Below are 55,917 nucleotides of genomic sequence, written 5' to 3'. Positions count from 1 at the left end.
TCGGCATCGCCGCGTGATGCCGTCAGCGCCGGGCGTAGCCGCCCGGTCTTTCCGTTCGTGCGATGGCGCGGCGTTCGCCATCGCGTAGCAGGGTTAGAGGGTGTGTGTCATGAGCGAATCCGCGACTGTTTTCAAGAATCTGATTGCGGGAGAGTGGACGGCCAGCGTGAGCGGCAAGACTTTCCCGAACGTTAATCCCGCCGATACGCGCGACGTGGTCGGTCATTTCCAGGCATCGGCGGTCGAGGATGCGCAGGCCGCGATCAGCGCGGCATCGGCGGCATTCGCGAAGTGGCGCCGCACGCCGGTCTCCGCGCGCGCGAAGATCGTCAACAAGGCAGCCGACTGGCTCGAAGCGCACGCCGACGCGTTTGCGCTGGAATTGACGCGCGAAGAAGGCAAGCCGCTCACGCAAAGCCGCGACGAAATCCTGCGGTCCGCCCAGGTGCTGCGCTTTTACGCGGTCGAAGCGCAGACCTTCACCGGCGAAACCTTCCCGAGCGACGACCCCGAGCAACTGGTGTACACGCAGCGCGAACCGCTTGGCGTCGTCACCGTCATCACGCCGTGGAATTTTCCGATCTCGATTCCGGCGCGCAAGATCGCGCCCGCGCTGATGGCCGGCAACACGGTGGTGTTCAAGCCGTCTTCGGATGCGCCGCTCATCGGTTGCCGGCTCGCCGAGGCGTTCGTGCAGGCCGGCATGCCGGCGGGCGTGCTCAACTATGTCACGGGCCGCGCGGCCGATATCGGCGCGGCGATCACCGAGTCCCCGGTCGTGCGCGCCGTGTCGTTCACGGGATCGACGGGCGCGGGCGAGCACATCCATCGCTCGGTGCCCATCACCACGCGCACGCAGATGGAACTGGGCGGCAAGAACCCGCTCATCGTCATGGAAGATGCCGATCTCGACCGCGCCGTGGATCTCGCCGTCAAGGGCGGCTTTTCGCTGAGCGGCCAGGCATGCACGGGCACGAGCCGCATTCTCGTGGTCGAGCCGGTACGCGAGGCGTTCACGGCCAGGCTCGTCGAGCGCGTGAAGCAGCTCAAGGTCGGCAGCGGCGTGACGCCCGGCATGGACCTCGGGCCGCTCGCGAACCGCAAACAGCTCGATACCGTGCTCGGCTACGTGGCTGCGGGCAAGGAAGAGGCCACGCATCTGATCGGCGGCGAGCACCTGACGGGCGAGGGTTTCGAGCATGGCTACTACGTCACGCCCGCCGTGTTCGCCGACGTGCCCGGGAACGCGCGCATCTATCGCGAGGAAATTTTCGGGCCGGTGCTGGCCATCGTCGCGGCAAAGGATTTCGACGATGCCATGGCGAAAGCCAACGACACGGAATACGGTCTTTCGGCCGCCATCGCCACGTCGAATCCGCGCTACATGCATCGTTTCGCCGACGAGATCGAATCGGGCACCGTCAAGATCAACCGCACGACCACGGGCAACGTGACCAACGCGCCGTTCGGCGGCTTGAAGCGTTCGAGCACGTCCACGTTCCGCGAGTCGGGCCGCGCGGGCCTCGAGTTCTATACGCAGATCAAGACGGTTTATCGCGGTCTCTAAACGTCTATCACGTTGCGCGCGCCGAGCGCGCGATGCGGTCCACACAATCATTCAAGCGGAAAACGCAACATGAAAAGTTCCTTCAGGCTCGAACTGGCCGAAGCGCGCGCGATGGCGCGCGCGGCGCTCGAGCGCGCCCAGGCGATCCACGTTCCCGAGTCGGTTTGCATCGTCGACGCAGGCGGTTATCCGCTCGTGCTCGAACGCATGGACGACGCGCGCATCACCGGTCCGCAGATCGCCTGGAACAAGGCGTTCACGGCGGCGGGCCACAAGCGCTCGACGCATCTCTTCACGAAAGCGCCCAACGGTCCCGCGCTGCCGGGCAACGAGGCGTTCGGCATTCAGTTGAGCTTCGAAGGGCGCTTCGCGGCGTTCGTCGGCGGCTTTCCGGTCGTGGTGAACGACGAGGTGATCGGCGGCGTGGGCTTGAGCGGCGGCAACGGCGAACAGGACACGCAATGCGGGCTCGCGGCGCTCGAAGCGCTGCACGCGCTGCTCGCCGCCGCGGGCCACCGCGTGCTGGTGGAAGCCGACATCAAGAAGTAACGCTGTCCGCCGCGCGGTTGGCTGGCGGCCCCTTGTTTCGATAGAGATTGGCACGATGGTCTATCAGATTGAGATCGCGGAAACCGGCGAGCGCTTCGACGCGCAAGCCGACGAATCGCTGTTGCAGGCGGCGGCGAGCGCGGGTGTGGCGCTGCCGCACGATTGCCGGCTAGGCGGTTGCGGCGCGTGCCGCGTGAAGGTGATCAGCGGCGCGCTGGAGTACGAGGAATTCCCGTTCGGGCTCTCGCAGGAAGAGGCCGACGCGGGCTTCGCGCTCGCCTGCCAGGCGCGGGCGCGCAGCAACATGGTGATCGGCGCGGGCCATGCGGGCGCGGCGGTTTCCCCGCCCACGGTGGTCGAAGCGCGCGTGATCGAGGTGAGCGCGCTGGGGCCGGACGTGCGGCGTCTCGCGATCGCGTTGCCGCAATCGCTCGAACTGCGCTTCAACCCCGGCCAATACGTGAACGTGCTGCTGGAAAACGGCGCGCGCAGAAGTTTTTCGATGGCCTCGGCGGCAGGCGTCGCGGCGCTCGACTTTCACATCAAGCGCGTGCCCGGCGGCCGCTTCACCGACACCGGACTCGCGGCGTTGCGGCCGGGCGACCGGCTCGACATCGAGCTGCCGCTCGGCACCTTCCGCTTTCACGCGGAGGACTACCGGCCGCTCGTGATGGTCGCCACCGGCACGGGGCTCGCGCCGGTCAAGGCCATGCTCGAATCGCTGATGGACGATCCCGACTGCCCGCCCGTCTCGCTGTACTGGGGCGCGCGCTCGCAAGCCGATCTTTATCTGCACGACGAGATCCTGCAATGGGGCGCGCGCCTCTACGAATTCCGCTACGTGCCGGTGCTCTCGCGTCCGCACGAAGGGTGGAGCGGCCGAAAGGGTTACGTGCAGCACGCCGTGTGCGAGGACTTGGCCGATTTGTCGGAGCATGCGGTGTATCTGTGCGGGTCGCCCGCCATGATCGACGACGCGCGGCGGCAGTTTCTCCAACGCGGCGCGAGCCTCGACCATCTGTATGCCGACAGCTTCACGTTCCAGCACGAAACGGCGCTGCGGGTTCACGACAGGGAGATTTCATGATTCATTTGACGGATGCGCAGATCGACGCGCTCATCACGATCGACGATGCGATCCCGGCGCTCGAACGCGGGTTTCGCGCGCTCTCCGAAGGCAACGCCGCCGTGCAGCGCCGCGTGCGCACCGAAGCCGCGGGCGTGAAGCTTTCCACGCTCGGCGCCGTGGTGCCCGAACTGGGCGTGGCCGGCGCGAAGGTGTATTCGACGATCTCGGGGCAATTCAACTTCTCGATCGTGCTGTTTTCGACCGTGGACGGCAGCCTGCTGGCCACGCTCGACGCGAACGCGATCACGCGCCTGCGCACCGCCGCGACGACGGTCGTGGCCGTGCGCGCGCTGGCGAAACCGGGCGCGCGCAGCGTCGCCGTGATCGGCACCGGCGTGCAGGGCCGCGCGCACGCGCTGGCGCTGGCCGCGCATACGAAGCTGCGCTCGTTTCGCATTGCCGGGCTCGAAGGCACGCGCGAGCTTGCGGCGGCGGTTGCGGCAGCCGGTTCGACGCGCGGCATCGAAGCCGGCGTGTGCGACGCGAGCGAAGCGGTGCGCGGCGCCGACGTGATCGTGACCGCGACGCGCGCAACGGGCGCGCTGTTCGACGGCCACGCGGTCGCGCCCGGCGCGCTCGTCGCCGCGATCGGTTCGAGCCTGCCGCACACGCGCGAGCTCGACGACACGCTCGTGGCGCGCGCGTCGCGCATCGTGGTCGAACTGCGCGAGCAGGCGCGCGAGGAAGCGGGCGACTTGCTGCTCGCGCCGCCGGGCGCGTTCGACTGGAACGATACGGTCGAACTCGGCGACGTGCTGACGGGCCGCGCTTCGGGCCGCGCCTCGGACGACGATATCGTGCTGTACAAAGCCGTGGGCATCGGCTTGCAGGACGTCGTGCTGGCGGGGCTCGCCTGGCAGCGGCATCTCGCGCGCAACGCGACGAGGCCGCTGGACGCCGTGCAATGAGCGCAGCGCCGGAAGCGGGCCGCGCGGCAGACGAAACGTCGGCGCAAGCGCCGCTCGAAACGTCGGCGAGGGCCCAGGCGCAAGCCCAGGCGAAGGCCGAAGGCGCGCGCTCGTTCCGGCAGTCTCTGCTCGCGATGCTGGGGCTGTCCAGCGTCGTCATGATGGTCGCCATCGACCAGACCGTGGTCGGCACGGCGCTGCCCTCCATCGTCGCCGATCTTCAGCGCTTCGATCTCTACGAGTGGGTGGCCACGGCGTATCTGCTGACCTCCGTGATCACGGTGCCGGTGTTCGGGCGGCTCGGCGACTGGCTCGGGCGCAAGCCGCTCATCGTCGTGGCGATCGTGCTGTTCACCTGCGCCTCGGTGCTGTGCGGCGTGGCCGGTTCCATGCCGATGCTGATCGCGTGCCGCGCGTTGCAAGGCGTCGGCGGCGGCATGCTGGTGGGCACCTGCTTCGCGTCGATCCCCGACCTCTTTCCCGATCCGGTCCGGCGGCTGCGCTGGCAGGTGCTGTTTTCGAGCGCCTTCGGCCTCGCCAATGCAGTCGGGCCGTCGCTCGGCGGCTTTCTGAGCCAGCACTGCGGCTGGCGCTGGGCGTTCCTCGTGAATCTGCCCGTGGGCCTCGTGAGCCTCTATCTCGCGGCGCGGCATCTGCCGCACATCCGGCACGTCCGGCACGTCAGCATCGCGCGCCTGAACGCCGACTGGCGCGGCGCGTTGCTGATCGCGCTCGCGCTCGGCGCGCTGCAACTCATGGTGGAAGCGGCGGGAAGCGTGGGAAGCGCGGGAAGCGCCGGCGGCGCGGCGCGCGTCGGCCTGTATGCGTCGATGGCGGCCGTCTGCATGGCAGCGCTCGTGCGCGAGGAACGCCGCGCGGCGGACCCCGTCATTCCGCCGGGCTTGATGCAGGATCGCGCGACGGTCGTGCTGCTCGTGCTTTCGATGCTGATGGGCGTCGCCATGTTCGCGCTGCTCTTTTACGTGCCGCTGCTGTTGCAAGGCGGCGTGGGGCTCGACGCGAGCGAAGCGGGCGTCGTGGTCACGCCGCTGGTCGTCTGCATCACCGTGGGGACGATCGCCAACACGCGCGTCGTCACGCGCCTGGAGCGGCCGAATGCGTTGCTCCATCTCGGCTTCGGCTCGCTCGGCATCGCTTGCGCGGCAATCGCCTTGGTGGACGGCGGGGCGCGCGCGGCGTTGATCGCCGCGATGGCGGCGGCGGGAATCGGCATCGGTTTCGTCATGCCGAATCTCACCGTGTTCGTGCAGCAAGTGGCCGGACGAACGCGGCTGGGCATTGCGACCGCGTTGATCCAGTCGTCGCGCATGGTGGGCGGCATGCTGGGAACGGCGGTGGCGGGCACGGCCGTTCGCCGTCTCTACGTCGCGGGGCTGGACCGCGCGCGGCTCGCGCCGGTGGGATCGTCGCCGCCTGCGTGGCGCGTTGCCTTGCACGATCCGCAAACGCTGATGTCGACGCAAGCCGCCGCCCGCTTCGTCGCGCAAGCCGACGCCGCGCGCGCGAACGGCGAGGCGCTGCTCGCGCTGGCGCGCGCGGCGCTGCTGCATGCGGTGCAATCCTCGCTGCTGGGCGTGGCGCTGTTGATGGCGGCGGCTTGCCTCGTCGTGACCTTGCTGCCGTCGATTTCCGTGACCGGTTCGTCGAGCGCGGGCGATCGGGGCGCGCGCGGTTAGCGCTTCGCTGACGCGTGGGTTCGCGTATGCCGCAACGCGGCTTGCGGCGCCGTTCGCCTAACGCCCGCCTGCGTGAATTCGTCGATCACGCGCGCGCGATGCGCCTGCATGCGCCTGCATGAGCGTGCGCGCCGCGTTGGCGTCGCTCGCCAAGATCGCCGCATAAATCCGCCGACGATCTTCCTGCGAAGCCGCGCGCCGGCGGTCGCGTCGTTCCGCCGCCTGTCAGTGCCCGTGAGCCTGACGCCATCCGGCATCCTTGCGAATGCGGCGGCGCTGCGTGCCGGTGTGAAAGCCTGCCGCGACGATAAAGAGAACGCCGGCGAAGGGCCAGCTATAGGTCGCGAGCGCGAAGCAGAACCAGAAGGCGTCCTGCGGCGAATACGCGTGGAGTGCGAGGAAGAAACAGGCGGCTGGCAACATCAGCAGACACAGCGCCGTCCAGTTCAGGAAAACCGCGACTCGTGCGTTCTTGTGCGTTTCAGCGTGCATGCCCGTCTCCATAAGGAATGGCACTGTGACGTAGAGTCGCACGGTGATTCTGGCGCGCAAACATGGTGATATCCCTGGTGCGCGCGACGTGATGCCATGCAGCAACCCATGCCGCGACGCATCAATCGGCGCGGCGAAAATGCCGGATTCAGGCGTCATTGCGGCGAGGGTCCATTGCCATGAAGGACGCGACGTTAAGCGGCTGCACAATAGCGTGCACAACGATATCGCTCATGCAGCGAACCGGGCCGCAAAGACGCGGCCGGAATTGCTGCGGATAAATATTTGGAGTGCGTAGGAACTGTGGCTTTCGAAGCATGAATAGCGCTGCAAAAAGGCGTATGGCGGCGCGCGGCATCGCAGCGAGATCGTCTGCAAACGTGTAGCGCGTGCGCCCGATTGGCATTGCAATGCAATTAGTTGGGATCACGAAACGTCGTGTCGACGGCTCGCTCACGGCATTCGCGCGCATCGCGTGGCAGGCAGCGCGGCGGCGACCATGGCGACTGGAAATCGGGCGCGCCAAGGCGGGGCGTCGCGCCGTGCATGACGCAACGCGGCGCTCGTTCAGCGCCGAATAGGCGATCTCGATGCCGGGCCGAGCGTTAGGGCTCACGCGAACCGCACAGGAGATTTGCTAACGTGAAGCGGCAGATTTTCTGGTTTGTTCGGTCGCCGCCAGATGGCTATGCTTTTCCCCGCGCCGCCGGTTGGCGTTGCCTCCCGCTCTCGACCCCTTCACGCCCCCTTCACGCCCCTTATGGACGTACGAAAAATGGAATCCGCCTCGCACGCGCCGCTCATGCTGATTACGGGCGCAAGCCGCGGCGTAGGTGCCGCGACCGCGCGTCTTGCCGCCGCGCAAGGCTACGATGTCGCGATCAGCTTCCTCTCCAACGAGTCCGCGGCGCTCGCCATGGCAGCCGACGTGCAGGCGCTCGGGCGTCGCGCGTTGCCCGTGCGCGCGGATAGCGCCGACCCCGAGCAGGTCGCGAGCTTGTTCGCGGCAATCGACCGCGAGTTCGGCCGCATCGACGTGCTGGTGAACAACGCCGCGATCATCGCGCGGCAGTCCCGGCTGGAAGATCTGGAGTTCGCGCGAATGCAGCGCATTTTCGCGGTCAATTCCATCGGCCCCATCTTGTGCGCGCAGCAAGCGGTAAAGCGCATGTCGACCCGTCATAACGGGCGCGGCGGTTCCGTCATCAATGTATCGTCGGCGTCGGCAAGGCTCGGTAGTCCTAACGAATATGTCGACTATGCGGCGTCGAAGGGCGCGCTCGAAACTTTCACGACCGGTTTCGCCAAGGAAGTCGCGCGCGAGGGAATTCGCGTGAACTGCGTCCGCCCCGGCCATATCTACACGGAAATGCACGCGAGCGGCGGCGAGCCGGGGCGCGTGGATCGCGTCAAGGACACGATTCCCATGGGGCGGGGCGGTCAGCCCGAGGAAGTGGCGCGGGCGATCCTGTGGCTCGCAAGCGCGGAAGCGTCCTTCATTACCGGCACTTTTCTCGACGTGACGGGCGGCAAGTGAGCGGCGAGACATGACGATAACCAACAGCAACAGGCGATCACCAACGATAACCGGCTATAGCCCGACGATGACCGGCCATGCGTCCGCGTGCCCGCGCGGCCCGGCGAATTCGGCGAGAATGAAGCCTACGCCGTGACGCCCGCACGATCTCATACGAAGGAGGCTCCATGCTCGAACATGCCGCGACCCCGCTGCTCGACATCGCTTATGAAGAGCAAGGCAATGCCGATGGCTGGCCCGTCGTTCTGCTGCACGGTTTCCCTTACGACATCCACGCTTACGACGAGGTGACGCCGCTTTTGACCGCTCAGGGCGCGCGCGTCGTCGTGCCGTATCTGCGCGGCTACGGGCCGACGCGTTTCCGTTCGCCTGCCACGCCGCGCTCGGGCCAGCAGGCCGCGCTCGGCGCCGACTTGCTGGCGCTGCTCGACGCGCTTCGCATCGAGCAAGCCGTGCTCGGCGGCTACGATTGGGGCGGCCGCGCGGCGTGCATCGTCGCGGCGCTGTATCCGTCGCGGGCGCGCGGGCTGGTATCGGTCAACGGCTACAACATCCAGAATATCGCCGCCGCCGCGCAGCCTGCCGACCCCGAGAAAGAGTACCGGATGTGGTACCAGTATTATCTTCACGGCGAGCGCGGCCGCGCGGGGCTGGCGGAAAACCGGCGCGCGTTCTGCCGTCTCCTGTGGGCGTTATGGTCGCCGGCCTGGCGCTTCGACGACGATTGCTACGCGCGCTCGGCAGCGGCGTTCGACAACCCCGATTTCGTCGACGTGGTGGTGCATTCCTACCGGCACCGCTTCGGGCTGGTCGCGGGCGATCCCGCATTCGAGGCGATCGAGCGCCGCCTTGCCGCCATGCCGCCGATCACCGTGCCCACGCTCACGCTGGAAGGCGATGCCGACGGCGTGTCGCCGCCCGGTGGACGGCAGGCCAACGCAACGCGCTTCACGGCGCGCCACGAGAATCGCATCGTCGCGAACGCGGGCCACAATTTGCCGCAGGAAGCGCCGGAGGCGTTCGCCGCGGCGATTCTCGACGTTCACGCATGGGGCGGTTGAATCGGCCGCGCGTTCGGCGTTCCGGTACGGCCGGCTTCGCGCTCCTTACGCCTCGCGCGCGGCGGTAAAGCGCGCCTTGATATGGCGAGGCGTTTCCAGTTCGTCGACGACGGCCACTGCCAGGTCCGCCACCGCAATTCCGGCCGGCTTGCCGCCGTCCATCAGCAGATCGTCTTTGCCGAGGCGATAGCGGCCGGTTCGTTCGGCATCCTCAAGAAAAGCGGGCGGGCTCACGAACGTCCAGTCCAGCGCCGTATTGCCGCGCAATGCGGTCAACGCGTCGCGGGCCGCTTTCGCGCCCGGCACGATGTTCGGCGGAACGTGGGCGAGGAAGGCTTCGGTGTCGACGAGTTGCACGCCCGGCGCCACGAACAGGCTGCCCGCGCCGCCGATAATCACGAGGCGCCGCACGCCGCCGGCCTCCACGCCGCGCACGATCGCGTCGTTGCCGCGTAGAAAGTTGTCGAAGAGTTGCGGGTCGTTCCAGCCGGGATTGAACGCCGAAACCACGGCGTCGTGACCTTGCACCGCGCTCGCGACCGACTCCGGGGAATACGCGTCTGCGCTCACGATGGCGAGGCCGGGTTGCGGCTCGACGCCGCCGCTGCGGCGGACCATTGCCGTGACTTCGTGCCCGCGATGAAGCAGCTCTCGCAGCAGCGCCTTACCGACAAAACCCGACGAACCGATCAGTGCGACTTTCATGGAAATCTTCCCTTAAGGTGGTGTCAGGGAGGTATGCTACCGGGCCGCTAGCGACTTTATAATACGGTGAAAACTACTATCTCCTTTAAGTCGGGCTTCAAGATGGGCGACCTGCGCCAATTGGTGGTTTTTGCGGAAACGGTTTCCAGCGGCTCGATGAGCGCGGCGGCGGCGCGGCTGGGCATGACGCCTTCGGCGGTGAGCCAAACCGTCAAGGCGCTGGAGCGGCAGTCCGGCGTGACGCTGCTGCATCGCTCCACGCGCAAGCTCACGCTCACCGAAGATGGTAAGCAGTGCTACGGGCATTGCCTGCAATTGATGGCGTCGTGGAAAGCGGCGGCCGACTCGCTCACCCAGGCGCGCGACGCGCCCACGGGCGAGTTGCGCATTGCCGCGCCGCTGGGGCTGGGGCCGCACATCGCGCCCGCGCTGGCTTCGGTGCTTTCCACCTGGCCGCAGCTTCGCCTGCGAATGCTGGTCAGCGACGACATGGTCGATTTGATCGACGCCCGCGTGGACCTCGCAATACGAATCGGCAAGATGGCGGATTCGGGCTGGACCGCGCAGAAACTCTGCGAACTCGAAACCATCATGTGCGCGTCGCCCGCGTATCTGGAGCGTCACGGCACGCCCGGCAGCCCTCGCGCGCTGAGCGGCCATCACTGGATTGCGCTCGAACGCGAGGTGGAGGCCGCGCGCTCCACGGGCGCTTCGGAAGGCGCGATGCCGGTGATACCCGTGACGCTTTTCAACGAGCGGCGCGCGAAGCACACGGTGCATGCGGCGGTGCGCGTCGTCAGCACCTCGCAGCCCACGGTTCAGCAGATGTGCGAGGAAGGTCTGGGAATCGCGCGCCTTTCGTATATCGAGGTGCTGGATGCGCTTGAGCGTGGGACGCTCGTGCATGTTCTGCCGAAGTGGACGTTTCCCGCGCTGCCCGTCGCGCTCGTCACGCCGCGCAAGGACGGCCAGCCCGCCAAGGTGCGGGCGGCGGTCGATGCGCTGCGCGCGTACTTTCGCGATTTGCCTGCGTTGCGCGCGGCCGCGCGCCTGTCCGTCGATTGAACGTTCGCGCGCCGGGCCGCGAACCGCTCAACCGCCGGCGAGCGCCCGCAGCCGTGCGAGCGATTCGTCGACGATCTCGCCGTAGCCGCGCTGCTCGGACTCGCTCACCCACTGCATGAACGCGACCCGAAACACGGCCATGCCCGCCTCGGCGGCGAGGCTCGCATCCGGGCCGTCCACGCCGCGCTCGCGCAGCGCCGCGGCGAGCGCGGCGGACAGCGTCGCCAGCTTGATCAACTCGCGCTCGTGCAACTCCGGGTTGGCCGCGATCACCGCGTTGCGCACGCGCGCGAAAGGCCGGCGCTCCTCGTTGAAGAAGTCGGCCGCTTTCGCGAGCGCCGCCGCGACGGCATCGACCGGCGAGGCTTCGGCCGGCGCGCCGGCGAGCGCATCCACCATCGTCTTCTGCAACTGCTCCGAGCCGTTGAACAGCACTTCGCGCTTGTCGGCGAAGTAGCGAAAGAACGTGCGCGCGGTCAGTCCGGCGCGCTGCGCGATGGCCGCCACGGTCGTGCGCTCGAAGCCGATCTCGCCGAACAGCTCGATGGCCGCCACGAGAAAGCGTTGTTCCGAATTGGGCTCCCAGCGACCCATGTTGCTCCCGCAAAAGTGTTGACACAGTGTGACATCATAGCGCTATACTGATGTCACTCAATGACATCAATGGAGCATCCCATGCGAATTCTCGTCACCGGCGCCTCGGGCTGGATCGGCTCGGCCAGCGTCAAGGAACTCATCGGCGCGGGGCATCGCGTGCTCGGATTGGCCCGCAGCGAGGGCGCCGCCGCGAAAATCGCGGCGCTGGGCGCCGAGGTCGTGCGCGGCAGCCTCGACGACCTCGACAGCTTGCGAGCCGCCGCCGCGCAGGCCGAAGGCGTCGTGCATCTGGGCTACAACCACGATTTTTCGCAGATGGCGGCCGCCGCACAAACCGACCGCGCGGCCATTGGCGCCTTTGCCGACGTGCTGGAAGGCACGGGCGGGCCGTTGCTGATCGCCTCGGGCACGTTGGGGCTCGCGCAGGGCCGCGTGGGCACCGAGCAGGACAGGCCGGCCGGCGGCGGCCATCCGCGCATCGACAACGCCGCCTACACGTTGGGGCTTGCCGGGCGCGGCATCCGCTCGATCGTCGTGCGCTTCGCGCCCACGGTACACGGCGCGGGCGGCGACCATGGGTTCGTCGCGGTGCTGGCCCGCATCGCGCGCGAAAACGGCGCTTCGGCGTTTATCGGCGAAGGACAAAACCGCTGGCCCGCCGTCAACCGGCTCGACGCCGCCAGGCTCGTGAGTCTTGCGATCGACAAGGCGAAGCCGGGCACGGTCCTGCACGCCGTGGCGGAAGAAGGCGTCGCGACGCGCGAAATCGCCGCGGCGCTCGGCGGCTTTCTGGGCGTGCCGGTGGAGTCGATTCCCGCCGATCGCGCGCAGGCGCGCTTTAACTGGCTGAGCCTGTTCTTCGGCGCCGACATTCCCGCGTCCAGCGCGCAGACGCGCGCATTGCTGGGCTGGAAGCCCACGCACCCGACCTTGCTCGAAGATATCGCGGCGGGCCACTATCCGGGAAACAGCGCGGGCCAGTAGTAGCACGGGGCAGTAGCGCGGGACAGTGAGCGCGGGTTGCCGCCGCTCACTGTCCCGCGCGAGTCACTGCGGAAACCGGATCATGCCCGAGCGCGTGAGCGTGACGTTCTTGCTCACGTTGGCGGGCGCATTGGCGAGCACCCACGCGGTGGCGAGTTCGCCGAACGGCTCCTTGCTCGACATGCCGTCCGTCGCCACCACGACCTTGAAGCCGCGCAACGCCGCCTCGCTCGCGGTGTACAGCACGGCGCCGTGCGCGAGCGTGCCGACCACGATCACGGTCTGAATGCCGCGCGCCTTGAGCGCCGCTTCGAGGCGGGTGTTGAGAAACTTGTCCACGCCCGACTGCACGACGGTTTCGTCGCCCTTCGCGGCGATGACGGGCGGCACCGCCGCGAGCGTGCCCGTGCTGGTCAGGCTGTAGACCGTCATCAGGTTCGCGCGGCGCGCCTCGCGCAGCAGACCGGCGACAGGCGCCAGCGACGCGGCGCAGGCGGGGCGCTCCGTCTCGTTGCAAGTGCCGGCGTCGAAATCGAGCAGCAGCAGCGCGGTATGCGCGGGATCGGTGATGGAAACCGGCTTGAGCGCCGGTGGCGGCGGCACCGGCACGGACTGCCACGACTCGACGATGTCGGCTTGCGCCATGCCGCAAAAGAGCGGGCCGAGCGCCAGTGCGCACAGCAGGTTTCGAACGCTACGCATGGGTTCTCCGGATAGCTGCGGGTGAAGGCCGGCCCACGGTGCGTTGGCTTGCCGTTCGAACGCGCGACCGTGCCCGGGCCGCACGATTCTACCGGCCGAACCATTCAGAAACCTGATGGGCGGATCAGCGGCCCCGCGTGCCCGTTGCCGGCTCGCCGGCGGGAAGGCCCGAGGGCAGCCGCAGCCCGGCGGATTCGGGCACGTCCTCGCTCGCTTCGGCCGCGCTTTCGCCGGGCTCGCGATCGAGCACCGCACGCGCGCGGTCGATATCCATCGCGCCTTCCCAGCGCGCGACCACGATCGTCGCCACGCCGTTGCCGATCAGGTTCGTCACCGCGCGCGCCTCGTTCAGAAAGCGGTCCACGCCCAGCAGCAGCACGAGGCCCGAAACCGGAATCTTGTGCATCGAGGCGAGCGTCGCGGCCAGCGCGACGAAACCCGCGCCCGCCACGCCCGCCGAGCCTTTCGACGTGAGCAGCAGAACGCCCAGCACGATGAGCTGATCGAGCAGCGTCATGGGGATGTTCATCGCCTGGGCGACGAACAGCGCCGCCATCGTGAGGTAGATCGCGGTTCCGTCGGCGTTGAACGTGTAGCCCGTCGGCAGCACCATGCCGACGACCGGCCGCGAGCAGCCGAGGTTCTCCATCTTGATGAGCATTTGCGGCAGCACGGCTTCGGTCGAAGCGGTGCCGAACGTGATGAGAATTTCGTCGCGGATATAACGCAGATACTTCCAGAGCGAAAGACCGCACAGCCGCATGACGAGCCCGAGCACGACGGCGACGAAAATGATCGACGTGAGATAGAGGCACAGCATCAACTCGCCGAACGACGCGAGCGTGCCGAGCCCGTATTTGGCGATGGTGAACGCCATGCCGCCGAACGCGCCGACCGGCGCGACGTACATGACGATGCGCACGACGCCGAACATGCCTTGCAGGAACATGTCGAGCATGTCGACGAGCGGCGCGGTGCGCGGGCCGAGCTTAGCGAGCGCGATGGCGAACAGCACGGAGAAGAAGATGATCGGCAGGATTTCGCCGTTCGCGAACGCGCCCACGATGCTGTTCGGCACGATGCTCATGAGAAAGCCGAGCGTCGTGTGGTCGTGCGCCGCGTGCGTATAACCGGCGATCGCCGCGCTGTCGAGATGCGTGGGGTCGATGTTCATGCCGCTGCCCGGCTTGATCGCGTTGACGACCACGAGCCCGACGAGCAGCGCGATGGTCGACGCCGCCTCGAAGTAGAGCACCGCCTTGACGCCCACGCGGCCCGCTTCGTGCAGGTCGTTCATGCGCGCGATGCCCACCACGACCGAAGCGAAGATGATGGGCGCGAGCAGCATGCGGATCAGCTTGATGAACAGGTCGCCGAGCGGTTTGAGCGCGGCGCCGGTGTCCGGGTAGAAGTGGCCGACGAGTATGCCCGCCACGATGCCGATCAACACCTGGACGTAGAGCTTCGAGAGATATTGCTTGAGTTTCCGGGGCCGCATGTCTGTCTCCTGAGCATGGCGCCTTCGATGTGAATCCGCCGACCGCCAACCGCCATGCGTGCGGCGATTGTGTTTCCGGTCGCGGCTCGGCTTGCCGTCGTGCGTCGCGTGTCGAAGCGCCGGCCACGGCGGCCGGCGCGCGCCGCCCGCGCCCGGCGTCAGGCCGACAGCTTCTGCATTTCCACGATCAGGTCGGCCTTGCCCTCGAAGCCGATGCCGGGCATCTCCGGCAGGGTGATGTAGCCGTTGTCCACTTTCACGCCGTCGGGGAAGCCGCCGTAGGGCTGGAACAGGTCGGGATACGACTCGTTGCCGCCCAGACCGAGGCCCGCCGCGATGTTCAGCGACATCTGGTGGCCGCCGTGCGGAATGCAGCGGCTGGGCGACCAGCCATGCTGATGCAGCATGTCGAGCGTGCGCAGATACTCCACGAGGCCGTAGCTCAGCGCGCAGTCGAATTGCAGCCAGTCGCGGTCCGCGCGCATGCCGCCGTAGCGGATCAGGTTGCGCGCGTCCTGCATCGAGAACAGGTCCTCGCCGGTTGCCATCGGCTTGTCGTAGTAGTTGCGCAGCGTGGCCTGCAACTCGAAGTCGAGCGGATCGCCCGGCTCCTCGTACCAGAACAGGTCGTACTGCGAGAGCGCCTTGGCATACCGGATCGCCGTATCGAGATCGAAGCGGCCGTTGGCGTCCACCGCGAGTTTCTGGCCGTCGCCGAGCACGCTCAGGATGGAGTCGATGCGGCGCAGGTCCTCGTCGAGCGACGCGCCGCCAATCTTTTTCTTCACCACCGTGTAGCCGCGATCCAGATAGCTGCGCATCTCGTCCTTCAGCTTGCCGTGATCCTGGCCCGGATAGTAATAGCCGCCCGCCGCATAGACGAAAATCCTGCGGTTGGGCTGGCCGTTGCCGTAACGATCGGCCAGCAACTGAAAGAGCGGCTTGCCTTCGATCTTGGCCACCGCGTCCCACACGGCCATGTCGATCGTGCCGATGGCCACCGAGCGCTCGCCGTGGCCGCCCGGCTTTTCGTTGGTGAACATCGTCGCCCAGATCTTGTGCGGGTCGAGATTGTCGCCGGCTTCGTTGACGAGCGACGCGGGATCGGCTTCGAGCAGACGCGGAATGAAACGCTCGCGCATGAGCGTGCCCTGGCCGTAGCGGCCGTTCGAGTTGAAGCCGTAGCCGACCACGGGCTTGCCGTCGCGGATCACGTCGGTGATCACGGCGACGAGGCTCAGCGTCATCTTGCTGAAGTCGATATAGGCGTTGCGGATCGGCGAACTGATCGGAACGGTTTTTTCGCGAATCTCGACGATTCTCATGGCGTCTCCTGGTCTGACACGTTTGTTGGCTCGACGTGCATGGCACGGCTGCGATGGGAGGTGGCATAGCCCCGGCAGCGCCGCCTATACTTCACCGCAATTCATTTCATTTTTTACCAAAAGTGAGAACTGATTCGACTTCCGATTTCGAGTTCTTCGTGCAGCTCGCGAAGCCGAAAAGCCTTTCCGGCGCGGCGCGTTCGATGGGCATCACGCCGCCCGCGGCCACCAAGCGGCTCGGCATTCTCGAAGAAAGATTCGGCGCGCGGCTCGTCAACCGCACCACGCGCAGCGTGAGCCTGACGCCCGAAGGCGAGACGTTCGCGCGCTACGCCTCGCAGATTCTGGAGCAGGTGCGCGAAATGGAGGACGCCATCTCCGGTTCGCCCGCCGACCCGCACGGGCGTTTGCGCATCAACGCCACGCTGGGTTTCGGGCGCACCACGATCGCGCCGCTCGTGTCGGAGTTCGCCAAACGTTATCCGCACGTCGACATCCAGTTCGTCGTGACCGACCGGCCCGTCGATCTGGTCGAAGGCGCGTTCGACATGGCCATCCGTTTCGGCGAGCTTCCGGACCAGCGCTTGCGCGCGCGGCGGCTCATGAGCAATCGCCGGTTCCTGTGCGCCTCGCCGAAGTATCTGGAGCGGCACGGCGTGCCGCGGCGCATGGAGGATCTGGCCGATCACCGCTGCATCATCCATACGCAAAACGACGACGCATTCGGCGTCTGGCGATTCATGCAGAACGATCATCTGGAGGCGCTGAAGGTGAACGGCTCGCTTTCCAGCAACGACGGCGACATCGTGCTGCGCTGGGCGCTGGACGGTCACGGCATCTTGATCCGCTCCGAGTGGGATCTCGCCAAGTATCTGCAAAGCGGGCGGCTGCGCCTCGTGCTGCCCGAGGTCGTGCTGCCTTCCGCCGACCTGTTCGTCTACTATCCGGGGCAGCGCAACGAGTCCACGCGCGCGCGGGCGTTCATCGACTTTCTCGTCAAGCACTTCGAGGCGCCGTTCGTTCCTGTCGATGTGGGCAAGATGGGCGCGGAGCGAAAAAAACCGAGGCGCACGAAGAGTTGATGGTTTAGCCGCGGGGCCGGCTTCGGGCTGCTGCGAAGCCGGCCCCGATTGTGCGAACATGCGGGTTTCGACGCCCGCGCCGGCCGGCAGCAAGACAACTCACTTCACCATGCTTCGATTCGAAAACCTCGGCAAACGCTACGGCGAGCACGTTCTCTTCCAGGGGCTTCACTACGCGGCGGCGGCCGGATGCGTGGCGCTGTGCGACGAAACCGGCAGCGGCAAGTCCACGTTGCTCGGCATTCTCGCGGGCGCCGTCGGTGCCGACGAAGGCGAGGCGTGGCTTGGCGGCCATTCGCTGCGCACCGCGCCGCTCGCGGCGAAACGCGCGTTGACCTACGTGCCCGACGACTGCATGACGCAACCGCTCCAGACCGGCCGGGCATTTCTTGAACGCGTCGCGTCGGCGAGAAAAACCGGCGTCGACGCGCGCACGCTCGAACTCGCGGAGCGTTTCGGTCTCGCGCCGCATTTCGACAAGCGTTTCGAGCAAATGTCGTTCGGCTCGCGCAAGAAGTTCTTCCTCGCGGCGGCCGCCCTGGGCGAGCCCACCGTCGTTATCGCGGATGAACCGGGCAGCGGCCTCGACGCCGCCGCGCGCGCCGTTCTGGGCGATCTGTTCAAGACGCTGGGCCAGGACCGCGTGGTCTTTTTCTCGAGCCACGATCCCGCGCTGGCACGCGCTTGCGAAGCCAGGGTGGTCAGCTTCGCCGGGCTTCGAAGCCCGGTTTGATCGAGCGGCACGGCGCGAGCCGTACCCGTGCGCTTGCGGTGCGCGTTCCGGTTTCCGGCATGACCGTCGCGCCGCCTCCCCCCACGCGCATTCGCGTTTCGTAAGCCGCGTTTCACGCGCACCACCATCGTCCCATCACGCGCTGAAGGCGTGCGTCATGCCGCTTTTTCGAGGCATGGCGCACCAGAGCCGGGCAGGCAATTCCCCAATTGCGCATTCATTTTTTTTCTACTTGCGCCGCGTTTTTTTGATTGTGCATTATGCGTTGTGCACAGCACAAACGCACACCACGTACCGATGGAGATGTCCATGAGTCTCTCTACCTTAGCCGCTACGCCAGGCGCGGCCGCAATCGAGACGACGCGCGCGTCGGGTACGGACCGCCTCAAGGTCCAGCAACTCAGCCATTCGTTTCGGACTGCCGATGGAATCGACGTGCCCATCTTCGAGCGCCTCGATTTCAGCGTGAAAAGCGGCGAGATCGTTTCGATCGTCGGGCGCAGCGGCGCGGGCAAGAGCACGCTGTTCAATCTCGTCTCCGGGCTCATCCGGCCGCAGTCGGGCCACGTGAGCGTGGGCGCGCGCGAGGACGGCGGCGCGGGACGCATTGCCTACATGCTGCAAAAAGACTTGCTGATGCCGTGGCGCACCGTGTTGCAGAACGCCGTGCTCGGCATCGAGTTGTATCGCAAGGTCAAGCCCGCCGACTACGATCGCGCGCGCCAGATGCTCTCGCGCTACGGCCTGGGCGCCGTTGCCGACGCTTATCCGCATTCGCTTTCCGGCGGCATGCGTCAACGCGTGGCGCTCACGCGCACGCTGCTCGTCGATCCGACGCTGGTGCTGCTCGACGAACCGTTTTCGGCGCTCGACTACGAAACGCGGCTCGCGCTCGAGGACGACGTCATGGCGCTGCGCGAGCAGAGCGGCACGAGCGTCGTGCTCGTCACGCACGACATCGAGGAAGCCATCGCGGTGAGCGACCGCGTGATCCTGCTCGGCGGCCGCCCCGCGCGCATCGAGGACGATATCGACGTGCGCCTCACCACGCACGGCCCGCGCACGGCGGTGTCGGCGCGCGAGGCGCCCGAATTCCGCACTTTCCACTCGCGCGTCTGGAACGGACTGCGCAGCCATACCATCCAGCACTCGGGAGCGACGGCATGAGCGACGTAGCGATCTCCTCCAATGCGCCCGCGCGCCGGCGCGCGAAGCCGCGCAGCGCGGCAAGGCTCGGCACGACCGGCGCCGTTGCGCTCATCGTGATCGCGCTGATCGGGTTGTGGCAGATGGCCGTTTCGGCGGGCTGGATCAACGGCAAGCTGCTCGGCTCGCCCGCGGGCATCTGGCTCGCCGCGCAGCAAGGACTGGACAGCGGCACGCTCGTGAGCGACACGCTCGTCACGCTTTATGAAACCGTGCTCGGCCTCGTGGTGGGCAGCGGGCTCGGCATCGCGCTCGGGCTTTTGCTGTGGTTCGTGCCGCGCGTTTCCGGCGTGGCCGAAGGTTTGTCAGTCATCCTGAACAGTATTCCGAAGATCGCGCTCGGGCCGCTCATCGTCATCTGGTTCGGCTCGGACATGACCTCGAAGGTGTGGCTCGCGGGCATTTCCACCTTCGCCGTGGCGATGATTTCGTCCTGTGCCGCCGCGCGCGAAGTCGACAAGGACTTGCTCAACCTGTTCCGCTCGTTCAACGCCAAGCCTTCGATGATCTTCACCAAGCTCATCCTGCCGGGCGCGATGCCGTGGGTGTTTTCCACGCTGCGCGTGAATATCGGCTTTGCGTTGATCGGCGCGGTGGTGGGCGAGTACATCGCTTCACAGGCGGGGCTGGGGCACGAGGTGTTCGTCGCGGGGTCGCTGTTCGATCTGAACACCGTGTGGCTCGGCATCATCGTGCTCACGCTGATGGCGACGCTCTTGAGCTGGGTCGTTCAATTCACGGAATCAAAGGTCATTTCATGGAAGGCAAAACGATGAAACGGATGAACGTGCGCATGGGCGCGATCGCGGCTGCCGTGGCGGCCGCCGTGACGGGGATCGCGGTGCAATCGCCCGCGCAGGCGGCCGAGCCGGTGACGGTGTATCAGGCGTTCCAGTCGATCCAGTATCTGCCGCTTTATGTGGCGATCGACAAGGGCATCTTCGCGAAGAACGGCCTCGACGTGAAGAAGGTGACGGCGGGCAGCGGCGCGGCCGGCGTGGCGGCCGTGATCGGCGGTCATGCGGACTTCTCGCTGCAAGACCCGATGACGGCCGTGCTCGCCAATCTCAAGGGCGCGAGCGTAATCAGCGTGGCGAACGTGGTGGCGGGCGTGCCGGTGTGGGTGATCGCGCCGCCCGACGCGGGCGTGCATCAGCCCGGCGACATGGCGAACAAGAGCGTGGCCGTGGCGCTGCCGCCTTCCACCAGCACGTATCTGCTGCAAGGGCTCATCAAGGACCAGAAGATCGAGAAGGTGTCGCTCAACACCGTGCAGCTCGGCACCGAACTCGCGCCCGTGACCGCGGGCCGCAGCCAGGCGGCTGCCGTGTACGAGCCGCAGGCCGATACGGGCATCGCGCAGGGCTACAAGATCGTGTATGGCTTCCCGAAGGCGTATCCGGGCGGCTACGCGTTCTCGACGCTCGACGCGCTGGCTTCGACGATCAAGGACAAGCCGAAGATGGTGGCCGCGTTCGTGAAGTCGATCGGCGAGGCGGAGGCGCTCATTCATCAGTCGCCGCAAACGGCCAAGGACGTTGCGAAAAGCGAGTTTCCGTCGCTCGACGCGAAGATCGTGGAAGCGGCCGTGGGACGCCTGATCGACCAGAACATCTATGCGCCCACGCCCGAGATTTCGGAGCAGGCGTTCCGCAACGCGCTGGCGCTCCAGGAGTCGATCGGCAATATCAAGCCGGGCGCGGCCACGTATGCCGGTTCCGTCGACAACTCGTTTGCCGCCGCGCTCGCGAAGTAACGCGCACGCCAAGGCGCATTCATATCGCCGGCGATAACCCATGCGTTCGCACGCTGGCGTGCGAACGCTTCGAATGGAAGGGCACCATGACCGAAGCCAACCCGTCGTTCGTGACGGCGCTGATCGCGCAACGCGGCAATGTCGCCGCGAGCCGGGAGCGCCTCGACACGGCGATCGCGCGCGCCGATGCGCTCGAGCCCGCGCTGCACGCCTTCACGTATCGTCCGCGTTCGTACGTCGAGCCGGATGCATGCGCGCCGCTCGCGGGCTTGCCCGTCGGCGTGAAGGATTTGATCGACACGAGCGACATGCCCACGAGTTACGGCTCGCCGATCTATCGCGGCCATCGTCCCGCGGCCGACGCCGCCATCGTGACGAAGCTGCGCGAATACGGCGCGCTCTTGTTCGGCAAGACCGTGACCACGGAATTCGCGTGGCGGCAACCCGGCCCGACCGTGAATCCGTGGCGCGAGACGCACACGCCCGGCGGTTCGTCGAGCGGCTCCGCGGCGGCCGTGGGCGCGGGCATCGTGCCGCTCGCCCTGGGCACGCAAACCGTGGGGTCGGTGATTCGTCCCGCCGCGTATTGCGGCGCGGTCGGCTACAAGCCGAGCTACGGCAGCATCTCGCGCGAAGGCGTGCATCCCCTGGCGGCATCGCTCGATCACATCGGTTTCTTTGCGCAGTCGGTGGAAACGGCGGCGCTCGCGCATGCGTTGTTCGTGGCCGGGCGTCCCGAAGCCATCGACACCGTGGCCGCCTGGCAAACGTGGTTCGCGCCGCTGGCCGCGCCGCCGCGCCTGGGCGTCGTGCGCACGCCGTTCGACGCGCGCATGCAGGACGCGCAGAAGGCGAACTTCGAGGCGTCGCTCGCGCGCTTGCGCGCGGCCGGCGCGGATATCGTCGAAATCGGTTTTGGCGCGGACCTCGCGCAGATCGTCGATGCCTTGCACGTCATTCTGCGTGTCGAAGCGTGGCACGCGGTGGGGCCGGCGGCGCAGACGCATCGCGCGCAATTGAGCGAGCCCATGCGCGCACTGATCGACGAAGGCGCGGCCATGCCCGAGGCGCGCTATCGCGACGCGTTGGCGTTGCAGGCGAAGCTGCGCGCGGAATCGGCGGCGCTGCTCGCGGGCTGCGACGCGCTCGTGAGCGTGCCGGCAACGGGGGCCGCGCCCGAAGGACTCGACGATACCGGCGACCCGGTTTTCTGCGCGCCGTGGAGCCTGCTGGGCGTGCCCGCGGTCACGGTGCCCTCGGGCTGGACGGAGCAGGGCTTGCCGCTGGGTTTTCAGATTATCGGCGCCTATGGCGAGGATCTGGCGGCGCTGCGCGCGGCGGCGTGGGTGGAAAGCGCGATCGGCGCGCGGCGCGATCTCGATCCCGGCCGCGATGCCGAACGCGATGCCGGCCTTCGCGCGCGCTGCGAGGCCGCCGCCTGAACTTCGTCGTGGCCGTGCATGCCGCGGCCGGATCACAATCGGGGAGACATCATGGGCAAGCCGTATCGCACCATTCAGGAATACGTGCTGGGCACGCTGCGCGTGGAGATTCTGCAAGGCGTCTATGCGGCGGGAACGCGGCTGCGTCAGGAGGAAGTCGCGAAACGTCTGGGCGTGAGCACGACGCCGGTGCGCGAGGCGTTTCGCGATCTGCGCGCGGAAGGGCTGGTGGCGATCGACCCGAATAAAGGCGTCGAAGTGCGCGGCTTGACCGCCGACGACGTGAGCGAGATTTACGAGCTGCGCATGATGCTCGAACCGATGCTCGCGGCGCGCGCGTGCCTGCATGCGAGCGCCGCGCAACTCGAAACCGCGCGCACCTGCCACGAGGCGATGAGCGCGGTCGCGCCCAGTTCGGAGCAATGGACGCTGCTCAACGAAGACTTCCATCAGGCGTTGATGCAAAGCGAAGCGAGCACGCGGCTGTTCGACGTGGTGCGCGGGCTTTCGCTGCTGGCGCGGCCTTATGTTTCGCTGTCGATGTACGTGCAGCCCGATATCATGGCGAGCAACAACGAAGAACATGCGCAACTGCTCGAGGCGTGGCGCGCGCGCGATACGGAGGCGGTGCGCGAGCAGACGCGCGTGCATCTGCTCAATACGCGCGATGCGATCGTTGCTTGCGTCGATCAATCGGCGCGTGCGCTTGCTGCGTAATCTGCTGCGTAATGTCCTGCGTGATCGCGTGCTTGCCCGTTTTTCCGCCTACTTCTCACGACCCGAATGCCTGAAGCCCTGCTGGAATTGTCCGCCGTGGAGGCGCGGCGCCTGATCGGCGCGGGCGAGCTTTCGCCCGTTGAATTGCTCGACGCGTGCCTCGCGCGTATCGAAGCCGTCGAACCTTCCGTCAACGCGCTCGCGGCCACCGCGTTCGAGCGCGCGCGCGACGAGGCGCGCCGCGCGCAGGAAGCCGTGGCACGGCGCGAGCCGCTTGGGCTGCTGCACGGTTTGCCGATCGGCGTGAAGGATCTGGAGGAAACGGCCGGCTTGCTCACGACGTATGGCTCGCCGCTTTACCGCGATCACGTTCCCGGCGCCGACAACGCGTTCGTCGCGCGCTTGCGCGCGGCGGGCGCGATCGTCGCCGCGAAAACCAACACGCCCGAGATGGGCGCGGGCGCCAATACGCGCAACGCGGTGTGGGGCGCGACCGGCAATCCGTTCGATCCGCGCCTGAACGCGGGCGGCTCGTCCGGCGGCTCGGCGGTGGCGCTCGCGACCGGCATGCTGCCGCTCGCCACGGGCTCCGACCTTGGCGGCTCGCTGCGCATTCCCGCCGCGCTCTGCGGCGTGGTGGGCTTTCGGGCGTCGCCGGGTTTCGTGCCTTCCGCGCATCGCTGCCTGGGCTGGGCGCCCAACTGGACCAGCGGGCCGATGGGGCGCTGCGTTGCCGACGTGCGCCTGCAACTGGCCGCCGTCGCGGGACACGCGCCCGGCGATCCGCTGAGTTACGACGCGGCGCTCGACGCACACGCGGGCGCGCGCATCGATCCGGCGACGCTGCGCATCGGCTATACGGAGGACTTCGGCGTTTGCGCGGTGGACGCCTCCATTCGCGCGACGTTTCGCGCGAAGCTCGCGCGCATCGCTCCCCAGGTGAGCGTGTGCGAGCCCATCGATCACGCCGGGCTGGACATGGCCGACGCGCACTCCCTGTTCGACGTCGTGCGCGCGGAGGAATTCGTCGCGGGTTTGCGCGAAACCTACGAGCGCGATCCTTCCTCGCTCGGAGCGAACACGCGCGCGAACTACGAGATGGGCAGCGCGCTCACGCTGGCCGACGTGGCGCGCGCGCAGACGCGGCGCACGGCGCTGTATCGGCGGTTTCAGAGACTGTTCGAGCGCTACGACGTGATCGTTTCACCGGTTTCGCCCGTTACGCCGTTCGCGTGGACCACGCCGCATTGCGCGCGTATCGACGGCGTGGAACTCGAAAATTACTATCGCTGGGTCGCGCTCACTTACGTGGTGACGCTGCTCACGAATCCGTCGATGTCGCTGCCTTGCGGCGTCGATCACGCCGGCATGCCGTTCGGACTCCAGATGATCGGCCCGATGCGCGGCGAAGCAGGCTTGCTCGACATCGCGCAGACGCTCGAAACCGCGTTCGCGCGCGACGAATCGCTTGCGCGGCCCGTTCCCGATCTGCGGAAGTTGCGCGACTCTCGCGCGCAAATGCAGGCGGAATTGCGTGCCATCGTCACGCATCCGCCCGCGGGCCGAGTTTGATCGCGCCTGGCGTGCGGTTAGTGCGCGGCGGGCGACTTCACGCTCGGCGTGGCGAGCGTGTTGTTGGCGCCGGGCGCGGGCGCCGTGGTGGCCGGATCAGCGCCGTTCGTGAGCGCCGGATTGGGCGCGCCGCTGCCGCTTTCCGAATTGGCGGCCGTGGGCGTGCCGTAGCCGCTCGTCGCGTGAGCCGGCGACATGACGCTCGGCGTGGCCAGCGTGTTGTTGCTTTGCGCATACGCGCCTGCCGATACCGCAAGCGCGGCCGCTGCGATCAGGGTGCCGGTGATCTTGTTCATGTCTCGCTCCTGTTTGAATGGAATGAAAATGTGGACGCCAACGATCCTTTTGTAGTTCGCCATAACGATCGTTGCATGCGCGGCACGGGTTTCGGTTCGAAGCGGGTGCGGCAAACCGAACCGGTTCGATAAGCGTGTTCATCAACGCGCTCGATAACCGGGTTCGATAAGCGCATTCAGATAAGCGCATTCAATAAGCGTGTTCGATAACGGCGCGCAAAGCCGCCTGATCCGCGAGTTGGCGGACAAGCAGCGTGCAATGCCGAATAGCGAAAGCGCGGAACCGACTTCGTGCCAGTCAACGCGAAGTGTAGAAAAGTCGGCGCATATAATTAAGCGCATTGTGCGCAATGGTGAGTTTCGATTTTTGACGAATAACCGCGCTGGGAAACCGGTTATTGCAGGTGTCGTTATCCGCGAATGCGGCGCGCGACGCCGAACTTATTCGATACTCAAGCGGCTGCGGTGCGAACGGGCACTGCCGTTTTCGGGATATTTTAATTCGTTATGCGAATGATATCGCGGCGTTGGCCAAACCGATGCGAGCCGTGATTGACGCAGATTTGACACGCCATTACGAGCGCTCACACCACGCGGCGAGCGCTCACACCACGCGGCCGCCAAGCGCTTCTTCCACGATGCGCCGTCCGACGCTATAGCCGCGCATCAACGCGTCGACTTCGGTGGCGAACCAGCGATCGCCGAGGTCCGTCAAACGCATGTCGGGGAAGCAGGGCACGGAACTGTCCGATTTGAAAATCGACACCATGGCGACATAACCGCTGTCGTGCATCTGCATTTTCTTCAGGACCGGCACGGAAATGGATTCCGTGCTGACTCGAATGGCGTACCCCATGTAATCGTAATCGCGTTCCATGCCTGCTTGCTCCCCGTGAACCGGATGCTCGTCGACGAATAACCGTGTCTTTCGGCGTTGGCCGGCACGCTTAACTTCGAAATGCGCTTCAAGGCGCTTTTCTGGTTAACGAGCGGCTTCGCGAAAAATTGAGAGCAAGTAACGTGCCCCGATTGATCGGCGCGCAAAGGCGGAAATCGGGCAACGTAAGCACCTGAGTGGTGCGTGGAAGGGAAACCACGACCGCGCGAATGCCACCGCGTGGGCATTCGTTGCCGAACGCTCGCGCGGCGCTTATTCGTCGTCTGGAAAGAGCGTTTCGACGTGGATTACCGCATGCCGCCGCTTGCGACGATATGTTCGCCCGTGAGCCATCTCGCATCGTCCGAAGCGAGAAACACCACGGCCGAGGCGATGTCGTCCGGCTGGCCGATGCGCCCGAGCGGCGTCTGGCTGAGCGCGGCGCTCTCGAAGTCGGAACCCATGACGCCGGCGCTGTGCGCGCCTTCGGTTTCCACCACGCCGGGGTTGATCGCGTTCACGCGAATCTTGCGCGGGCCCAGCTCGCGGGCGAGCACGCCGGTGATCGCGTCCACGGCGCCTTTGGTGCCGCTATAGACGGCCGTGGCGGCCGGCGTCAGCGTCGTCACGACCGAACTCACGTTGACGATGCTCGCGCCTTCGCCCAGATGTTTGACGGCCGCCTGGGTGGTGAGCAGCACGCCGAGCACGTTGGTGTCGAACTGCTTGCGGTAATGCGCTTCGGTGATCGCTTCGATCGGCGCGAACTCGTAAATGCCCGAGTTGTTGACGAGAATGTCGAGGCGGCCGTAAGTTTCGATGGCCGTATCGACGATACCTTGCGCGTCGGCCGCCTTCGACACGTCGCCGCCCGCCGCCACCGCCTTGCCGCCCGCCGCGACGATTGCCGACACTACCGCTTCCGCGCCCGCCCGGCTGCTGGCGTAGTTGACGACCACCGACGCCCCTTCGGCCGCGAGCGCCTTCGCGATTGCCGCGCCAATTCCTTTCGACGCGCCCGTGACGACGGCCACTTTTCCTGCAAGCTTGCTCATGATGTATCCCTCGGTGTAAATCGCACTGTTGACGGAGCCGGCGTCGGGACTGGCGTGAAGCCATCAAATGGCCTTTGGCCGGCGACGTGTACGAATGTACGAGGGCGGGCCGCCGGGATAAAGCGGCCTCGAACGAATTAACTGGCAGGATCAGCCGAACAATCGCTTGCGCGCTTATGCGCTTACGTGGCCGCGGCCGCTAGTCCGGCATTCCTTCGCCGCGCGTTTCCGGCAGGAACCAGGCGAGCGCGATGCCGAAAACATAGGCCGAGCCGAGCGCCATGGCGGCCTGCGGCGCGCCGCCGAACGATTTGACGATGGTGCCCGCGACGATGGGAAACACCCATGCGATCAGGCGCGCCGCGTTGAAAACGAAGCTGCTCGCCGTCGAGCGCACGGTGCTCGTGAACAGCTCGCACGGGTAGATCGCCATCCACACGTACGCGAAGCCCAGCGTGAAGAAGCCGTTGATCGGCGCGACGATGATCATCGCTTCGACGGTGTGCGTGAGCTTGTACGTGATGAACGTAATGACGAGCGCTCCGAGGAAGGTGAGCGAAATGAACGCGCGGCGGCCGATCCAGTCGATCACGAAGCCGCCGATCGTATAAGCCGCGATCGCGCCTATCGTGTAGGTGATCGAAACGCGCGTGCCCCACGAAGCGGGATCGGCCACCTGCTCGGCTTTCGCAATGGCAACGGTATAGGCCGGCAGCAGCGTGGAAATGGCCCACCAGCCGATCGTGGCGACCACGGAGAGCAGGAACAGCAGGATCGTGCGGCGAGCCGCCTCGCGCTCCCTGAACAATTGGGCGAGCGTGAACGGGCGCTTGCTTTCGCGTGCATGATCCACCGTGGCGGCGCGATGGTCGGCGTTGGTCGCGTGCCAGCGCTTTTCGCGCACGGCGCGCTGCCACTTTTCCGATTCGTCCACGCCGCGCCGGATATAAAGCACGAACAGCGCGGGAATGGCGCCCAGCACGAACATCAGCCGCCACGTATTGGCGCCGAACGGATGCGCGCCCGCGAGCAGATACCAGACCACCGCCGCGAGCAGCGTGCCCCAGCCGAAGCCCGATTGCAGAAAGCCCGCGCCCTTGGCGCGCGCGCGTTCGGGCCACGTTTCGGAGAGCAGGGCAATGCCGGTGCTCCACTCGCTGCCCATCGCGAGGCCGGTGAGAAAGCGCAGCGCGCACAGCACGTAGATGTCGGGCGAGAACGCCGTGAGCCCGGAAAAGAGCGCATAGAGAAACACCGACCACAGCATCATGCGCTTGCGTCCCACATAGTCGGCCAGCACGCCGCCGATCAGGCCGCCGAGCCCCCAGCCCAGCAGCGTGATGCCGATCACGATGCCCGCATAGACCGGCACCGAAGCCGCCTGCGCGGGCGTGAGCAGCGAATGCAGCATCGGCACGAGCACGACGACGATGGCGAGCGTTTCGTAGCCGTCGAAAATCCAGCCGAGGAAACTCGCGCGCAGCACGCGCCAATGCATCGACGTGAGTCCGTCGTACCAGCGGCTGCGCAGGCCGAGGGTGACATTTCCCTGTTCCATTCCGGTTGTCTCCTTGCTTGAGCTGTTGGTGTTTTTCGCTTGCCTGTCGGGGTGTCGACTCATTCGCCGCTCATCTGCCGACTCATTCGCCGACTCAATTCGCCGATCCCCGCCTTCGAGGCGCGCGCGAAGCGGTGCGCGCGTTGGGCGTCACCTGAATACGACGCTCGCCTGCATCGCCAGTTCGCCCGCCGCGCTTCGCGACCAGAGCGCCGCGCCGTTTTCGCCTTCGGGCGTGCCGCACAGAAAAAACGCTCCCGTGTTGAAGGTCGGATTGACGCCGCGATACGTGAAGCGCGCCACGCTGCGCCGCGCGACGTGGCGACGCACGAGATCGGCGAGCAGGATCGCGATCAGCGGGCCGTGTACGATGAGGCCCGGATAACCTTCCACTTGCGTCGCGTACGGATGATCGTAGTGAATGCGATGGCCGTTGAGCGTGAGCGCCGAAAACTTGAACAGAACGACTTCGTCGGGCGTGAATTTGCGGTCCCAGAGATGCCCGGCCGGCGCGAGTTGCGGCGGCGCGGCGGGCACGCTGCCCGGCGGCGCGGCCTCACGATAAACGATGTCCTGTTCCTCGACGAGCGCCACGCCGCGCGCCGTCGAAAGCTCGTTGCGCACCGTGACGAACACGAGATCGCCGGTGCGCCCATGCTTGTGCTCGACGCTGAGAATTCGCGCATGCCGCGTGACCGTGTCGCCCACCCGCAGCGGTTGCGCATGGTCGATGCGCCCGCCCGCGATCATGCGGCGCGGCAGCGGCACGGGCGGCAGGAAGCCGCCGCGCATCGGGTGGCCGTCCGCGCCAACCTGCGAGCTGCGCACGATCGGCAGAAAGTACATCCAGTGCCAGAGCGGCGGCACGACGTCGCCTGCCGCGCAGGGCGCGTCGTCGCGGTCGAGCAGCGCGTTGAGCGCATCGACGGGCGTGGGCGTGATCGTGTCGACGCGCGTTTCGCTGCGGCCGATCCACTGCTTCAGATAGTCGATATCCACGTTGCGCATGGGAGGTTGATCGAAATGCCGAGCGTGCGCCATCGTGCGCGCGGGGGGAATTCGAAACTCCTGAAGGCGGCCTTTGCGCGCGCCAAAGGGTGCGGCAGCACGGCGCTTGCGAGGCGACCGGCGCCGCGCGCACCAGGGTAAGCGAGCATCGCTTAAGGCGAGGCAAAGCGCCCCTTTTGAACTTTGGAATTCCCGATTGCGCGCCGCTCGCGCATGCTGACGGGCATCCGGCTCGGGCGAGGCTGCGGCCAGTCAGGGCGATTCCGGCACATCGACGCAATCAGCGAGGAGACACGGCGTGAGCACGCATCCCGGGAAGGAACTGGCCGCATTCGCGGCATCGTTGCAGTTTGCCGACTTGCCGCCGGCGGTCGTCACGCGTGTCGAAGACCTGTTTCTCGATTGGATCGGCTCGACGCTCGCGGGCAAGGGCGCGCGGCCCGTGGAGACCATCGAAGCGTTCGCGCGGCAGATGAGCGGCGCGGGCGGCGACGCCGAAGTGCTGGTGTCGCGCCGCCGCACGACGCCGTATTTCGCGGCGATGGTGAATGCGGCCGCCTCGCACTACGCGGAGCAGGACGACTTGCACAATCGTTCCGTGCTGCATCCGGCCACCGTGGTGTTTCCCGTCGCGCTCGCCATCGCGCAGCAGGAAAAGCGCTCCGGCCGCGCGCTGATCGCGGGCGCGGCGGCGGGATACGAAGTCGGCATTCGCGTGGGCGAATTTCTCGGACGCTCGCACTATCGCGTGTTTCATACGACGGGCACGGCCGGCACGCTCGCCGCCGCCGCGACGGCGGGCCATCTGCTGAATCTTTCCGCCGCGCAGATGCTCCATGCGTTCGGCTCCGCGGGCACGCAGGCGGCGGGCCTCTGGGAGTTCCTGCGCGATGCGGCCGACTCCAAGCAGTTGCACACGGCGAAGGCCGCGTCGAACGGGCTGCTGGCCGCGTATCTCGCGAGGGACGGCTTCACCGGCGCTTCGCGCATTTTCGACGGCGCGCAGGGCATGGCCGCCGGCATGTCCAGCGACGCCGACCCGGCGCGGCTCGTCGACCGGCTGGGGGAGCGCTGGGCGCTCGCGGAGACCTCGTTCAAGTTCCACGCGTCGTGCCGCCACACGCATCCGGCGGCGGACGCCTTGCTCGCCGTGATGACCGAACATGGCCTGAGCGCCGACGACATCGCGCAGGTGACGACGCACGTTCATCAAGGCGCGCTCGACGTATTGGGACCGGTTGTCGACCCGCGCACCGTGCATCAGGCGAAGTTCTCGATGGGCACGGTGCTGGGTTTGATCGCGCTGTATCGCAACGCGGGCCTGAACGAATTCGCGCAGCAATTCAGCGAGGCGCGCGTGCGCGCGTTTTGCGGGAAAGTGCGCATGGAACTGGACCCCGACGTGGACGCGGCGTACCCGGCGCGCTGGATCGGCAAGGTCACGGTCACGACCACCGACGGGCGCACGCTGCGCGCGCGCGTGGACGAGCCCAAGGGCGACCCCGGCAACACGCTGGCGCGCGAGGAATTGCGGGCGAAAGCGCTGCGCCTCGCGGCATTCGGCGCGGGCGCATCGGAGGCCGAGATGCAGCGCTTGTTCGAGCGCGTGGCGGCGATGCCGCAGATCGAGGAGGTGGGACCGCTGCTCGGTTGAGCGCGCCGAACCGGCGATTCACCGCGCTTCGTTCGTGAGCTGCAAAATGAGCGCGCGCGCGAAGCCCGGCAGCGCTTCGAGGCTGCGCGTGCAGATTTTCAGGTTGCGCGCGGCCCATTCGTCGTTGAGCGCGAGGATGCGGATACCCATCTGCTTCTCGTAGCGCCGCGCGGGCAGCTCGGGAAGAATGCCGATGCCCACGCCCATTTCGATCATCCGGCACAGCGCCTCGAAGTTGCCGACATGCACGCGCATGCGCAGCGGCCGGTTCAGCACGCGCGCGGCCTGAACCGAAAACGCGTGAATGGCGCTGTCCTCGTGCAGGCCCACGAAGTCGTAGTCGAGCGTGTCGCGGTAATCGACCGCGCCGTGCTGCGCGAGCGGGTGGGCGTTGCCCACGGCGATCACGAGCCGGTCCTGCCGATAGGGCAGCACGTCGAGCCCTTCGGTCAGCACGTTGCCCGCGACGATGCCGATGTCGGTCATGCCGTCGCTGACCGCTCGCACGATGTCGCCGCTGAGCCGCTCGCGCAGTTCGATGTCCACGTCGGGATGGGTCGCGAGAAATCGGCTCAGGGCCGTGGGCAGCATTTCGGTGATGGCGGTGGTGTTCGCGGCGATGCGCAGATGGCCCTTCACGCCCTCCGCGTAGGCTTGCAAATCGCCTTTCAGGCGCTCCATTTGTTGCAGCATGATGCGCGCGTGATGCAGCAGCGCGTCGCCGGGCGGCGTCAGCGTGACGCCGGTGCTCGCGCGATACAGCAGCTTGACGCCGATATCGTCCTCGATATTCTTCACGCGCAGGCTCGCGGCCGGCAGCGAGATGCCAGAGCGCTCGGCGCCGCGCGTGAAACTGTTGCTCTCCGCGATGTTGACGAAGAGGCGCATGTCAGCAAGGTCGAGGTGTAGTGGCATCGAATTCTCCAGGCCGTTCGGCGACTCTAGCGCAGTCCGGGGCGGCGCGAGCGGCCCGTTCGCCGGTTTCGCCCGTTCGCCGATTCCACCGATAGGTGCCGCCTATGGCGGCCCGCACCGCGTGTTGCCGGCCATGACGGATCGCGTCGAGCGCCGCGCCGCGTTACACCGCGCCCGCGGCTTGCAGGGCGCGAATGCTTTCGGCGTCGTAGCCGAGTTCGGCAAGAATGGCGGCCGTGTGTTGCCCAAGCGCGGGAACCGCGTCCATGCGGACGTCGCCTTCGGGCGGCATGCCGGGCGGCAAGAGCGCGGGAATTTCGCCCGCCGGGGTTCGCACCGTCGTCCAGCGCCGCCGCGCCTTGAGTTGCTCGTGCTTCCAGACGGCTTGCATGTCGTTCATGCGCGCGCTGGCGATCTTCGCGGCTTCGAGTCGTTCCACCACGCTTTGCGCCGTGAGATCCGCGAAAGCCTGCTCGATCAAGTGGCCCAGTTCCGCGCGGTTTTCAGCGCGGCGGCTGTTGCTCGCGAAACGGGCGTCGTTCGCGAGATCGGGTTGGCGAATGACCGACTCGCAAAAGCTCACCCACTCCCGCTCGTTCTGCAAGCCCAGCATGACGATGTTGCCGTCGCCGGCCTTGAACGGGCCATACGGATAAATCGTGGCGTGAGAGGCGCTCGTGCGCCGCGGCGCGCTTTGCCCGTCGATCGCGTAATAAAGCGGATAGCCCATCCACTCGACCATGCTTTCCAGCATGGAAATGTCGATATGGCGACCGCGCCCGGTCTTGCCGCGTTCGATGAGCGCGGCGAGGATGTTCGAGTAGGCGTACATGCCGGCGGCAATGTCGGCGATCGAGCAGCCTGCCTTCGCGGGTTCGCCGGCGGAGCCGGTAATGCTCAGGAAACCCGACTCGCTTTGAATCAGCAGGTCGTAGGCTTTCTTGTCGCGGTACGGCCCGTCGAGTCCGTAACCGGAGATATCGCAAACGATCAGCGTCGGATAACGTGCCTTCAGCGTTTCGTAATCGAGCCCCAAACGCTGGATTGCGCCGGGCGCGAGATTCTGAACGAACACGTCGGCGCCGGCAAGCAAGGCGTGGACGACGGCAAGTGCTTCGGTGTGCTTGACATCTAGCGTCAGGCTCTCTTTCGAGCGGTTCGTCCAGACGAAGTGCGACGCGAGGCCACGCACGCGTTCGTCGTAATTGCGCGCGAAATCGCCGGTGCCGGGCCGCTCTATCTTGATGACCCGCGCGCCGAGATCGGCGAGTTGGCGCGTGCAGAACGGCGCGGCGACGGCATGTTCGAACGTGACGACCTTGATTCCATCGAGCGGGCGCATGGGGTGGGTTTCCGTTAGAAGGAGCGCGGCAGGCCGAGAACATGTTCGGCGACGTAGGAGAGAATCAGGTTCGTCGAAATGGGCGCGACCTGGTAGAGACGCGTTTCGCGGAACTTGCGTTCGACGTCGTATTCGCACGCGAAGCCAAAGCCGCCGTGAAATTGCAGGCACGCGTTCGCGGCTTCCCACGAGGCATCGGCGGCCAGCAGCTTGGCCATGTTCGCCTGCGCGCCGCACGGCTCGTGCGCGTCGAACCGGCGCGCGGCTTCGAAACGCATGAGGCTGGCCGCTTCGACATTGACGTACGAGCGGGCAATGGGAAACTGGACGCCCTGGTTCTGGCCGATCGGGCGGCCGAACACGATGCGGTCCTTGACGTACTCGGAGACTTTATCGACGAACCAGTAGCCGTCGCCGATGCATTCCGCCGCGATGAGCGTGCGCTCCGCGTTCAGGCCGTCGAGAATGTACTTGAAGCCCTTGCCTTCCTCGCCGATCAGATTTTCGGCGGGAATCTCCAGATTGTCGAAGAAGAGTTCGTTGGTCTCGTGATTGACCATGTTGAGAATCGGCTGCACGGTCATGCCCTTGCCGATGGCTTCGTGAAGATCGACGATAAAAATCGACATGCCTTCGCTTTTCTTCGTCACTTCCGCAAGCGGCGTGGTGCGCGCGAGCAGGATCATCAGGTCCGAATGCTGAACGCGCGAGATCCACACCTTCTGGCCGTTCACGACATAGCGGTCGCCCTTGCGCACGGCCGTGGTTTTGATCTTCGTGGTGTCGGTGCCGGTGGTGGGTTCGGTCACGCCCATGGATTGCAGGCGCAATTCGCCCGTCGCGATCTTCGGCAAATAGCGGTCTTTCTGCGCGGCGGAGCCGTGGCGCAGCAGCGTGCCCATGTTGTACATCTGGCCGTGGCACGCCCCCGAATTGCCGCCGTTGCGATTGATCTCCTCCATGATGACCGAGGCTTCGGTGAGCCCGAGACCGGAGCCGCCGTATTCCTGCGGGATGAGTGCCGCGAGCCAGCCCGCTTGCGTGAGTGCATCGACAAAGGCTTCGGGGTAGCCGCGTTCTTCGTCGATCTTGCGGAAGTATTCGGCGGGAAACTGACTGCAAAGATCGCGAATGGCTTCACGAATGTCTTGATACGAGTCGGTCGATGCATTCATGGCGTAGTCAAATTCGAAGGGAGAGAACGCGGGCAAGTACGGCGTGGTCGAGCGTCAGCGCGTTTGCGGCGAAAGGAAAGCGGCGATCTCGCGCGGCCATGCGACGTATGAAGCGGAACGGCGAATGCAGGGGAGGCGGCGCAAAGAAGCGGGCGCGGCGGCGTGGCCGCGATTCGGGTGAGGCATGTCGTCTCCCGCGCGGGCGAACCGCAGCGCTTTAGATTGGAATACGACGACTTTAGGTGAAGCGCCGCGCGCTGGGGAAATATGGATTGAATGTGACCGTCATAGGCGTATCCTATGCCTTTCTCCCTTTTGAGGTTCGCGCGTGGATATCCGGCAGCTTCGCTATTTCGTCAACATCGTCGACTATGGCAGCCTCGGCAAAGCGGCGGAAAAGCTCTTTGTCGCGCAGCCTTCGTTGAGCCAGCAGATCGCGAAGCTCGAGAGCGACGTGGGCGTGCCCTTGCTCATTCGCAGTTCGCAGGGCGTGAAGCCGACGGCGGCGGGCCAGGCGATGTATCGGCACGCACGTCTCGTGCTGCGTCAGATGGAGCAATTGCGCCAGGAGGTGCGCGAAGGCGTGGGCGCGGAGTCGGGCACGGTGGCGGTGGGTTTTCCCACCACTATGTCTTCGGTGCTCGCCATGCCGTTGTTCGAGCGCGTTCGCTTGCGTTTTCCCGGCATACGTCTGCAATTTTTCGAGAGCATGAGCGGCTATCTCAACGAGCTGCTTGCGAACGGCCGGCTCGATATCGGCATCCTGTTTCGGGAAACGAATACGGCGGGCATTACGGCCATGCCCGCTCTGGACGAAGAACTGTATCTGTTCGGCGACCTGGGCAAGCGCGTGACCGAGCGCGCGAAAACCTGTCCGCTGCCCGTATTGGCCGACGTGCCGATGGTGGCGCCCGGTGCGTCCAACGGATTGCGTCTTTTGCTCGAACGCGTGTTCGCGCGCGAGCAGATTCCCCTGAACATCGTCGCCGATATTGATTCGTTGCCGACGTTGCTCTCCGTCGCGCAGTCGGGCGCGGCATGCACGATCTTGCCGGCCTCGGCCGTCGCGCTGCGCGCGCCCGCGGATCGGCCGAAGATGCGGCGCATCGTGGAGCCCGTGATTCAGCGGCCCGTCAGTCTGTGCTGGCCGAATTCGTTGCCGGTGAGTTCGGCTTCGCTGGCGGTGCGCGATACGATTTGCGAACTGATTCGAGAACTGTGCGCAGCGGGCGTGTGGACCGGCATCACGCTGCGCGACGCCGACGCTTCGCGCGCGTGAATGGACCGCGCCCGCAGCGCGTTCGGCGTCACTTGAAATAAATGTTCAGGCCTGCGGAAACGAAATAGTCGCCGAGATCGGGCGCGCCGCCCGTGCTGCCGTGCCATTGATAGCGCGCATCCATCCGGAAGTCGACGTTGCGGCTCAGGCTCGTGGTGAAGCCCACGCCGCCCCGGAGCAGCAGGTCGCGATTCTGGCCGTCGTTCGGCAGCGGTCCTTCGTGGACGCCGCCGACGCCCAGCGTGATGAACGGCGAAAACGTCTTGTTGCGCTTCAGGAAATAGAGGCCGTCCAGCACGAGGCTGGCCTGATGATCCTGATCTCCGAACGACACGAATTGCCCGGCCAGCTCGACGTTCCAGTGATCGCTCAACACCTTGCCCAGCGCCACGCCGCCGGCCACGCCGGTGCTGTCGGTGCGCGCGCTGTCGTTGATCGTGAGGCTGACCGTGGGCGCGACGTACCAGGTTTTATCGGCAACGCTTTGTGCAAACGCGCAGTGCGCCGACAAGGCCGACATCATGCACGCCAAAAACAGACGCATCGATTTCATTTGCAGTAGTCAGAAGGTTGATTGTCGAATTCCGCTCGAACGTTGCGTGCGCAACGTAGTGCAGTCTTTGGGCAGCGCTATCGTGCGGCGATGACGGCTGCGTGTCTGTGGGCTTCGTCACTTAAATGCGCTTTCGGGCGCCGTGCGCGGCCGATCACGTTTCAGGGCGCCGCCGGCAGTCTGTTGCGGCGCACCAATGCGCCTCGCGCAGATAAAGCTTGGGAGGCAAGGGCCAAGGTAGTAAATTGCCAACTTGTCTCCCGCCGGCGGCTTGCGTCATGAGCCGTTACGTCGGGTTGCCGCAGCAGGCGAATTGCCGATGCGGCCCATATCGTTCATCGTTTACCGGAGGCGAGCGTGCCTGGTTTACTTCCCAACGTCGACCGCGACGGACTCCTCGAATACTCAGTGGTCTACACCGACCGTTCGATCAACCACATGTCGCAGCTTTTTCAGGGCGTCATGCGCGATCTTTCCAGTGCGCTGAAGAAGGTCTACAACGCGAAGTCGGTTGTCATCGTGCCGGGCAGCGGGACGTTCGGCATGGAGGCCGTTGCGCGCCAGTTCGCGACGAACCGCAAATGCCTCGTTATTCGCAATGGCTGGTTCAGTTTCCGCTGGTCGCAGATTTTCGACATGGGCGGCATTCCGTCCGAAACGCGCGTATTGAAAGCGCGCCCCGTCGAGCAGGGAAGGCAGGCTGCCTATGCGCCGCCGCCCGTCGAGGAAGTGGTGGCCGCCATCAAGGAAAGCAGGCCGGGTCTGGTCTTTGCGCCGCATGTCGAAACGGCGTCCGGCATGCTGCTGCCCGACGACTATCTGCGCGCGGTGGCCGACGCCGTACACGCGGTGGGCGGCATGTTCGTGCTCGACTGCATTGCCTCGGGCACGGTGTGGGTCGACATGGAAGCCACGGGCGTCGACGTGTTGATCAGCGCGCCGCAAAAAGGCTGGAGCGCTTCGCCGTGTTGCGCCCTCGTGATGCTCAATGCGCTCGCGCGCGAAAGAATCGAAGGCACGACCAGCACGAGCTTTTCCTGCGATCTTCGCAAGTGGCTGCAAATCATGGAAGCCTACGAAGGCGGCGGCTTCGCCTACCACGCCACCCTGCCGACCGACAGTCTCGCGACGCTGCGCGACGTCATCAAGGAAACGGCGGCATACGGCTTCGAAAAGGTGAAGGCGGAGCAGCTCGAACTGGGCGCGCGCGTGCGGGCGCTGCTCGTCGAAAAGGGCTTCAGGAGCGTGGCGGCAGAAGGCTTCCAGGCGCCGGGCGTGGTGGTCAGCTACACGGACGACGACGGCATTCGGTCGGGCAAGAAGTTTGCCGATGCGGGCTTGCAGATCGCGCCCGGCGTTCCGCTGCAATGCGACGAACCGGACGACTTCAAGACGTTCCGCGTGGGTTTATTCGGCCTCGACAAACTGAACGACGTCGACAGCGCGGTGGCGAGGTTCGCCAAGGCGTTGGACAGCATGGCTTGATTCGCCGGAAGTGAGAAGGCCGCAGGCGCGCGCCGCCCGTGGCTCATTCCGCAAGGCGCGACAAAGCCGTCCGCCGAACAGGCGGCGCGGCTTGCGCCTTTTCCTACCGGTAGAACACGTAGTTCGCCAGATAAGGCGATTTGCCGATTTGATGCTCCGTTGCGCACGGCGCTTCGGGCATCATGCCGCCCACGGTGTTCAACCGCTGCACATATCGCACCGAAGAAAGCGTGCCGCTAGCCGCGGTGCTGTGCGTTTCCAGCAGCAATTGCGGGATGCTCCCCTTCGTTTCGCTCGGCTTCTGCGCGAGCACGTGCCCGACGATGCGGCTGCCGTCCCCGGCTTGCCACGACGGTCCCGCGCCATGCTGCACCACAGCCTGGCCGCTCGCATCGAACAGCGTGGCCTGCGGGCTTTTGAATACCCAGCCCAGGCGGTGCTGTGCATCCGGTTCGCACGAATAAACCTGAACCCCCGACGCGGTGAGCGTCATCACGCGCTCCGCCTGTTGCGGCTCGATAGACGATGTCGTGGCGTCCGGCTGCATGGCGGAGCAGGCGCTCAGTGCCGAGGCAACAGCAAGAATGCCGGCGGCCGGCGGAATGGTCCTGAACATGTCTGTCACCTTGAAGAGAAAGGAGAGTGGGCGCGGATCGCTTCGCACAACGGTTCAGACTACGCGAGTATTCCCGTCTTTCTCAACTATTTCCGGTCGCGCGGGAAAGGCGGTAACGCAGTGAAATATCGCTGGAATAAAGCCGCCGATGGTTCGTTCTGAACGAGACGATTGAATAGTCCGTGGCAGCGCAGCACCACGCGTTCATCGTTCCGGTTTTGCATCGTTATTTCGTGATCCTGATTATATGAAGTCGGGGAACATTGAAATCATTCCGCGAGAATCCATCATGACACTGCATCGAAACGCAACGCTTGCGGCGTTGTGCGGTCTGACCGCCGTTACGCTCGCCGCGTGCGGCGGCAACGACAGCCCTCACAACGGCATGAGCACGGAACCGACCGTGCCCGCGCAATTCAAGGCCACCACGCTCGTCTCCGACGGCAGCACGAGCGCGCCGAACGTCGATCCGAACCTGAAGAACGGTTGGGGTATCGCATTCAATCCCACGGGCGTGGTCTGGGTCTCGGACAACAACACGAAGAAGTCCACGCTTTACGACGGCAACGGCGTGGTGCAGTCGCTGGTCGTGACGATTGCGCCGAACGCCGCCGGGCAGGCCGCGGGGCCGACCGGCATCGTGTTCAACAAAAGCACCGATTTCCAGATCGGCGCGAACGGCGGTGCCGCCTCGAACGCACTGTTCCTCTGGGCCACCGACGCGGGGACGATTGCCGCGTGGTCGCCGAAAGTGTTGCCGACGCAGGCCGTCAATGCTTTCGACGACGGCGCGGGCGGCGCCGTTTACAAAGGCCTTGCGATCGGCGCGAACGCGGGCGCGAACCTGCTGTATGCCGCCGACTTTCATAACCGGAAGGTGGACGTGTTCGACAAGTCTTTCAACAAGATTCAGCTTGCCGGCAAGTTCGTCGATCCCGCGCTGCCCGCCGGCATGTCGCCGTTCGGGATCGCGGCGATCGGCAACCAGGTGTACGTGACCTATGCATTGCTCGGCCCCGACGGCCGCACGCAGGTGAACGGCGCGGGCAACGGCGTGGTCGACGCATTCGACACGGCAGGCAATTTCGTGCGCCGCATTGCCACCGCCGCCACGTTGAATTCGCCGTGGGGCCTCGCCATGGCGCCCTCGAATTTCGGCGCGGCGAGCAACGATCTGCTGGTCGGCAATTTCGGCGACGGCACCATCGACGCATTCGATCCCAACACCGGCAAATTCGCGGGCGCGCTGACGAACACCGACGGCACCCCGTTCAAGCAGGCGGGGCTTTGGGGCATCGGGTTCGGCAACGGCTTCTCGAATCAGCCCCTCAATACGTTGTTCTACGCCGCGGGCCCCACGCCCACCACGGGCGTGTACGGCCGTATCGACGTGACGCCTTGAAGCCTGAACATCGCGCGGCCGCGTGGCCGCCGCCGGAGCGAAACGGCGGCATCGCGGGCCGCGCGAAAGCGAAACGGCAAATCGTGCGCGGCGCAAATTCTTTCCTCACGTTACACTCCCGCCATCGCGTCACGCCGGCAACGCGCATTTCATCCGCGCCGGCCGGGGACGAAGCAACAGGACAGCAGGGGAGAGAGACGTCGATGACCGCCGATTTACCCAGCATGCTTCCCGGGATGCTGCCGCGGCTGTGGGCATTCGCGCTGCGCATTGCCGGCGACAAGCATGACGCGGAAGATCTGGTGCAGCGTGCCTGCGTCAAGGCGCTCGAGCGCGCGCACCAACTGGAGCCGGACACGGCGCCGCTGAGCTGGATGTTTTCGATCGTCCATTCGACGTGGATCGACGAAGTGCGCGCGCGCAGCGTGCGCAAGCGCTCCAGCATGGAGTGGGACGACGATTATCTCGAGAACGTTGCCGATCCCGCCGGGCAGACGCCGGAAACCGAACTGATGCACGGCCAGATCGTAAGCGCCGTTCAACGTTTGCCCGAAGCGCAGCGCGTGGTGATGCTGCTCGTTGCCGTGGAAGGGCTGAGCTACCAGGAAGCCGCCGATACGCTGGGCGTGCCCATCGGCACCATCATGAGCCGGCTTTCCCGTGCGCGCCAGGCTATCGGCGCCCAATTCGCGGCGCGCGGTGAAACCGCATCCGGCGCGGCCCGACGCAAGGATTCGATCGCATGAAAGTCGACGAAACCTTACTGATGGCTTATGTCGACGGCGAGCTGCCGCAGGCGCAACGCGCCGAGGTGGAAGCGTTCGTCGCCGGCGATGCGCAGGCCGCCGAACTCGTTCGCCTGCTGCGCGCTTCGCAACACGATTACCGCGAGGCATTCGAGGCCGAAACGCTGCCGCCGCTGCCCGCGTCGCTGGCGGCGAGCGTCGACGATCTCGTACGCGCGCATCGCAGCGCCGCCAACGCGCCGCAGATGCCGCCAACGAGCCAAGCCGCGCAAACGCCGCAAGCCGCCGCGCGCGCGCCGTTGCGTTCGCGCTGGCGCACGGTGCCTTCGTGGCTCGCGGCCGCGTGCGTGGCGGGTGCGTTCTGCGCGGGGCTGATGCTGCATGTCGAGCCGTTCAACGGCAACGCGCCGACGGCGGCGAGCGGCATGGCGCCGTGGGTGGCGGCGGCAGTGGGCTATCAGGCGCTCTATACGCGCGATTCGGTGTCCTATTCGCAGGGCGATATCGAGCACGCACCGGGCGTCGTGAAGGACATTCGCGCCGAGGATCATCTCGATCTGCAAGTCCCCGATCTGAGCCAGGCGGGACTCGAATTCAAGCGAATCCAGCGGCTGAATTTCAATCACAAGCCGCTCGTGCAGATCGTTTATTTGCCGCGCAAGGGACCGCCCATCGCGCTGTGCGTGATTCGCGAGCCGAAGCCCGATGCCGGGCCGCAAGGGCGCTCGGTCGACTCGATGCGTGTGATAACCTGGCGGCAGGCGCAGGTCGGCTATGCGTTGATCGGCAAGCCGGAGGGCGTGGATCTCGATGCGCTCGGCAAGCAGATTGCGGCACGCGCCACCGGCCAGTTGTTCGGCGCCGCGACCAACTTGCCGCCGGAGACCTGAGTCGTCGGCGGCAATGAGCGGCGGTACTGAACGGGCGCGCGGCAGCGCCGGGTGAAATCCATTGATACTGCGGACAAAGAGAAGCGGCGCCTCTTCATGAAACTGGATGAAGTCGAGCTATTGGCTTATGCGAACGGCGAATTGCCGCCGCACGAGCGGGACCGTGTCGAGAAGGCGCTGCGCGAGTCGCCGGATGCGCAGGCGCAACTCGCGCTGCTGCGCGCTTCGGATTTGCCTTACCAGGAGGCGTTTGCTCGCGCGGCGCTGCCGCCGGTGCCCGAGAGCCTGGCCGCCGCCGTTGGCCAGATGGCCCGCGACGCCGCGCGCCAGGACAGCCGCGCTCAGACCGGCGCGAACGATCCGGCCGTCCCGCACGCGTCCAACGGCAACGCCGTTGCGCCGGTGCGTTCCCGGCTGCGCGTCGCGCCCGCTTGGCTGGCGGTTGCGTTCGTGGCCGGCGCGTTCTTTTGCGGCGGCGTGCTGCGCCTCGCGCCCGGCATTTTGGGCGGCGCGGGCGGCGCGCCTTCCACGGCGGCACAGACCTGGGTTGGGGCCGCGGCCGGTTATCAGCAGCTTTATTCGCGCGAGACGCTCGAATATGTCGACAGCAACGCGGACCTGACGAAGAAAACGCTCGACCAGCTTCGTACTCGCGATGGCCTTGCGCTTTCCATCCCCGATCTGAGCGCACAGGGACTCACGTTCAAGCGGGTGCAGCGGCTGCGTTTCGGCGATAAGGCGCTGGTGCAGATCGTTTATCTGCCGCAGCATGGCGCGCCTGTCGCGCTGTGCGTCGTCAAGGATGCGCGGACGGATCAGCCGCCCGCGCAACGGCGGATCGGCAACATGAACGTCGTGATGTGGCGCCGCTCGCAACTGGGCTATGCGCTGATCGGGCATCCGGGCGATGCCGATCTTGCGGCGCTCGCCAAAGACCTCGCCGACCGTCGCGTGGATGCGTTGTACGGCGACGCGTCCTTCTCCGGCGTCCCGCTCTCGGCGAGTTGATCGCGCGGAATCCATTCGCCCCGCGTTATTTGCGCATGCCGGAATAATTGCGGTGCGTGCGCGTTATCGAAACGAGTGCAAGAGCATTCGCCGATCAGACGCCCTATCGAAACCTATTACGGAAAAGATCATGCAAATCAACCGGACGCTGTCTCTCGTCGCGCTGACGCTCGGTCTCGGCTCGCCGCTTCTCGCGCTGGCCGACACCGTCAATCTGCAAGCCAACCTCACGGCTTCGGCCGAAGTGCCGCCCAAGGCCAGCGACGGCCACGGCCAGTTGAGCGGCACTTACGATACGTCGTCGAAGGAATTGCACTGGCACGTGGTGTATGCCGATCTGACCGGCCCGGCGACGATGGCGCACTTTCACGGCCCGGCGCCTGTCGGCAAGAATGCGGGCGTGGTCGTTCCGATTGATGCGAAAGACCTGCCGAGCCCGATCGACGGTCACGCGACGCTGACCGACGCACAGGAGAAAGATCTTCTGGCCGGCAACTGGTACTTCAATGTGCATACGGCGAAGAACCCCGGCGGCGAGATTCGCGGTCAGGTCGAGGCTTCGAAATAAGCTTTTTTGCGTGGAACGCCGCTGCGGCGTCACGTACACGGAAACGAATCGTTGCTGCCCGAAGGCGAGCGGCGGTTCGTTATTTGTTTCGTCGAACGCTGGCGCTCATATGCTCGTGCGCGCATTTCGATGTGGGTTCGCGCGATACGCTGTCCCGTGGATGCCATGAATTCCGCGCAAGTCAGGCGTGATCTTTACCGCTGTTTCCAGCGTGTTTTCGCGGGATTCGCATGCGAAGCGGGAATGCGAGCGTGCCGTGGTAACGTGTCCGTACATCGCGACCGGAACGGGGGCAGCCTGAAATGATTTCGCACGTGTTCGTCGGCGTGAATGACTTCGACCGCGCGTTCCGGTTCTATTCGGCGGTCATGCAGTCGACAACGCCTACGCCAGTGCGCTGGCGAATGCCGGCGCTTGCGAAGGCACGCCCGGTTTGCGAGCGCATTACCACCCGAATTACGATGGCGCGTACTTCCGCGACCCGGAAGGCAACAAGATTTGCGTCTGCTGTCACGATCCTGTCGGACCTGCCACGCAGTAGATTTTCACGCGCCGCCGCCGGTATCGACGGTCGCGTGTCCAACCCGCGTTAAAGACAACCGCCGACCGCACGCTACGTGCGCGGCGCGCGCTCGGCTAACGCTTCGAGCGCGGCATCGCGATGGCGTCCCGCCTTCGCACTCAAAAAGCGCGCACTGAGTGTTTCAAGCGTCAGACGAAGCGGCGCCCCGATTCCCCCTGTCCCTCGCCCGCATGTATCAGCCATCGTCGCTGCCCGACCGGCTTCATGTGCGCATGGCGCACACAAAAAGCCAAGAAAAAGCACGCCGCGCCCAAAATCGCCGAACAAACTGTTTGCTCGCCCAATTTTTTACGGTTATAAATACGCACAACGGTGCGCGTGGCGTACATTCTCGACGGGAGCAACGAAGGCATGGCGAACAAAGAACAGGGGGGCGGCGTCTCGCGCCGTCGTTTTCTGCAAGCTGCTGCTATGGGAAGCGCGGCGGCATGGAGTGCGGTGGGCCTGACCGGGCGGGCGTTTGCCGCCGCGCCGGTGACGCTGCGCTGGTGGTCGACGCAGTCCGCGCCCGACCAGTTGAAGGCGTATCGCGATCAGATTGCGGGCTTCATGAAGCTGCACCCGGATATCAAGGTCGTGTTCGAACCCACTTCCGACGAAGGCTATCCCGCGCAGTTTGCCGCGGCGTTCGCCGCCAAACAGGTGCCGGACATCGTCACGCATCTGCCGTCGTATGCCGCGCAAACCTACTACGCCGAGGGCCTGCTTGAGCCGATGGACGACGTGGTGGCGAAAATCGGCGAGCAAAACTACTATCCGAACGCCAACGACGTGTTCCGCGCCGCCGACGGCAAGCTGTGCGCGACCGGCCTCGCCAACACCGCCGCCGACATGCTCTGGGTTCGCCGCGACCTGATGCAAAAAGCGGGTATCGAGAAGGTGCCGCAAACGTGGGACGAATTGCGCAATGCGTGCCGCAAGATGCAGGCGGGCCGGATCTACGGCGCGCCGCTGCCCTACGGCCTCAACAGCATGACTTCGCTCATCATGCTGGGCTTCATTCATCGTGCGGGCGGCCAGGTGTTCACGCCCGACCTCCAGGTGGCCATCGACAGCGCCGAAACGCGCAACGCGCTCGAGTTCTACAAGTCCATGCGCGAGTTCACGCCGCCGGGCGCAACGGGCTATAGCTGGGGCGAAAGCCTCACGGCGTTCGTGTCGGGGGCGACGGCCACGGGCATTTACGGCGGCCGCGTGCTGGACAACATCGCGACGCAGAATCCCGCCATCGCCGGCGCGGTCACGTGCGCGACCTATCCGACGGTTTCGGCTTCGGTGCCGGCGTGGACCTACAACGACTTTCCTTGCGTGTTCATTCCGCGCGGCGTGAAGAACCTCGCGGCGTCGAAGGCATTCGCGGCATATCTGTTCGATCCGGCGGGGTATATCGAAGAACTGCTGGGGGCGCCCGGCCAGTTGCTGCCCGTGCTCAAGCCCATTTCGGCCGATTCGCGCTACATCGGCAATCCGATCATCAGCAAGTACCGCGACGACATCGAGCGCATGTCGACAGCCGCGGCCGCCGGCCACAACCTCGGTTACGAGTCGCCGCGCCACAAGGCCAACCGGCGCGCGAACGAGATCGTCGCGAGCAATGCACTGGCGGAAATGGTTCAGCGCGTCGTGCTCAACGGCGAGGCGCCGAACACCGTCGTGCCCGCCACGGCGAAAAAGCTGGATGCGCTGATGAAGGCCAAGGGCTGAGATCGCGGCCAGCCATTGCGGGAGCAAGGCTGGCCCATTTGAAGAGGACTCCTGATGTCTACTGCGACCTTGCCGCGCGGCACGCGCATGTCGCTCGATGCGCGCTATGGCCAGCTCGGCCTGTTGTTGATCCTGCCGGCCGTCGTGCTGTTGTTCGCGACGATCGTCTATCCGCTCGGCTATGCGCTCTGGCTTTCGCTGAATTCGGTGTACACGCCGACCCAGCAAGCGTCGTTCGTCGGCTTGCAGAACTACGTCGACATGCTCACCACGGCGACGTTCTGGGACGGCCTCCTCACCACGGTGATCTGGACCACGGGCACGCTGGTGTTGCAGATCGTCTGCGGCGTGGCCGTGGCATTGCTGCTCAACGAAAAGGTCGTGTTTCGCTCGGCCGCGCGCGGACTCATTCTGTTTCCGTATTTCGTCTCGACCGTCGTGGCGGTGCTCGTATGGCGCTGGCTGTTCAACGACCTGTATGGCATCGTCAATCAGGTGCTGATGCAGTGGCATCTGATCGACAGCCCGGTGAACTGGCTCGGCGAGATGCCCAATGCGATGTTGAGCATCGTGCTCGTGGGAACGTGGAAGTATTTTCCGTTCGTGGTGATCGCCGTGCTCGCGCGGTTGCAGACGATTCCGTTGGCGCTTTACGAAGCCGCGCGCATGGACGGCGCCGGGCCGATCGCCCGTTTCTTCGACGTGACGCTGCCGCAATTGCGCGAGGTGCTGGGCGTGGTGATCCTGCTGCGCATCATCTGGGACTTCAAGGAGTTCGACCTGCTCTATCTGATGACGGGCGGCGGACCGGTCAATCGCACGCGCTCGCTGCCGCTGCTCGTGTATCAGCAGGCATTCGGGCTGAACCAGATGGGCGCGGCCTCGGCCACCGCCATCGGCATGATGGCGGTCATGGCGGTGTTCATGACGTGGTATCTGATGCGTGCGCGCCGCGCGAGGGAGGCATGATGGAAGCGGGACGTTTGCGCATCGCGCTCACTTCGCTGGCCACCTGGTTCGTCGTGCTGCTCGCGGTGTTTCCGCTGGTCTGGATGGTGCTCACGTCGCTCAAGCCGCAAAGCGAGTTGTTCGTGTTTCCGGTGGCGTTCCTGCCGCAGCACGTCACGTTCGAGCATTACCGGCGCCTGCTGGTCGAAACGCCATTTCTTCAGTACTTCGAAAATTCGCTCGTGCTCGCCTGCGCGACCACGGTGCTGGTGATGGTGGTGTCGACGCTCGGCGCGTACAGCCTCGCGCGCTACCGCTATCGCGGCCGCGAATTCATTGCGACGGCCGTGCTGTTCACCTACCTGCTGCCTTCCGTGGTGCTCATCATTCCGCTCTATCTGATGATGGTGAAGCTCGGCTTGCAGAACACGCTCACGAGCCTCGTGATTTCGTATACGACGTTCGCGCTGCCCTACGCGCTGTGGCTGTTGCGCTCTTTCATGGCCGGCATTCCCGACGACCTCGAAGCAGCGGCGCTGGTGGACGGCGCGGGCCGGCTGGGCGCGTTTTTCGACGTGATTCTGCCGCAGGCGTTGCCCGGCATCATCTCGACCACGCTGTTCACGTTCATCCTCGCCTGGAACGAGTATCTCTATGCGCTCGTGCTCGTGAATACCGACGAGACGCGGCCGCTCACCACCGGCGTGATGAACATGCTGGTGTCTTCGTTCAACATCGAATGGTCGTTGCTCATGGCGGCGTCCGTGATGATGAGCGTGCCGTTGCTGTTCTTTTTCGCTTTCTTGCAGCGTTATTTGACGAGCGGCTTTGGCGCCGGCGGAGTGAAAGGATGAAAGCGGCGCCGCAGGCATTCATTGGCATCTGGAGAGCAGTCAAATGACGACGGTCAGTTTCAGGAACATTCGCAAGGTGTTTGGCGACACAGTGACGATCCCGTCGCTGAATCTCGAGATCGAGGCGGGCGAGTTCGTCTCGCTTCTGGGTCCGTCGGGGTGCGGCAAGACCACCACGCTGCGCATGCTGGCGGGGCTAGAGCAACCCACGGAGGGCGTGATTGCGATCGGCGGGCAGCCGGTGCAGGATTTGCCGCCCGCGCAGCGCGACATCGCCATGGTGTTTCAGTCGTACGCGCTTTATCCGCATCTGAGCGTGGCCGAGAACATCCTCTATCCGCTGCGCAAGCGCGGCGTGCCCAGGTCGCAATGGCCGGAGATGCAGCGCCGTGTGGCGCAGTTGCTGCAACTCGACGCACTGCTCGAACGCAAGCCGCGCCAGCTTTCCGGCGGCCAGCAGCAGCGGGTGGCGCTGGGCCGTGCATTGATTCGGAATCCGAAGGTATTTTTGCTCGACGAGCCGCTCTCGAATCTCGACGCCAAGCTTCGTGCGCACATGCGCGCCGAACTGATCGAATTGCATCAGCGTATTCGCACCACCACCGTGTACGTGACGCACGATCAACTGGAGGCGATGACGATGTCCACGCGTATCGCCGTGATGAACGGCGGCGTGCTTCAGCAGTTCGCCACGCCCGACGAAATCTACTATCGCCCGTCCAATGTGTTCGTGGCGGGTTTCATCGGCACGCCGGCAATGTCGCTGGTCGATGCGCAACTCGCGCGCGCCGCGAGCGGCTTCGTGGCGCGCGCCGGCGGGCTCGAATTGCGCCTGCCGTCTTCCGCGTTGATCGCGACGGCGGGCACGGAGGTGGTGATGGGTTTGCGGCCGGAGGACATCACGCTCGGGGCGGGGCCGCTGCGCGCGCGCGTGAAGGTGGTCGAGCCCATTGGCCACGAGACCATCGCGCTGCTCGATTGCGGCGGCGCCGCGTTGTGCGCGCGCGTGGCCAGCGACATGCCGCTCGCGCGTGCGATGCGCGCCGGCGACGAGGTGCCGTTCGACGTCACGCTCGCGCATGTGCATGTATTCGCCCGCGACAGCGGCTTGCGTCTGAATCGCGATGGCGCTGCCGCCGCCGCTCCGGCGCGCTCGCGCGCGGCGGCGTGACTTTTTCGACTCGTTTTCAAGGCTTATTTCACATGGACAGAAATAGTGTCAACTGGTCCGGCGCGATGCCCGCGATCACCACGCCGTTTCGCGGCAACGGCCAACTCGACGAGGCCGCGCTCGGCGCGTCGATCGAACGCCATCTGGCGTTGGGCGCGACCGGCATCGTGGCCGGCGGCTGCACGGGCGAATTCTGGGCGATGAGCGCCGCCGAGCGCGCGCGCCTGATCGCCGCGGCGAAGGAAGCCATCGGCACGCGTGCCACCTTGATCGCCGGAACGGGCTGCGTGGGCGTCGACGACACGGTGGCGCTCACGCTGGAGGCCGAACGCATTGGCTGCGACGGCGTGTTGATCTTGCCGCCTTATTTCGTACGCCTGACCGATGACGAAATTTTCGCGCACTATCGCGATGTCACGGCGCGCATCGGCTTGCCGGTCATGCTCTACAACATTCCCGGCAACGCCGTGAATGCGCTTACGCCCGCGCTGGTCGCGCGGCTCGCGCTGCTCGAACGCGTCGTTGCCGTGAAGGAAAGCTCGGGCGACTGGAACAACTTCCATGCCACGCTGCTGGCCGTGCAAAACCAGTTGCGCGTGTTCTGCGGCCCGTCGTCCGTGTTCGGCGTGCCAGCCGTTCAACTGGGCGCCGACGGCGTGATCGACTGCTTCCCGAACGTGTGGGACGAAGGCGGCCAGACGATGTTCGAAGCCGCGCGCGCGGGCGAAACGGTAAAAGCGGCCGCGCTGCAAGCCACCGGCCGCCGCCTGACCGATCTTTTCACGAGCGAGGGGCGCACGCTTTATCCGTCGACGAAAGCGGCGATGACGATGCTCGGCATTCCGGGCGGCGGCGCGTTGCGCGCTCCGCTGCGCGCGCTCGACGGCGCGGCGCTGGCCGGACTGGAGCGCGGCCTGCGCGCCGAAGGTCTGCTCTGATCGCGGGCGGCATCCCGGCAGACGCATGGACCCGGAACGAGTGGAAATGAATCGAAACGATCAGGAGAACGCAGCATGAAGGAAACGACGGGCAACGAGGCGCTTTCGCCCAGATTCGGCAGCTATATCGGCGTGGGGCCGAACGGCAATCTGTGGGTGGACGGTTGTGACGTGCAGGCGCTTGCGGAACAGCATGGCGCGCCGCTTTATATCGTTTCGGAGAACGAATTGCGAGAGCGTTATCGCGCGTTTCGCGACGGCTTTCTCGCGCATTACCCCGAAGTGGAAATCCTGTTCGCCAACAAGTCGAACAACGGCCTCGCGATCCGCCACATCCTCAATCAGGAAGGCGCGGGCGGCGACTGCTTCGGCGTGAACGAGATGTATATCGCGCTGCTCGCGGGCACCGATCCGTCGAAGCTCGTGCTCAACGGCTCGAACAAGCAGGACGAAGAACTGGACATGGCGATCGCCAACGGCGTGTGCATCAACATCGACGCCATGGACGAACTCGACCGCATCGACGCGATTTCGCAGCGGCTCGGCCGCAGCGTGGGCATCGGCATTCGTCTGAAGCTCGATCTGGAGCCGTTGCGCGACCGCATCGGCGTGGCGATGCACGGGCCGGGCACGCTCAAGGAGCAAAGCGACTCGACGAAATGGGGCATGACGCGCGAGCAGACCGTGGAGATCGTCAAGCGCGCGCAGCGCATGCCGAATATCGAACTCAAGGAAACGCATTTTCATTTGAGCCGCATGTCCAACGATCCCGAGAACTTCGCGATCATGGCGCGCGAAATGATCGAGTGGTCCGCGCACCTGCGCGACGCGACTGGCTGGACGCCGCCGTGCATCGACATCGGCGGCGGCTGGACCTTCGGCAAGTGGTACGGCACGGGCCCGAACGCGCAGATCGACGACGACCGCGCGCCCACACCGGAAATTTACGGCAGCCTGTGCGGCACGGCCATCAAGGAGGAATGCGAGCGCTTCGGCTTGCCGCTGCCGAAGCTGCGCATCGAGCCGGGCCGCGCGATTTCCGGGCCTTCGGGCGTAGCCGTGGGACGCGTGGGCGCGATCAAGCAGGGCGAGAAAAAGAAGTGGGTCAACCTCGATCTCTCGACCAATCATCTCTCGTGGGCTTCGGCGCTCGACTGGTATTACCACGCGGTGGCCGTGCGCGGTACGGCGCGCGAGGCCACGGAGACGGTCGATCTGGTCGGCCCGCTTTGCAATTCCGACGAACTGGGCACGCAGCGCAAGATGCCGCCGCTTGCGCGCGGCGACTTCGTTGCGTTTCTCGATGCGGGCGGCTACACCGAATCGAGCGCGGCGCGCTACAACGCGCAATTGCTGCCCGAGACGGTGCTGGTCGCCAACGGCGCGGCCGAGGTCATCACCGTGCGCGAGCAATGGCGCGACGTGGCCGGGCGCTTTCGCGTGCCGCCGCGCTTGCTCGCGGGTTCGTTCGGCAAGACGCGCGCTTGAAGCGATCGATGCGCGCGAATGCGCGTAACAAGTTATCCGGTGCGCACGGCGTGAGCGGCGGCGCATTCGCCGCTCGAAGCGGTAAAGGCGGCGCAAGCCGTTGAAGCGAAGGCATCAGGGGGAGTGGATGGATCTGGGCATTGCAGGGCGCCGTGCGATCGTGTGCGGCGGCAGTAAAGGTTTGGGTTTTGCGGCGGCGCGCGCGCTCGCCCGCGAAGGCGTTCACCTCACGCTCGCGGCGCGCACGCAGGCCGGGCTCGATCGCGCGGCGGGGCGGCTGCGCGAGGAATTCGCGGTCAAGGTCGCGACCGTCGCCACCGATCTCGCGACGCCCGCCGGGCGCGCGGCGCTGCTCGCGCAAGCCGGCGAAGTCGACATCCTGCTCGCGAATCCGGGCGTGCGCCAGGTGCCGGAAGACTTTCGCACGCTCTCGCGCGAAGCGTGGGACGGCTGGATGGAAGCGCACTTCTACGCGTCGCTGGAACTGATTCGCGCGGTCGCGCCGGGCATGTGCGAGCGCGGCTTCGGACGCATCGTCAACATGTCCGTGAGCTTCATCAAGTTTCCGCAGGTGGGTTTCGCCGCGAGCCACGCCGCGCGCCTCGCGCTCGCCGGCGCGATAGCGGCGATGTCGCGCGAGCTGATCGCGCATAACGTGGTCATCAACAGCGTCTGCCCCGGCCTCTTCGAAACGGACGCGCTCATCACCAATCTGCACGGCCACGCGGCGCGCGGCAACACCACGTACGACGCCATCGTGGCCGACCGGTTGCGCCATTGCCCCGCCGGGCGTTTCGCCGATCCCGCCGAATGCGGCGATCTGATCGCGTTCCTGTGCAGCGCGCAGAACGGTTTCATGACCGCGCAGAACATCGTCAACGACGGCGGCGTTTATCAGGGGCTGTTTTGATGAGCGAGGTACATGCGAATATCCCGCCGCAAGGCCGCGTGGTGATGCTCTCGGGCGCGTCGCGGGGCATCGGCGCGGCCGTCGCGCAGCGTCTGCACGAAGAAGGCTACGTGCTTTCTCTCGGCGTGCGGCGCCCGGCGGCGCTCGACCTGCCGTGGCTGCGCGACGACGCGCGCGTGCTCGTCTGCGAATACGATGCGTGCGAGCGCGCGGCGGCCGCGCGCTGGACGGCGGCCACGCTCGAACGCTTCGGCCGGCTCGACGCCCTCGTGAACAACGCGGGCACGCTTTTGCCGATGCCGTTCGCAAGCGGCGACGAAAGCGCGCTCGACACTATGTGGGAAGTCAACGTGAAGGCGCCGCTGCGTTTGCTGCGCGCGACGCTCAACGCGTTGCGCGCGAGCGGGCGGGGCCGCGTGGTCAACATCGCGTCGACGGACGGCAAGCGCTTCCGTCCGACCGACTCGATCGGCTATACGATGACCAAGCACGCGCTCATGGCGCTCACGCACGCGGCGCGCTTCGAAGGCTACGCGGACGGCGTGCGCGCCACGGCGCTGTGCCCCGGCGCCGTCGACACGGAACTGATCGCCAATCTCGCCGGCGTGACGCCGCGCGCGGAGCGCCTGCAACCGGACACGGTGGCGCAGGCGGTCGCGTTTTTATTGTGTCTGCCGAATAATGCCGTGGTGGCCGAACTCGTGCTCAACACGCGGCTCGAGTCGATGCTCTGAGCGCCGCGAACCAACCCCAGGATCTTGCATGGAAACGAGCGAATCCGTTCCGATCGAATTCGAAGGCGAGGTATTGCAGGCGCGGCGCGGCGAAACGCTGGCGGCGGCGCTGGTCGCGCATGGCATCCAGCGCTTTCGCACCACGCCTCGCGAGCAGCCGCGCGGCATGTTTTGCGGCATGGGCGTGTGCCAGGACTGTCTTGTCGAAGTGGATGGCGTGCCGAACCAGCGCGCCTGCATGACGAAGATTTCGCGGCCGCTTTCGGTGCGCATGGGTAGCCAGCGCGCGCCGATCGCCATTCACGCCCAGGCGCGCGACGTTCACGGCGAGCAGGCGTCTTGCGCACGCGAGAGCGCGCCCGTCATCGAAGTGCGTCGCCCGCAGGTGCTCGTGATCGGCGCTGGCCCGGGCGGTATCGCGGCGGCGCTCGAAGCCGCGCGCGCGGGCGCCTCCGTCACCGTGCTCGACGAGCGCAGCCTGCCCGGCGGCCAGTATTTCAAACAGCCCGGCGTGGCGACGGGTGCGCCCGGCGTGCCGGGCCCCGACGCGCAGCATGCGCGCGGCGCGCGTTTGATTGCCGAGGCGCGCTCCGCGGGCGTGCAGATCGTCAACGACGCGCTCGTGTGGGGCGCGTTCGCGCCGCGCGAATTCGTCGCCGTGGAAAAGGGGCGCTCGGTGCGCTATCTGCCCGAGATCGCCGTCGTCGCGACCGGCGCGTACGAGCGCGGCTGGCAGGTGCCGGGCTGGACGCTGCCCGGTGTGATGACGACGGGCGCGGCGCAAACGCTCTGGCGCACGTCGCGGCGCGTGCCCGGCAAGCGCGTGCTGATCGCGGGCAACGGTCCGCTCAATCTCCAGCTTGCGGCCGAACTGACCGAAGGCGGCGCGCAGGTGCTGGCGGTCGTGGAGGCGGCGCGCGCGCCTGCCGCGCGCGACTGGCGCACCTTGCTCGACATGGGCCGCTGCGCGCCCGACCTCATCGCCGAAGGCTTGCGTTATCGCCGCATCGCGCGCGCGGGCGGCGCGCGCCTGCTCTACGGGCAATGGCTCGACGCGGTGACGGCCGGGCCAGAAGGGCTCGTCGCCACGCTCGCGGGCGGCGCGAACGACGCGCTTGACGGGCACAAGGAGCGCCAGGAGCACAAAGAGCGCTTTGTTGCCGATGCGGTTTGTCTCGGCTATGGCTTCGAGCCTGCCAACGAACTGTTGCGCGCGCTCGGCTGCGCGCACGAATACGACGCGGCGCGCCGTCAACTCGTCACGCAGTGCGACGCCCACGGCCTCACGTCGATGCCGGGCGTCTACGCCCTTGGCGACTGCACCGGACTTGGCGGCGCTCGCGCCGCGCTCGCGCAAGGCGCGCTGACCGGCATGGCCGTCGCGGCGGCGCTCGGTTACGGCGTGAGCGCGCGAGCCAAGGCCGAAGCCGCGCGCGCGCTCGGCAAGGCGCGGCAATTCCAGGCGGCGCTATGGACGCTCTATGCGAGCCCGCTCGCGCGCCCCGAAGCGCCGTGCGGCGACACGCTGATCTGCCGCTGCGAGGAAGTGAGCTTCGCAACGCTGCAAGCGGCGCTCGACGAAGGTCTCACGACCGTCGGTGCGATCAAGCGGCGCACGCGCATCGGCATGGGCCGCTGTCAGGGCCGATATTGCGCGCCGGTTCTCGACGAGATCGTGAGCGCGCGCGCGGGACGGGAACGCGACGAGTTGTCGGGATTCGCGCCGCGCGTGCCGGTGAAACCGGTGACCATCGCCGAACTCGCCGGAGTGCCGCCGACGTGACCCCGCCGACATCGCTTCACGACGCCGCGCCCGCATGCGGCGCGCTGCCGTTCGCGCGCACCGACATCGCCGTGATCGGCGGCGGCATTGTCGGCATGAGCGTGGCCGGCTTTCTCGCCCACGAAGGATGCGAGGTCGTCGTGCTCGACGCCGCCATTGCCGGCGGTTCGACCGCCAACGCCGGCAGTCTCCATGTGCAGATGCAAAGCCGCTTCATGCGGCTGTTTCCGCATCGCGTGGCGGGCATGGAGCGGCAGTTGCCGCTTTATCCCGAAGCGGTGCGCTTCTGGCGCGATTTCGAGGCGACCACGGGCGGCCACTTCGAACTCAAGATTTCGGGCGGCCTGATGGTCGCCGAAACGCCGCAACAGCTCGACTTTCTCGTGACCAAAAGCCGGCGCGAGCGCGAACTGGGCCTCAGCACCGAAATTCTCGGCCGCGACGACCTTCGGCGGCTGGCGCCGTGGCTCGGGCCGCAGATCGTCGGGGCGGAACTTTGCGCCGACGAGGGCAAGCTCAATCCGCTCAAATGCAATGCGGCAGTGCGCGCGTGGGCGTGCCGCGCGGGCACGACGGTCGTAGAACCTTGCGCGGTGCGCGCGGTGGAGCCGGACGGCGCCGGGTACGTGCTGCACACCGCGCGCGGCCCGCTGCGCGCGCGGCGCGTGGTCGTGGCGGCGGGTGCGGGGGCGCGCGCGCTCATGGAAGGTCAGGGCGTGTCGTTGCCGGTGGACCCGGAACCGTTGCAAATGACCATCACCGAGGCCGCGCCGCCGTACATCTCGCATCTCGTGCAGCACGCCGAGCGCTCGATCACGCTCAAGCAGCTCGCCAACGGTCAGGTGGTGATCGGCGGCGGCTGGCCCGCGCGGCTCGATGCGGGCGCAACGCAACCCGTCGTCGAATTCGGGAGTCTCGCGGGCAATCTCGCGCTCGCGCAGGCACTCGTGCCTTCGCTCGCGCCGCTCCAGGTGATCCGCACGTGGGCCGGCATCAACGCGAAGGTAGACGGACGCGGCGTGCTCGGCGAGATGCCGGGGCGCCCCCGTCTTTATGCGGCGATTCCCGGCGACGCGGGCTACACGCTCGGGCCGCTCAGCGCGCGCATCGTGGCCGATATCGTGCTCGGCCGCGAGCCGGGCGTCGATCTCGCGCCTTACGCGACGGACCGGTTCGAAGCGGCGGGCGTGGCGTAAGCGCCAACGCAAAGCGCGCTACACGCCTCGCCTCGCCGGGAGCCATCCGGCGATATTTCGGTATGCGAAATAAAAAGCGGGCCGTGCGCGATGCGCGGCCCGCCGGGCTCTAGAAGCGGTGCCGCAAGCCGAGCCGCACGCTGGTTTGCGTGCTGGTGGTGGACGGCGTGAAGAGATAACCCTGCACGGCGTCGAGACCCGAAGAAGTCTTCAGGTAAGAGGTCTGAAGATAGACGTCGGTGCTCTTGGAGAGAAGGTAGTCGAAGCCGAGGCTCGCTTCGTTGTAATGCTCGTGTTCGAACGTCGAGTAGAAGTAGCCCGCCGAAATCACGAACGAAGGGCGCACCGTCCACGAAGCGCCCACGTCGTAGGTGCGCAACGTATTGGTCGTGCCGAATCCCTTGAACCAGACGTCCGAATAGGCGGCGCCAAGCACGAGATTGGGCAGCGTGTAGCTCCCGCCGACGGTCAGCACGCTCTGGCTGTCGATCGCGAGCGGCGTGCTCGAATACAGGTCGGTGACGGCACCGGTGGCGGGGTCGCGCACGGCCGTGGTCTGGCCGAGGAACGTGAATGCGCCCATGGAAGCATACGGGTCGATCGCGTTCGAACCCGAAGGATTGTTCATGCGCAGATAGACCGCGCCGAACGAATAGCGGTCGTGGTTGTACTGGATACCCGCACCCCAGGAGCTGTCCTGATGCAAGCTGCCGGCCACGTTGCCGAACGCGTAGAGCGCGCCGGCCTGGAGACCGTGAAAGTCGGCGCTCTTGATCTTGACGGCGTTGTCGAGGCGCTCCCAGCCCATGCGGTCGAGATCGCCCTGGTGAGTGGCGTAGCCGCTCGCCCACGCGCTC

The 55,917-nt window shown here is 66.1% G+C and carries 53 protein-coding genes and 1 pseudogene (1 of these 54 running past the window's edge); 35 read left to right on the top strand and 19 right to left on the bottom strand.

From position 1 onward, the window contains the following. Window positions 1-109 precede the first annotated feature (109 nt). The 5 genes from U5805_RS10235 to U5805_RS10215 all read left to right on the top strand — a co-directional run bounded on the left by U5805_RS10235 (window position 110) and on the right by U5805_RS10215 (window position 5,850). Window positions 110-1,567, top strand: a complete 1,458-nt coding sequence (locus U5805_RS10235; protein WP_322103352.1) for an aldehyde dehydrogenase family protein — start codon at window positions 110-112, stop codon at window positions 1,565-1,567. Between the two features lie 69 nt (window positions 1,568-1,636). Next, window positions 1,637-2,116: a heme-binding protein gene (locus U5805_RS10230; protein WP_322103351.1), complete on the top strand. Its 480-nt coding sequence runs from the start codon at window positions 1,637-1,639 to the stop codon at window positions 2,114-2,116. Window positions 2,117-2,171: 55 nt separating this feature from the next. Next, on the top strand, window positions 2,172-3,203 hold the full coding sequence (locus tag U5805_RS10225) for a 2Fe-2S iron-sulfur cluster-binding protein (RefSeq protein WP_322103350.1): 1,032 nt from the start codon (window positions 2,172-2,174) through the stop codon (window positions 3,201-3,203). After that, window positions 3,200-4,153, top strand: a complete 954-nt coding sequence (locus U5805_RS10220; protein WP_322103349.1) for an ornithine cyclodeaminase family protein — start codon at window positions 3,200-3,202, stop codon at window positions 4,151-4,153. Before U5805_RS10225 ends, U5805_RS10220 begins: the two co-directional genes overlap by 4 nt. Continuing rightward, window positions 4,150-5,850: an MFS transporter gene (locus U5805_RS10215; RefSeq protein WP_322103348.1), complete on the top strand. Its 1,701-nt coding sequence runs from the start codon at window positions 4,150-4,152 to the stop codon at window positions 5,848-5,850. The genes U5805_RS10220 and U5805_RS10215 overlap by 4 nt, the downstream gene beginning before the upstream one ends. Before the next feature lie 65 nt (window positions 5,851-5,915). On the opposite strand, the pseudogene U5805_RS10210 reads toward U5805_RS10215, so the two are convergent. Continuing rightward, window positions 5,916-6,048: pseudogene (locus U5805_RS10210) on the bottom strand (FadR family transcriptional regulator); the annotation flags it as partial. Window positions 6,049-6,075: 27 nt separating this feature from the next. Next, window positions 6,076-6,501 (bottom strand): hypothetical protein, encoded by a 426-nt coding sequence (locus U5805_RS10205; RefSeq protein ID WP_322103347.1) that lies wholly within the window; start codon window positions 6,499-6,501, stop codon window positions 6,076-6,078. 616 nt (window positions 6,502-7,117) lie between these two features. On the opposite strand from U5805_RS10205, the gene U5805_RS10200 reads away from it, so the two are divergent. Then, the gene (locus U5805_RS10200; RefSeq protein WP_322103346.1) at window positions 7,118-7,879 is read left to right on the top strand and encodes an SDR family oxidoreductase; all 762 of its coding nucleotides are present in this window, start codon (window positions 7,118-7,120) and stop codon (window positions 7,877-7,879) included. A gap of 167 nt (window positions 7,880-8,046) precedes the next feature. Further along, window positions 8,047-8,940 carry an alpha/beta hydrolase gene (locus U5805_RS10195; RefSeq protein WP_322103345.1) on the top strand — a complete coding sequence of 298 codons (894 nt, stop codon included), beginning with the start codon at window positions 8,047-8,049 and terminating at the stop codon, window positions 8,938-8,940. 45 nt (window positions 8,941-8,985) lie between these two features. Here U5805_RS10195 and U5805_RS10190 read toward each other — a convergent pair whose 3' ends face one another. Further along, on the bottom strand, window positions 8,986-9,645 hold the full coding sequence (locus tag U5805_RS10190) for an NAD(P)-dependent oxidoreductase (RefSeq protein ID WP_322103344.1): 660 nt from the start codon (window positions 9,643-9,645) through the stop codon (window positions 8,986-8,988). A gap of 66 nt (window positions 9,646-9,711) precedes the next feature. Here U5805_RS10190 and U5805_RS10185 point away from each other — a divergent pair, with 66 nt between their 5' ends. After that, entirely contained in the window at window positions 9,712-10,710 is a 999-nt protein-coding gene (locus U5805_RS10185; RefSeq protein WP_322103343.1) for a LysR family transcriptional regulator, read from the top strand. A 27-nt stretch (window positions 10,711-10,737) separates the two neighbouring features. Here the strand turns inward: U5805_RS10185 and U5805_RS10180 are convergent, their stop codons facing one another. After that, window positions 10,738-11,304 carry a TetR family transcriptional regulator gene (locus U5805_RS10180; protein WP_322103342.1) on the bottom strand — a complete coding sequence of 189 codons (567 nt, stop codon included), beginning with the start codon at window positions 11,302-11,304 and terminating at the stop codon, window positions 10,738-10,740. Window positions 11,305-11,385: 81 nt separating this feature from the next. On the opposite strand from U5805_RS10180, the gene U5805_RS10175 reads away from it, so the two are divergent. Next, entirely contained in the window at window positions 11,386-12,291 is a 906-nt protein-coding gene (locus U5805_RS10175; protein WP_322103341.1) for an SDR family oxidoreductase, read from the top strand. A 63-nt stretch (window positions 12,292-12,354) separates the two neighbouring features. On the opposite strand, the gene U5805_RS10170 is transcribed toward U5805_RS10175, so the two are convergent. The 3 genes from U5805_RS10170 to U5805_RS10160 all read right to left on the bottom strand — a co-directional run bounded on the left by U5805_RS10170 (window position 12,355) and on the right by U5805_RS10160 (window position 15,816). Beyond that, a complete protein-coding gene (locus U5805_RS10170; RefSeq protein WP_322103340.1) occupies window positions 12,355-12,993 on the bottom strand; it encodes an isochorismatase family protein in 639 nt (212 codons plus the stop codon). A 124-nt stretch (window positions 12,994-13,117) separates the two neighbouring features. Then, window positions 13,118-14,491, bottom strand: a complete 1,374-nt coding sequence (locus U5805_RS10165; protein WP_322103339.1) for a dicarboxylate/amino acid:cation symporter — start codon at window positions 14,489-14,491, stop codon at window positions 13,118-13,120. A 158-nt stretch (window positions 14,492-14,649) separates the two neighbouring features. After that, window positions 14,650-15,816 (bottom strand): mandelate racemase/muconate lactonizing enzyme family protein, encoded by a 1,167-nt coding sequence (locus U5805_RS10160; protein ID WP_322103338.1) that lies wholly within the window; start codon window positions 15,814-15,816, stop codon window positions 14,650-14,652. Between the two features lie 122 nt (window positions 15,817-15,938). On the opposite strand from U5805_RS10160, the gene U5805_RS10155 reads away from it, so the two are divergent. Further along, the gene (locus tag U5805_RS10155; RefSeq protein WP_322103337.1) at window positions 15,939-16,898 is read left to right on the top strand and encodes a LysR family transcriptional regulator; all 960 of its coding nucleotides are present in this window, start codon (window positions 15,939-15,941) and stop codon (window positions 16,896-16,898) included. Window positions 16,899-17,007: 109 nt separating this feature from the next. After that, window positions 17,008-17,631 carry an ATP-binding cassette domain-containing protein gene (locus tag U5805_RS10150; RefSeq protein ID WP_322103336.1) on the top strand — a complete coding sequence of 208 codons (624 nt, stop codon included), beginning with the start codon at window positions 17,008-17,010 and terminating at the stop codon, window positions 17,629-17,631. Between the two features lie 155 nt (window positions 17,632-17,786). On the opposite strand, the gene U5805_RS10145 is transcribed toward U5805_RS10150, so the two are convergent. After that, entirely contained in the window at window positions 17,787-17,942 is a 156-nt protein-coding gene (locus U5805_RS10145) for a hypothetical protein (RefSeq protein ID WP_322103335.1), read from the bottom strand. On the opposite strand from U5805_RS10145, the gene U5805_RS10140 reads away from it, so the two are divergent. The 6 genes from U5805_RS10140 to U5805_RS10115 all read left to right on the top strand — a co-directional run bounded on the left by U5805_RS10140 (window position 17,941) and on the right by U5805_RS10115 (window position 24,324). Then, window positions 17,941-18,798, top strand: a complete 858-nt coding sequence (locus U5805_RS10140) for an ABC transporter ATP-binding protein (RefSeq protein ID WP_322103334.1) — start codon at window positions 17,941-17,943, stop codon at window positions 18,796-18,798. The genes U5805_RS10145 and U5805_RS10140 overlap by 2 nt on opposite strands. Then, the gene (locus U5805_RS10135; protein WP_322103333.1) at window positions 18,795-19,613 is read left to right on the top strand and encodes an ABC transporter permease; all 819 of its coding nucleotides are present in this window, start codon (window positions 18,795-18,797) and stop codon (window positions 19,611-19,613) included. The genes U5805_RS10140 and U5805_RS10135 overlap by 4 nt, the downstream gene beginning before the upstream one ends. Beyond that, entirely contained in the window at window positions 19,610-20,593 is a 984-nt protein-coding gene (locus U5805_RS10130; RefSeq protein WP_322103332.1) for an ABC transporter substrate-binding protein, read from the top strand. The genes U5805_RS10135 and U5805_RS10130 overlap by 4 nt, the downstream gene beginning before the upstream one ends. Window positions 20,594-20,679: 86 nt before the next feature. Then, on the top strand, window positions 20,680-22,035 hold the full coding sequence (locus tag U5805_RS10125) for an amidase (protein WP_322103331.1): 1,356 nt from the start codon (window positions 20,680-20,682) through the stop codon (window positions 22,033-22,035). 51 nt (window positions 22,036-22,086) lie between these two features. Further along, a complete protein-coding gene (locus tag U5805_RS10120) occupies window positions 22,087-22,752 on the top strand; it encodes a GntR family transcriptional regulator (protein WP_322103330.1) in 666 nt (221 codons plus the stop codon). A gap of 66 nt (window positions 22,753-22,818) precedes the next feature. After that, window positions 22,819-24,324 carry an amidase gene (locus U5805_RS10115; protein ID WP_322103329.1) on the top strand — a complete coding sequence of 502 codons (1,506 nt, stop codon included), beginning with the start codon at window positions 22,819-22,821 and terminating at the stop codon, window positions 24,322-24,324. A 17-nt stretch (window positions 24,325-24,341) separates the two neighbouring features. On the opposite strand, the gene U5805_RS10110 is transcribed toward U5805_RS10115, so the two are convergent. The 5 genes from U5805_RS10110 to U5805_RS10090 all read right to left on the bottom strand — a co-directional run bounded on the left by U5805_RS10110 (window position 24,342) and on the right by U5805_RS10090 (window position 29,118). Beyond that, a complete protein-coding gene (locus U5805_RS10110) occupies window positions 24,342-24,620 on the bottom strand; it encodes a hypothetical protein (protein ID WP_322103328.1) in 279 nt (92 codons plus the stop codon). 604 nt (window positions 24,621-25,224) lie between these two features. Continuing rightward, window positions 25,225-25,497: a hypothetical protein gene (locus tag U5805_RS10105; RefSeq protein WP_322103327.1), complete on the bottom strand. Its 273-nt coding sequence runs from the start codon at window positions 25,495-25,497 to the stop codon at window positions 25,225-25,227. Between the two features lie 308 nt (window positions 25,498-25,805). After that, the gene (locus tag U5805_RS10100; protein ID WP_322103326.1) at window positions 25,806-26,552 is read right to left on the bottom strand and encodes a glucose 1-dehydrogenase; all 747 of its coding nucleotides are present in this window, start codon (window positions 26,550-26,552) and stop codon (window positions 25,806-25,808) included. A gap of 199 nt (window positions 26,553-26,751) precedes the next feature. After that, entirely contained in the window at window positions 26,752-28,110 is a 1,359-nt protein-coding gene (locus tag U5805_RS10095) for an MFS transporter (RefSeq protein WP_322103325.1), read from the bottom strand. A gap of 150 nt (window positions 28,111-28,260) precedes the next feature. Further along, a complete protein-coding gene (locus U5805_RS10090) occupies window positions 28,261-29,118 on the bottom strand; it encodes an FAS1-like dehydratase domain-containing protein (RefSeq protein WP_322103324.1) in 858 nt (285 codons plus the stop codon). Window positions 29,119-29,416: 298 nt separating this feature from the next. On the opposite strand from U5805_RS10090, the gene U5805_RS10085 reads away from it, so the two are divergent. Next, the gene (locus tag U5805_RS10085; RefSeq protein WP_322103323.1) at window positions 29,417-30,772 is read left to right on the top strand and encodes an MmgE/PrpD family protein; all 1,356 of its coding nucleotides are present in this window, start codon (window positions 29,417-29,419) and stop codon (window positions 30,770-30,772) included. Between the two features lie 18 nt (window positions 30,773-30,790). On the opposite strand, the gene U5805_RS10080 is transcribed toward U5805_RS10085, so the two are convergent. The 3 genes from U5805_RS10080 to U5805_RS10070 form a co-directional block, all read right to left on the bottom strand. Continuing rightward, window positions 30,791-31,687, bottom strand: a complete 897-nt coding sequence (locus U5805_RS10080) for a LysR substrate-binding domain-containing protein (RefSeq protein ID WP_322103322.1) — start codon at window positions 31,685-31,687, stop codon at window positions 30,791-30,793. A 163-nt stretch (window positions 31,688-31,850) separates the two neighbouring features. Further along, on the bottom strand, window positions 31,851-33,029 hold the full coding sequence (locus U5805_RS10075) for a CaiB/BaiF CoA-transferase family protein (RefSeq protein ID WP_322103321.1): 1,179 nt from the start codon (window positions 33,027-33,029) through the stop codon (window positions 31,851-31,853). Window positions 33,030-33,043: 14 nt separating this feature from the next. Beyond that, window positions 33,044-34,204, bottom strand: a complete 1,161-nt coding sequence (locus U5805_RS10070; protein ID WP_322103320.1) for an acyl-CoA dehydrogenase family protein — start codon at window positions 34,202-34,204, stop codon at window positions 33,044-33,046. A 328-nt stretch (window positions 34,205-34,532) separates the two neighbouring features. On the opposite strand from U5805_RS10070, the gene U5805_RS10065 reads away from it, so the two are divergent. Next, window positions 34,533-35,483: a LysR substrate-binding domain-containing protein gene (locus U5805_RS10065; RefSeq protein ID WP_322103319.1), complete on the top strand. Its 951-nt coding sequence runs from the start codon at window positions 34,533-34,535 to the stop codon at window positions 35,481-35,483. 28 nt (window positions 35,484-35,511) lie between these two features. Here the strand turns inward: U5805_RS10065 and U5805_RS10060 are convergent, their stop codons facing one another. After that, window positions 35,512-36,027, bottom strand: a complete 516-nt coding sequence (locus U5805_RS10060) for a hypothetical protein (protein WP_322103318.1) — start codon at window positions 36,025-36,027, stop codon at window positions 35,512-35,514. A 366-nt stretch (window positions 36,028-36,393) separates the two neighbouring features. Here U5805_RS10060 and U5805_RS10055 point away from each other — a divergent pair, with 366 nt between their 5' ends. Next, window positions 36,394-37,521 carry an aminotransferase class V-fold PLP-dependent enzyme gene (locus U5805_RS10055; RefSeq protein WP_322103317.1) on the top strand — a complete coding sequence of 376 codons (1,128 nt, stop codon included), beginning with the start codon at window positions 36,394-36,396 and terminating at the stop codon, window positions 37,519-37,521. Window positions 37,522-37,624: 103 nt separating this feature from the next. Here U5805_RS10055 and U5805_RS10050 read toward each other — a convergent pair whose 3' ends face one another. Continuing rightward, complete coding sequence (locus tag U5805_RS10050; RefSeq protein ID WP_415914565.1) at window positions 37,625-38,137, bottom strand: DUF3455 domain-containing protein; 513 nt, start codon at window positions 38,135-38,137, stop codon at window positions 37,625-37,627. A 289-nt stretch (window positions 38,138-38,426) separates the two neighbouring features. On the opposite strand from U5805_RS10050, the gene U5805_RS10045 reads away from it, so the two are divergent. From U5805_RS10045 to U5805_RS09970, 15 genes are all read left to right on the top strand, one after another. Next, on the top strand, window positions 38,427-39,539 hold the full coding sequence (locus U5805_RS10045) for a TIGR03118 family protein (protein WP_322103316.1): 1,113 nt from the start codon (window positions 38,427-38,429) through the stop codon (window positions 39,537-39,539). 203 nt (window positions 39,540-39,742) lie between these two features. After that, window positions 39,743-40,285 (top strand): RNA polymerase sigma factor, encoded by a 543-nt coding sequence (locus tag U5805_RS10040; RefSeq protein WP_322103362.1) that lies wholly within the window; start codon window positions 39,743-39,745, stop codon window positions 40,283-40,285. Continuing rightward, window positions 40,282-41,175 carry an anti-sigma factor gene (locus U5805_RS10035; protein ID WP_322103315.1) on the top strand — a complete coding sequence of 298 codons (894 nt, stop codon included), beginning with the start codon at window positions 40,282-40,284 and terminating at the stop codon, window positions 41,173-41,175. The genes U5805_RS10040 and U5805_RS10035 overlap by 4 nt, the downstream gene beginning before the upstream one ends. 96 nt (window positions 41,176-41,271) lie before the next feature. Continuing rightward, window positions 41,272-42,183, top strand: coding sequence for an anti-sigma factor (locus tag U5805_RS10030; RefSeq protein WP_322103314.1), 912 nt, complete (start codon window positions 41,272-41,274; stop codon window positions 42,181-42,183). 130 nt (window positions 42,184-42,313) lie between these two features. After that, the gene (locus U5805_RS10025) at window positions 42,314-42,751 is read left to right on the top strand and encodes a CHRD domain-containing protein (protein ID WP_322103313.1); all 438 of its coding nucleotides are present in this window, start codon (window positions 42,314-42,316) and stop codon (window positions 42,749-42,751) included. A gap of 934 nt (window positions 42,752-43,685) precedes the next feature. Then, entirely contained in the window at window positions 43,686-45,038 is a 1,353-nt protein-coding gene (locus U5805_RS10015) for an ABC transporter substrate-binding protein (RefSeq protein WP_322103312.1), read from the top strand. A gap of 54 nt (window positions 45,039-45,092) precedes the next feature. Further along, window positions 45,093-46,007, top strand: a complete 915-nt coding sequence (locus tag U5805_RS10010) for a sugar ABC transporter permease (protein WP_322103311.1) — start codon at window positions 45,093-45,095, stop codon at window positions 46,005-46,007. After that, window positions 46,004-46,840, top strand: coding sequence for a carbohydrate ABC transporter permease (locus U5805_RS10005; protein WP_322103310.1), 837 nt, complete (start codon window positions 46,004-46,006; stop codon window positions 46,838-46,840). Before U5805_RS10010 ends, U5805_RS10005 begins: the two co-directional genes overlap by 4 nt. Before the next feature lie 43 nt (window positions 46,841-46,883). Beyond that, the gene (locus tag U5805_RS10000) at window positions 46,884-48,011 is read left to right on the top strand and encodes an ABC transporter ATP-binding protein (RefSeq protein ID WP_322103309.1); all 1,128 of its coding nucleotides are present in this window, start codon (window positions 46,884-46,886) and stop codon (window positions 48,009-48,011) included. A gap of 32 nt (window positions 48,012-48,043) precedes the next feature. Continuing rightward, window positions 48,044-48,949, top strand: coding sequence for a dihydrodipicolinate synthase family protein (locus tag U5805_RS09995; RefSeq protein WP_322103308.1), 906 nt, complete (start codon window positions 48,044-48,046; stop codon window positions 48,947-48,949). Window positions 48,950-49,024: 75 nt separating this feature from the next. Beyond that, a complete protein-coding gene (locus U5805_RS09990; protein ID WP_322103307.1) occupies window positions 49,025-50,437 on the top strand; it encodes a diaminopimelate decarboxylase in 1,413 nt (470 codons plus the stop codon). 127 nt (window positions 50,438-50,564) lie between these two features. Further along, window positions 50,565-51,347, top strand: a complete 783-nt coding sequence (locus U5805_RS09985; protein ID WP_322103306.1) for an SDR family oxidoreductase — start codon at window positions 50,565-50,567, stop codon at window positions 51,345-51,347. Then, complete coding sequence (locus U5805_RS09980; RefSeq protein ID WP_322103305.1) at window positions 51,347-52,081, top strand: SDR family oxidoreductase; 735 nt, start codon at window positions 51,347-51,349, stop codon at window positions 52,079-52,081. Before U5805_RS09985 ends, U5805_RS09980 begins: the two co-directional genes overlap by 1 nt. 28 nt (window positions 52,082-52,109) lie before the next feature. Further along, window positions 52,110-53,864, top strand: a complete 1,755-nt coding sequence (locus U5805_RS09975; protein WP_322103304.1) for an FAD-dependent oxidoreductase — start codon at window positions 52,110-52,112, stop codon at window positions 53,862-53,864. Beyond that, window positions 53,861-55,060, top strand: a complete 1,200-nt coding sequence (locus tag U5805_RS09970) for an FAD-dependent oxidoreductase (protein WP_322103303.1) — start codon at window positions 53,861-53,863, stop codon at window positions 55,058-55,060. The genes U5805_RS09975 and U5805_RS09970 overlap by 4 nt, the downstream gene beginning before the upstream one ends. A gap of 109 nt (window positions 55,061-55,169) precedes the next feature. Here U5805_RS09970 and U5805_RS09965 read toward each other — a convergent pair whose 3' ends face one another. Beyond that, on the bottom strand, window positions 55,170-55,917 hold the 3' portion of the coding sequence (locus U5805_RS09965; RefSeq protein ID WP_322103302.1) for a porin. The gene runs 386 nt beyond the window's last position; 748 of the gene's 1,134 nt are visible here — the last part of the coding sequence; its start codon lies beyond the right edge, outside the window; the stop codon is at window positions 55,170-55,172.

This window comes from Paraburkholderia sp. J41 (genome assembly GCF_905220235.1).
GTDB lineage: Bacteria > Pseudomonadota > Gammaproteobacteria > Burkholderiales > Burkholderiaceae > Paraburkholderia.
This window is presented reverse-complemented; position numbering and strand designations above follow the sequence as displayed.

Bases quoted from the DNA above. Each gene is read 5' to 3' on its own strand.
- U5805_RS09995 (WP_322103308.1), top strand. From the start codon at position 48,044: ATGGACAGAAATAGTGTCAACTGGTCCGGCGCGATGCCCGCGATCACC.
- U5805_RS10120 (WP_322103330.1), top strand. From the start codon at position 22,087: ATGGGCAAGCCGTATCGCACCATTCAGGAATACGTGCTGGGCACGCTG.
- U5805_RS10225 (WP_322103350.1), top strand. From the start codon at position 2,172: ATGGTCTATCAGATTGAGATCGCGGAAACCGGCGAGCGCTTCGACGCG.
- U5805_RS10230 (WP_322103351.1), top strand. From the start codon at position 1,637: ATGAAAAGTTCCTTCAGGCTCGAACTGGCCGAAGCGCGCGCGATGGCG.
- U5805_RS10010 (WP_322103311.1), top strand. From the start codon at position 45,093: ATGTCTACTGCGACCTTGCCGCGCGGCACGCGCATGTCGCTCGATGCG.
- U5805_RS10050 (WP_415914565.1), bottom strand. From the start codon at position 38,137: ATGTTCAGGACCATTCCGCCGGCCGCCGGCATTCTTGCTGTTGCCTCG.
- U5805_RS10215 (WP_322103348.1), top strand. From the start codon at position 4,150: ATGAGCGCAGCGCCGGAAGCGGGCCGCGCGGCAGACGAAACGTCGGCG.
- U5805_RS10130 (WP_322103332.1), top strand. From the start codon at position 19,610: ATGAAACGGATGAACGTGCGCATGGGCGCGATCGCGGCTGCCGTGGCG.
- U5805_RS10200 (WP_322103346.1), top strand. From the start codon at position 7,118: ATGGAATCCGCCTCGCACGCGCCGCTCATGCTGATTACGGGCGCAAGC.
- U5805_RS10135 (WP_322103333.1), top strand. From the start codon at position 18,795: ATGAGCGACGTAGCGATCTCCTCCAATGCGCCCGCGCGCCGGCGCGCG.
- U5805_RS10105 (WP_322103327.1), bottom strand. From the start codon at position 25,497: ATGGAACGCGATTACGATTACATGGGGTACGCCATTCGAGTCAGCACG.
- U5805_RS10070 (WP_322103320.1), bottom strand. From the start codon at position 34,204: ATGAATGCATCGACCGACTCGTATCAAGACATTCGTGAAGCCATTCGC.
- U5805_RS10165 (WP_322103339.1), bottom strand. From the start codon at position 14,491: ATGCGGCCCCGGAAACTCAAGCAATATCTCTCGAAGCTCTACGTCCAG.
- U5805_RS10035 (WP_322103315.1), top strand. From the start codon at position 40,282: ATGAAAGTCGACGAAACCTTACTGATGGCTTATGTCGACGGCGAGCTG.
- U5805_RS10235 (WP_322103352.1), top strand. From the start codon at position 110: ATGAGCGAATCCGCGACTGTTTTCAAGAATCTGATTGCGGGAGAGTGG.
- U5805_RS10025 (WP_322103313.1), top strand. From the start codon at position 42,314: ATGCAAATCAACCGGACGCTGTCTCTCGTCGCGCTGACGCTCGGTCTC.
- U5805_RS10060 (WP_322103318.1), bottom strand. From the start codon at position 36,027: ATGCGTCTGTTTTTGGCGTGCATGATGTCGGCCTTGTCGGCGCACTGC.
- U5805_RS10195 (WP_322103345.1), top strand. From the start codon at position 8,047: ATGCTCGAACATGCCGCGACCCCGCTGCTCGACATCGCTTATGAAGAG.
- U5805_RS10005 (WP_322103310.1), top strand. From the start codon at position 46,004: ATGATGGAAGCGGGACGTTTGCGCATCGCGCTCACTTCGCTGGCCACC.
- U5805_RS10145 (WP_322103335.1), bottom strand. From the start codon at position 17,942: ATGGACATCTCCATCGGTACGTGGTGTGCGTTTGTGCTGTGCACAACG.
- U5805_RS10115 (WP_322103329.1), top strand. From the start codon at position 22,819: ATGCCTGAAGCCCTGCTGGAATTGTCCGCCGTGGAGGCGCGGCGCCTG.
- U5805_RS10190 (WP_322103344.1), bottom strand. From the start codon at position 9,645: ATGAAAGTCGCACTGATCGGTTCGTCGGGTTTTGTCGGTAAGGCGCTG.
- U5805_RS10080 (WP_322103322.1), bottom strand. From the start codon at position 31,687: ATGCCACTACACCTCGACCTTGCTGACATGCGCCTCTTCGTCAACATC.
- U5805_RS09980 (WP_322103305.1), top strand. From the start codon at position 51,347: ATGAGCGAGGTACATGCGAATATCCCGCCGCAAGGCCGCGTGGTGATG.
- U5805_RS10110 (WP_322103328.1), bottom strand. From the start codon at position 24,620: ATGAACAAGATCACCGGCACCCTGATCGCAGCGGCCGCGCTTGCGGTA.
- U5805_RS10175 (WP_322103341.1), top strand. From the start codon at position 11,386: ATGCGAATTCTCGTCACCGGCGCCTCGGGCTGGATCGGCTCGGCCAGC.
- U5805_RS10125 (WP_322103331.1), top strand. From the start codon at position 20,680: ATGACCGAAGCCAACCCGTCGTTCGTGACGGCGCTGATCGCGCAACGC.
- U5805_RS10150 (WP_322103336.1), top strand. From the start codon at position 17,008: ATGCTTCGATTCGAAAACCTCGGCAAACGCTACGGCGAGCACGTTCTC.
- U5805_RS10220 (WP_322103349.1), top strand. From the start codon at position 3,200: ATGATTCATTTGACGGATGCGCAGATCGACGCGCTCATCACGATCGAC.
- U5805_RS10170 (WP_322103340.1), bottom strand. From the start codon at position 12,993: ATGCGTAGCGTTCGAAACCTGCTGTGCGCACTGGCGCTCGGCCCGCTC.
- U5805_RS10040 (WP_322103362.1), top strand. From the start codon at position 39,743: ATGACCGCCGATTTACCCAGCATGCTTCCCGGGATGCTGCCGCGGCTG.
- U5805_RS10075 (WP_322103321.1), bottom strand. From the start codon at position 33,029: ATGCGCCCGCTCGATGGAATCAAGGTCGTCACGTTCGAACATGCCGTC.
- U5805_RS10090 (WP_322103324.1), bottom strand. From the start codon at position 29,118: ATGCGCAACGTGGATATCGACTATCTGAAGCAGTGGATCGGCCGCAGC.
- U5805_RS10180 (WP_322103342.1), bottom strand. From the start codon at position 11,304: ATGGGTCGCTGGGAGCCCAATTCGGAACAACGCTTTCTCGTGGCGGCC.
- U5805_RS10140 (WP_322103334.1), top strand. From the start codon at position 17,941: ATGAGTCTCTCTACCTTAGCCGCTACGCCAGGCGCGGCCGCAATCGAG.
- U5805_RS10095 (WP_322103325.1), bottom strand. From the start codon at position 28,110: ATGGAACAGGGAAATGTCACCCTCGGCCTGCGCAGCCGCTGGTACGAC.
- U5805_RS10015 (WP_322103312.1), top strand. From the start codon at position 43,686: ATGGCGAACAAAGAACAGGGGGGCGGCGTCTCGCGCCGTCGTTTTCTG.
- U5805_RS09985 (WP_322103306.1), top strand. From the start codon at position 50,565: ATGGATCTGGGCATTGCAGGGCGCCGTGCGATCGTGTGCGGCGGCAGT.
- U5805_RS10160 (WP_322103338.1), bottom strand. From the start codon at position 15,816: ATGAGAATCGTCGAGATTCGCGAAAAAACCGTTCCGATCAGTTCGCCG.
- U5805_RS09975 (WP_322103304.1), top strand. From the start codon at position 52,110: ATGGAAACGAGCGAATCCGTTCCGATCGAATTCGAAGGCGAGGTATTG.
- U5805_RS10030 (WP_322103314.1), top strand. From the start codon at position 41,272: ATGAAACTGGATGAAGTCGAGCTATTGGCTTATGCGAACGGCGAATTG.
- U5805_RS10100 (WP_322103326.1), bottom strand. From the start codon at position 26,552: ATGAGCAAGCTTGCAGGAAAAGTGGCCGTCGTCACGGGCGCGTCGAAA.
- U5805_RS09990 (WP_322103307.1), top strand. From the start codon at position 49,025: ATGAAGGAAACGACGGGCAACGAGGCGCTTTCGCCCAGATTCGGCAGC.
- U5805_RS10045 (WP_322103316.1), top strand. From the start codon at position 38,427: ATGACACTGCATCGAAACGCAACGCTTGCGGCGTTGTGCGGTCTGACC.
- U5805_RS10000 (WP_322103309.1), top strand. From the start codon at position 46,884: ATGACGACGGTCAGTTTCAGGAACATTCGCAAGGTGTTTGGCGACACA.
- U5805_RS10205 (WP_322103347.1), bottom strand. From the start codon at position 6,501: ATGACGCCTGAATCCGGCATTTTCGCCGCGCCGATTGATGCGTCGCGG.